46 protein-coding genes and 1 pseudogene (1 of these 47 running past the window's edge) are annotated in these 57,671 nt (G+C 44.4%); 22 read left to right on the plus strand and 25 right to left on the minus strand.

The window, feature by feature from the left end; translation table 11 throughout:
- On the plus strand, positions 1-5,263 hold a 5,263-nt coding region (locus tag VX941_08205; protein MEE2933390.1), incomplete at its 5' end, for a cadherin-like domain-containing protein.
- Between the two features lies 1 nt (position 5,264).
- On the opposite strand, the gene VX941_08210 is transcribed toward VX941_08205, so the two are convergent.
- The 5 genes and pseudogenes from VX941_08210 to VX941_08230 all read right to left on the minus strand — a co-directional run bounded on the left by VX941_08210 (position 5,265) and on the right by VX941_08230 (position 12,514).
- The gene (locus tag VX941_08210) at positions 5,265-6,752 is read right to left on the minus strand and encodes a tetratricopeptide repeat protein (GenBank protein ID MEE2933391.1); all 1,488 of its coding nucleotides are present in this window, start codon (positions 6,750-6,752) and stop codon (positions 5,265-5,267) included.
- A 2-nt stretch (positions 6,753-6,754) separates the two neighbouring features.
- Positions 6,755-8,143, minus strand: coding sequence for an HlyD family type I secretion periplasmic adaptor subunit (locus tag VX941_08215; protein MEE2933392.1), 1,389 nt, complete (start codon positions 8,141-8,143; stop codon positions 6,755-6,757).
- Position 8,144: 1 nt separating this feature from the next.
- Entirely contained in the window at positions 8,145-10,343 is a 2,199-nt protein-coding gene (locus VX941_08220; GenBank protein MEE2933393.1) for a type I secretion system permease/ATPase, read from the minus strand.
- 128 nt (positions 10,344-10,471) lie between these two features.
- Positions 10,472-12,142 carry a glutamine--tRNA ligase/YqeY domain fusion protein gene (locus VX941_08225; protein MEE2933394.1) on the minus strand — a complete coding sequence of 557 codons (1,671 nt, stop codon included), beginning with the start codon at positions 12,140-12,142 and terminating at the stop codon, positions 10,472-10,474.
- 66 nt (positions 12,143-12,208) lie between these two features.
- Positions 12,209-12,514: pseudogene (locus VX941_08230) on the minus strand (hypothetical protein).
- A 309-nt stretch (positions 12,515-12,823) separates the two neighbouring features.
- Here VX941_08230 and sthA point away from each other — a divergent pair.
- Together sthA and VX941_08240 are read left to right on the plus strand one after the other, a co-directional pair.
- Entirely contained in the window at positions 12,824-14,365 is a 1,542-nt protein-coding gene (gene sthA, locus VX941_08235; protein MEE2933395.1) for a Si-specific NAD(P)(+) transhydrogenase, read from the plus strand.
- Between the two features lie 133 nt (positions 14,366-14,498).
- Positions 14,499-16,100: a hypothetical protein gene (locus tag VX941_08240; GenBank protein ID MEE2933396.1), complete on the plus strand. Its 1,602-nt coding sequence runs from the start codon at positions 14,499-14,501 to the stop codon at positions 16,098-16,100.
- A 27-nt stretch (positions 16,101-16,127) separates the two neighbouring features.
- Here VX941_08240 and VX941_08245 read toward each other — a convergent pair whose 3' ends face one another.
- Positions 16,128-17,225, minus strand: a complete 1,098-nt coding sequence (locus VX941_08245; protein MEE2933397.1) for an HlyD family secretion protein — start codon at positions 17,223-17,225, stop codon at positions 16,128-16,130.
- Between the two features lie 248 nt (positions 17,226-17,473).
- Between VX941_08245 and VX941_08250 the strand changes: the two genes are divergently transcribed.
- From VX941_08250 to VX941_08260, 3 genes are all read left to right on the plus strand, one after another.
- Positions 17,474-17,899 carry a rhodanese-like domain-containing protein gene (locus tag VX941_08250; protein MEE2933398.1) on the plus strand — a complete coding sequence of 142 codons (426 nt, stop codon included), beginning with the start codon at positions 17,474-17,476 and terminating at the stop codon, positions 17,897-17,899.
- Between the two features lie 585 nt (positions 17,900-18,484).
- Entirely contained in the window at positions 18,485-19,849 is a 1,365-nt protein-coding gene (locus VX941_08255; GenBank protein ID MEE2933399.1) for a peptidoglycan DD-metalloendopeptidase family protein, read from the plus strand.
- Positions 19,833-20,420, plus strand: a complete 588-nt coding sequence (locus VX941_08260; GenBank protein MEE2933400.1) for a polymer-forming cytoskeletal protein — start codon at positions 19,833-19,835, stop codon at positions 20,418-20,420. Before VX941_08255 ends, VX941_08260 begins: the two co-directional genes overlap by 17 nt.
- 52 nt (positions 20,421-20,472) lie before the next feature.
- Here the strand turns inward: VX941_08260 and VX941_08265 are convergent, their stop codons facing one another.
- Both VX941_08265 and VX941_08270 read right to left on the minus strand, forming a co-directional pair.
- Positions 20,473-21,321 (minus strand): alpha/beta hydrolase, encoded by an 849-nt coding sequence (locus VX941_08265; protein MEE2933401.1) that lies wholly within the window; start codon positions 21,319-21,321, stop codon positions 20,473-20,475.
- Positions 21,321-23,561: a lytic transglycosylase domain-containing protein gene (locus VX941_08270; protein MEE2933402.1), complete on the minus strand. Its 2,241-nt coding sequence runs from the start codon at positions 23,559-23,561 to the stop codon at positions 21,321-21,323. Before VX941_08270 ends, VX941_08265 begins: the two co-directional genes overlap by 1 nt.
- A gap of 198 nt (positions 23,562-23,759) precedes the next feature.
- Here VX941_08270 and dapA point away from each other — a divergent pair, with 198 nt between their 5' ends.
- Positions 23,760-24,635 (plus strand): 4-hydroxy-tetrahydrodipicolinate synthase, encoded by an 876-nt coding sequence (dapA, locus tag VX941_08275; GenBank protein ID MEE2933403.1) that lies wholly within the window; start codon positions 23,760-23,762, stop codon positions 24,633-24,635.
- Between the two features lie 17 nt (positions 24,636-24,652).
- Positions 24,653-25,120, plus strand: a complete 468-nt coding sequence (smpB, locus tag VX941_08280; protein ID MEE2933404.1) for an SsrA-binding protein SmpB — start codon at positions 24,653-24,655, stop codon at positions 25,118-25,120.
- 128 nt (positions 25,121-25,248) lie between these two features.
- Here the strand turns inward: smpB and gloB are convergent, their stop codons facing one another.
- A complete protein-coding gene (gene gloB, locus VX941_08285; protein MEE2933405.1) occupies positions 25,249-26,016 on the minus strand; it encodes a hydroxyacylglutathione hydrolase in 768 nt (255 codons plus the stop codon).
- Between the two features lie 119 nt (positions 26,017-26,135).
- Here gloB and VX941_08290 point away from each other — a divergent pair, with 119 nt between their 5' ends.
- The 3 genes from VX941_08290 (at position 26,136) to VX941_08300 (ending at position 28,778) form a co-directional block, all read left to right on the plus strand.
- Complete coding sequence (locus VX941_08290) at positions 26,136-26,408, plus strand: DUF3144 domain-containing protein (GenBank protein MEE2933406.1); 273 nt, start codon at positions 26,136-26,138, stop codon at positions 26,406-26,408.
- Between the two features lie 173 nt (positions 26,409-26,581).
- Positions 26,582-28,330: a gamma-glutamyltransferase family protein gene (locus VX941_08295; protein MEE2933407.1), complete on the plus strand. Its 1,749-nt coding sequence runs from the start codon at positions 26,582-26,584 to the stop codon at positions 28,328-28,330.
- Positions 28,331-28,367: 37 nt separating this feature from the next.
- Positions 28,368-28,778: a DUF4174 domain-containing protein gene (locus tag VX941_08300; protein MEE2933408.1), complete on the plus strand. Its 411-nt coding sequence runs from the start codon at positions 28,368-28,370 to the stop codon at positions 28,776-28,778.
- 8 nt (positions 28,779-28,786) lie between these two features.
- Here VX941_08300 and VX941_08305 read toward each other — a convergent pair whose 3' ends face one another.
- From VX941_08305 to VX941_08315, 3 genes are all read right to left on the minus strand, one after another.
- Positions 28,787-30,133 (minus strand): arylsulfatase, encoded by a 1,347-nt coding sequence (locus VX941_08305; protein ID MEE2933409.1) that lies wholly within the window; start codon positions 30,131-30,133, stop codon positions 28,787-28,789.
- Between the two features lie 162 nt (positions 30,134-30,295).
- Positions 30,296-31,231, minus strand: coding sequence for a nickel/cobalt transporter (locus VX941_08310; protein ID MEE2933410.1), 936 nt, complete (start codon positions 31,229-31,231; stop codon positions 30,296-30,298).
- A gap of 1 nt (position 31,232) precedes the next feature.
- On the minus strand, positions 31,233-31,931 hold the full coding sequence (locus VX941_08315) for a DUF1007 family protein (GenBank protein ID MEE2933411.1): 699 nt from the start codon (positions 31,929-31,931) through the stop codon (positions 31,233-31,235).
- A gap of 234 nt (positions 31,932-32,165) precedes the next feature.
- On the opposite strand from VX941_08315, the gene VX941_08320 reads away from it, so the two are divergent.
- Positions 32,166-33,665 carry an FAD-binding protein gene (locus VX941_08320; protein ID MEE2933412.1) on the plus strand — a complete coding sequence of 500 codons (1,500 nt, stop codon included), beginning with the start codon at positions 32,166-32,168 and terminating at the stop codon, positions 33,663-33,665.
- A gap of 27 nt (positions 33,666-33,692) precedes the next feature.
- Complete coding sequence (locus VX941_08325; protein ID MEE2933413.1) at positions 33,693-34,322, plus strand: glutathione S-transferase family protein; 630 nt, start codon at positions 33,693-33,695, stop codon at positions 34,320-34,322.
- A 67-nt stretch (positions 34,323-34,389) separates the two neighbouring features.
- On the opposite strand, the gene VX941_08330 is transcribed toward VX941_08325, so the two are convergent.
- On the minus strand, positions 34,390-35,250 hold the full coding sequence (locus VX941_08330) for a MaoC/PaaZ C-terminal domain-containing protein (protein ID MEE2933414.1): 861 nt from the start codon (positions 35,248-35,250) through the stop codon (positions 34,390-34,392).
- Between the two features lie 48 nt (positions 35,251-35,298).
- Entirely contained in the window at positions 35,299-36,204 is a 906-nt protein-coding gene (locus VX941_08335) for an SDR family oxidoreductase (protein MEE2933415.1), read from the minus strand.
- A gap of 270 nt (positions 36,205-36,474) precedes the next feature.
- On the opposite strand from VX941_08335, the gene VX941_08340 reads away from it, so the two are divergent.
- Entirely contained in the window at positions 36,475-37,293 is an 819-nt protein-coding gene (locus VX941_08340; protein ID MEE2933416.1) for an enoyl-CoA hydratase/isomerase family protein, read from the plus strand.
- A gap of 68 nt (positions 37,294-37,361) precedes the next feature.
- On the opposite strand, the gene VX941_08345 is transcribed toward VX941_08340, so the two are convergent.
- Together VX941_08345 and VX941_08350 are read right to left on the minus strand one after the other, a co-directional pair.
- On the minus strand, positions 37,362-38,567 hold the full coding sequence (locus VX941_08345; protein MEE2933417.1) for an MFS transporter: 1,206 nt from the start codon (positions 38,565-38,567) through the stop codon (positions 37,362-37,364).
- A gap of 22 nt (positions 38,568-38,589) precedes the next feature.
- Entirely contained in the window at positions 38,590-39,453 is an 864-nt protein-coding gene (locus VX941_08350) for an isocitrate lyase/PEP mutase family protein (protein ID MEE2933418.1), read from the minus strand.
- Between the two features lie 486 nt (positions 39,454-39,939).
- Between VX941_08350 and VX941_08355 the strand changes: the two genes are divergently transcribed.
- The 6 genes from VX941_08355 to VX941_08380 all read left to right on the plus strand — a co-directional run bounded on the left by VX941_08355 (position 39,940) and on the right by VX941_08380 (position 46,623).
- Positions 39,940-41,268, plus strand: coding sequence for a (Fe-S)-binding protein (locus VX941_08355; protein ID MEE2933419.1), 1,329 nt, complete (start codon positions 39,940-39,942; stop codon positions 41,266-41,268).
- Positions 41,269-41,537: 269 nt separating this feature from the next.
- Positions 41,538-42,503, plus strand: a complete 966-nt coding sequence (locus tag VX941_08360; GenBank protein MEE2933420.1) for a tripartite tricarboxylate transporter substrate binding protein — start codon at positions 41,538-41,540, stop codon at positions 42,501-42,503.
- A 47-nt stretch (positions 42,504-42,550) separates the two neighbouring features.
- Positions 42,551-44,077, plus strand: a complete 1,527-nt coding sequence (locus VX941_08365) for a tripartite tricarboxylate transporter permease (protein MEE2933421.1) — start codon at positions 42,551-42,553, stop codon at positions 44,075-44,077.
- Entirely contained in the window at positions 44,064-44,549 is a 486-nt protein-coding gene (locus tag VX941_08370; protein ID MEE2933422.1) for a tripartite tricarboxylate transporter TctB family protein, read from the plus strand. Before VX941_08365 ends, VX941_08370 begins: the two co-directional genes overlap by 14 nt.
- A 38-nt stretch (positions 44,550-44,587) precedes the next feature.
- Positions 44,588-44,977: a RidA family protein gene (locus VX941_08375; protein ID MEE2933423.1), complete on the plus strand. Its 390-nt coding sequence runs from the start codon at positions 44,588-44,590 to the stop codon at positions 44,975-44,977.
- Positions 44,978-45,036: 59 nt separating this feature from the next.
- Positions 45,037-46,623 carry a gamma-glutamyltransferase family protein gene (locus VX941_08380; GenBank protein ID MEE2933424.1) on the plus strand — a complete coding sequence of 529 codons (1,587 nt, stop codon included), beginning with the start codon at positions 45,037-45,039 and terminating at the stop codon, positions 46,621-46,623.
- Positions 46,624-47,100: 477 nt separating this feature from the next.
- Here the strand turns inward: VX941_08380 and VX941_08385 are convergent, their stop codons facing one another.
- The 4 genes from VX941_08385 to VX941_08400 form a co-directional block, all read right to left on the minus strand.
- Positions 47,101-47,715, minus strand: coding sequence for a TIGR02466 family protein (locus tag VX941_08385; protein ID MEE2933425.1), 615 nt, complete (start codon positions 47,713-47,715; stop codon positions 47,101-47,103).
- A gap of 7 nt (positions 47,716-47,722) precedes the next feature.
- Complete coding sequence (locus tag VX941_08390; GenBank protein ID MEE2933426.1) at positions 47,723-48,367, minus strand: TIGR02466 family protein; 645 nt, start codon at positions 48,365-48,367, stop codon at positions 47,723-47,725.
- A gap of 121 nt (positions 48,368-48,488) precedes the next feature.
- Positions 48,489-49,097: a TIGR02466 family protein gene (locus tag VX941_08395; GenBank protein ID MEE2933427.1), complete on the minus strand. Its 609-nt coding sequence runs from the start codon at positions 49,095-49,097 to the stop codon at positions 48,489-48,491.
- Positions 49,098-49,104: 7 nt separating this feature from the next.
- Complete coding sequence (locus VX941_08400) at positions 49,105-49,716, minus strand: TIGR02466 family protein (protein ID MEE2933428.1); 612 nt, start codon at positions 49,714-49,716, stop codon at positions 49,105-49,107.
- 90 nt (positions 49,717-49,806) lie between these two features.
- Here VX941_08400 and VX941_08405 point away from each other — a divergent pair, with 90 nt between their 5' ends.
- Entirely contained in the window at positions 49,807-50,163 is a 357-nt protein-coding gene (locus VX941_08405) for a Spx/MgsR family RNA polymerase-binding regulatory protein (GenBank protein MEE2933429.1), read from the plus strand.
- Between the two features lie 33 nt (positions 50,164-50,196).
- Positions 50,197-50,985, plus strand: coding sequence for an SDR family oxidoreductase (locus tag VX941_08410; protein MEE2933430.1), 789 nt, complete (start codon positions 50,197-50,199; stop codon positions 50,983-50,985).
- A 100-nt stretch (positions 50,986-51,085) separates the two neighbouring features.
- Here the strand turns inward: VX941_08410 and acnA are convergent, their stop codons facing one another.
- The 5 genes from acnA to VX941_08435 all read right to left on the minus strand — a co-directional run.
- Positions 51,086-53,797, minus strand: coding sequence for an aconitate hydratase AcnA (acnA, locus tag VX941_08415; protein ID MEE2933431.1), 2,712 nt, complete (start codon positions 53,795-53,797; stop codon positions 51,086-51,088).
- Between the two features lie 12 nt (positions 53,798-53,809).
- Positions 53,810-54,673 (minus strand): isocitrate lyase/PEP mutase family protein, encoded by an 864-nt coding sequence (locus tag VX941_08420; protein ID MEE2933432.1) that lies wholly within the window; start codon positions 54,671-54,673, stop codon positions 53,810-53,812.
- Positions 54,674-54,834: 161 nt separating this feature from the next.
- Entirely contained in the window at positions 54,835-55,704 is an 870-nt protein-coding gene (locus VX941_08425) for an isocitrate lyase/PEP mutase family protein (GenBank protein ID MEE2933433.1), read from the minus strand.
- A gap of 4 nt (positions 55,705-55,708) precedes the next feature.
- Entirely contained in the window at positions 55,709-56,266 is a 558-nt protein-coding gene (locus tag VX941_08430) for a hypothetical protein (GenBank protein ID MEE2933434.1), read from the minus strand.
- Between the two features lie 102 nt (positions 56,267-56,368).
- A protein-coding gene (locus tag VX941_08435) for a DHA2 family efflux MFS transporter permease subunit (protein MEE2933435.1) crosses the window boundary here: on the minus strand, positions 56,369-57,671 show its 3' portion. It continues 224 nt past the right edge of the window; only the last 1,303 of its 1,527 coding nucleotides appear in the window; its start codon lies beyond the right edge, outside the window; it ends in the stop codon at positions 56,369-56,371.

Genomic DNA, 57,671 nt, shown 5'->3' on the forward strand with positions numbered 1-57,671 from the left:
CGATAATCTTGAAGTTACTGCTGTGGGAGACGCCGTCAACGGTGTTGTCGTTATGTCCGGCGACACCATAACTTTCACGCCATTTGCTGATTACAGCGGACCCGCCAGTTTCACATATACAGTATCCGATGGTCAGGGTGGTAAGGATGTCGGGTCTGTCTCGCTTAATGTCAACGCAGTTGCGGACACTCCAATTTTGAGAACTCAGGTCGCTGTCGGTGAAGCAGGACAATCAGTCAAATTGGATATCGGTGTTGTTAGTGGTGATTTAGATTCATCGGAAACACTCACTTTGGATATTGCAGGTATTCCCTTGGGTTGCTCCTTAAGTGCAGGTAAGGATCGTGGAGAGGGGATCTGGCGCGTTTCATCAACTGAGATCGAAGATTTAAAACTTATTTTAAGTTCTGAATCATCAGGAAATTTTGATTTATCTCTTACTGCAATGGCTGCTGATGGGGTCAGTACCGCAACCTCAACGGCGTCCTTGAAGGTTTTTGCGATGCCAAAGGGTGTCGCAGTCCCCACAAGGTCACAAATATTTGGCAGTGATGATCCGGGTATCCTATTTGGCACAGCAGGGTCTGACTTGATTGTCTCCCAAGCTGAAAAAGACTTTATCCTGGGTGGAAGAGGAGACGACTTACTTCTCGTTGATGGTAGCGACATCATGAACGCAGGGAAAGGTATGGATACGGTATTTCTTACAGATGACAATGCTGTTGATTGGAACATTCGCAAGCTTGGTGTTGAGCGTTTTTATTCGGGCGCCGGCGATGACAAAATCTTTGGTAGTAAAAAACAAGAAGTTATTTCGGGTGGCAGGGGTAATGACCGGTTAGAAGGCTCGGGCGGTGATGATACGTATATCTTTAATCGGGGTGACGGACATGACACAATTGCAGATTATTTTGGAACAACTGTGCTTAAAGCCTCGTGGCGGTGGGTCACTTATACAATTTCCGATGGTGAGGGTGGGGTCGAGACCGAACGGATACGCGAGAGAATCAATAAGTGGGTTGATGCAAGCGCTGACGCTGGCAATGATAATCTTAGCTTCGGTGAGGGTATTGAATTAGAGGATCTGGTTATCCAGAGGGTTGGCACTGACCTCTTGATTGGCATAAGGAATCCAAATGAACCTGATATCCCACTTGAGAAATTTTCAGATCTTATCCGGATAGAAAACTGGAAAGATAAGTTTGATCGGGTTGAAACTATAAAATTTAAGGATGGATCAACTCAAGATATTTCTGGGCTTGGCCAGGGTTCTGGTGAATGGCAAAGTGGTGGAGACGGCGATGATGTCATAGCCGGTGGAGCTGGAGATGATGTTCTGTCGGGCGGCGCTGGCCAAGATCAATTATTTGGAAAAGGAGGCAATGACCAACTCTATGGCGGCGATGGCAATGACAGGCTGGATGGCGGTGCGGGCAATGACAGGCTTGGGGGGGGAGCCGGCCGGGATCTATTGATAGGAGGCAGTGGCGATGATCTGTTGATCGGTGGTGATGAAGTTGTCGCTGCATTTGATCATCGCAACCGTGCAGACTATCGAGATGCTACCGGTGGAATAGATGCCAAACTGTCAGCAACTGCGACAGTAAATGGTGATAGTTCAGTTGGTACTGACACACTGGTCCGTATTGACCACGTAATTGGCTCGGAGTTTGACGATGTATTTGTTGCTGATAAAAGATTCAGAGATGTTGCCGGCGGCAAGTCGATTAGGATTGAAGGCCGCGGTGGTGATGACACTATTATTGGAAATGGTTCTACAAAAGCGTTTTATAAATCGGCTAAAGCTGCAGTAACCGTCGATCTGGAGGCCGGGATTGCCCGAGGCACCGATGCGGGTGATGTAGCCGATGTTGGCACGGATACATTATCTGGCATCGATCGGATAGTTGGATCTGACTTTGATGATACGCTTCTGGGTAGTGAAAACTATTATCGTGAGGAGTTCCAAGGCAATGCAGGCGATGACTATATTGACGGGCGCAGTGGGGGAGACCGAGCTTCTATACGTAGGGCCTCCTATCTCATGGATGACGACGGCATCATTGCTAATCTTTCATCAAGCGCAGTGACGATTGGGGGTGAAACGGTTGCTGCAGGGACTGTCCGAGATGGTTTTGGCGACATTGACACCTTGATGAACATTGAAAGTCTTCGTTCTTCACTACATGACGATGTGCTGATTGGCAGTGATAAAGACAACAGTTTCCGCATTGAAGGTGGGAGCAATACAGTTGATGGCGGTCTCGGAACTGACCGTATAAATTACAAGACCCGACAGGCTGGCAGTGTAACTGTGGACTTGGATGCTGGCACTGCGGCCAATGCCCTTGGTGGTACTGACACTTTAACCTCCATTGAGGATGTTCGTGGCTCCAGATTCGACGACGTTATAACTGGTGACAGTAACGATAACCGCCTTGATGGGGGTGACGGAGACGACGTTATTAAAGGCGGGGCGGGTAATGACCAACTCTATGGCGGCGACGGCAATGACAGGCTTGATGGTGGTAGCGGCAATGACAGGCTTGAGGGGGGAGCCGGCCGGGATCTGTTGATAGGAGGCAGCGGCGATGATTTGTTAATTGGCGGTGATGAGGTTGTCGCTGCATTTAATAACCGTAGCTTTGTAGATTATCAAAATGCTGCGGGTGGGATTAAAGCTAGTCTTTCAGAAACTTCAACAGTAACGGGTGACAGTTCTGTTGGTACAGATACGCTAGTCCGTATCGATGGCATCAAAGGCTCAGAGTTTGATGATGTGTTTGTCGCTGATAAAAGTTTTAGAGATGTTGCTGGCGGTAAGTCGATCCGGATTGAAGGCCGTGGTGGAGATGACACCATTATTGGAAATGGATCTACGAAAGCGTTCTACCGTTCGGCAAATGCAGCGGTGACCGTAGATCTGGCGACGGGAGTTGCTCAAGGCACCGATGCGGGGGATGTCGCCGGCATCGGTACGGATACCTTGTCTGGCGTCGATCGGATAGTCGGATCTGGTTTCGATGATACGCTTCTGGGCAGTGACATTGATGACAGAGAGGAATTCAGCGGCGGTGCAGGCGATGACTACATTGATGGGCGCGGCGGGTGGGATCGTGCGTCTTATTTGATGGATGATGCTGGTGTTATAGCCAATCTTTCATCAAGTGCAGTGACGATCGCGGGAGATACGGTTGCTGCCGGAGCGACCCGAGATGGGTTTGGTGACATTGACACTTTAGTGAATATTGAAAGTCTTCGCTCGTCACTACACGACGATGTATTGATTGGCAGTGATGGAGATAATGATTTCCGCATTGAGGGTGGCAGCAACATAGTTGATGGCGGCCTCGGAAGTGATCGAATTGATTACAAAACTAGACAGGACGGTGGCGTAACCGTGGACCTGGATGCGGGCTCCGCAACTAATGCGCTGGGGGGCACCGACACATTAACCTCCATTGAGGATGTTCGTGGCTCCAGGTTCGACGACGTTATAACTGGTGACAGTAACGATAACCGCCTTGATGGGGGTGACGGAGACGACGTTATTAAAGGCGGGGCGGGTAATGACAGGCTTGAGGGGGGCAGTGGCAATGATGGTGCTGTGTACGCTGGGAGCTACAAAAATTACAGCATTCAGACAGGAAACGACTCCAGAGGTCTCAAAACCTTAACGGTAACTGATCTTTCAGGTAATGAAGGAGTGGATGTATTAACTGGAGTTGAAAAACTTTATTTTTCAGACCAAGCAATCGATGTTGTTAATTTCATTGAAGGTATTAACGTTAATGGTAACGTTTCCGTATTAGAATCGGACGGTGGTTCAATAATATATAGCGGTGATGGTGCGGATAATGGGGCTGAAGTAATTATAACCGATCTATTGCTCGATGGTGCTAGGGAAGTCGAATTTCGCAATCTACAAATTAAGTTTAGCGGAAATATTACTATCGAAGATAATGCTTCCCTAAAAATGACGGACTCTGTTTTTGATATCGAAATGGACTACCGCAACCAATACGATTTAATTGTAAAGGACCACGGGACACTCCAGGTAGACAATCTCGTCGTGCCGACATCAAGAGAAATGACAAGATGGCAGCACAGGGATAATGCTACGATCAATATAAATGGAATGCGCACGCCGGAGCAGGGTCAATGGATGCCGATTTGGCAAATAATGTCCGATAACGTAACTTATACCGCAGACAATTCTGATATAGGAGTCACGGCAATTGCATCAGCGAACGACGACGGTGTGGTAACCACGAATGGCACAATGGCTATCACTAATTCTGATCTAAATGTAGAGTTGGCATTGCCTGTTGGATCCCGGACCATAACACTGCCTGATGCAAATACTAGGGTATCAAGCTGGTCAATCGATACCGGTATTGATATTGACGTTGTTAACAGCAATTTGGGCAGGGTTGATTTTGACGTTACCCCAGGCGCTCATATTACGTTGCAAGATAGTTCCAATATCCATTTTGGTTGGGCGATGGGCTTTCGACAGTCTATTGAGGGAGAGGCACCATCTGCAACGATAAGTGGCTTGAAAGGGAATGGGGCTTATTATGCTGAATCAACATTTGAGAATGGTAGTTCATCATTGACCCTTATTAATTCATCTGTTGCGGCGTGGTGGCCAACCACATATGGTGACTTCGATCTTACAGTTGATGGCGGAACTTTGATCGATCCGATAGCGCATGATAACTCAAAATTACAAATAGACAATTCTGACCTTCTATATCTAGAAGCCCAAGAAAATGCTTTGGCAGTGTTAACCAATTCACGAATAAGTGAACAGGTATTGGCAACAGGCAGTGGTCAGATAGAAATAATAAGTTCAGAGGTAGCGCTCGGCTCATTTCAAGGATTTCATGCTGTCGATCAGGGCGAGCTGACTATTGACGATACACCTTATACGTCCAGGGATGGCCGCTTTGGCGATGTTTCGCATCGTCGGGGAGAACGCGGTAGTTATGTCAGTGCTAAGGAAGCTGTTGCTACTGGTGTTGCATATCCATCTGTCAATGTTGAAGTTGATTCTCTCTTCGTTGATGCAAATGACACAGTCATACAAAGTTTATCAAATGAGAACGAAACAGTTCCAAGCGTGGCCCCAGACAAGGTGGTACAAAAATTTGTAGAGGCAATGGCCGGGTTCAACCCGGGCGATAGCGTAGTCCAAGACGAGCTTCCAGATACGCCAGACCAATCGCCATCAGCGTTTGGTTTATTATCGGAAGGCTAATTTACCCGTATATCAGACTAAACCTATCGCGGTGTAGCTGCTCATGTTTTTTTGCAATTGAGATTCGAGTTTCGCGGTCAGTCTCTTTGCCAAACGGACAAACAGCCATATTAGCTAATCCGTCAAAGGTCATTTTTTCGGTGCCATCACTATTAAAAATTCGGTTATATGTAGGGCCTCGTTCAATCTCAGAAAGCCAAAGCTTTGCATTGTCATCTAAAATTAAATCGAGTGCGACAAACTTTGGCCCATATCCATGGTGGATGTTCGTCGGCGTGTGCTGATCGAAAAAATTTGTAGCGACCATTGCTTCAATTAATGTTTGAGCTATGACGCAAACCTGGTTCCATATTTCTGTTGGCTGGAGTCCCTCTTTTTCAAGGTGCATAAATAGCTGATCAATTGTCCACCAGCCCTTTTTGCCAATATCGGATGCGAGAGCATCCTTAAGGTCTTTTCGATGGCGATCCGGCCGGGTATGCTCGGTATGAACTGAAGTTAAATGAAAACTTTCAGGGTCGGTAGTATATTTACGGAGCGCAATCTTTGCCGTGCCTCCCCGAAACAAATAAGCGCGAACGGGGTTGTAAGAGCTTACTAAAAGGTAGGTGCGCATCGCAAATTTACGACCCTTTATTAGGTATGGATTGGCAATATACTCTTGCACAATCCAATTTGGCTCAGCCTTAAGCAAGCTGAGATCGCTTATGAGGTGGGTACCAATTGAAGCGCTAAGTGTGGTAGATTTGACAATCCATATGGGATTTTTTTTGAGCTTGCTATCATCTTTCAATAGGTGTGTATCTTGCGGAATTATGTAGCTTTTTGGCAAAAAATTAGGCAAGCGGCGTTTAGCTTTTGAGGCCCAGGATCGAGTTGAGGTGATAAAGTTGTCTTTATCTGCCCAAGCTTTCCATCCAGCATAATCATAATTTTGATGAAACGTAACCAAGTCAATTTTACTCTCCGGATATCTACTAAATCCTTTTTGAATTTGTCTAACATACTGTTCTGCGGCAGCATTACCCCCGCGGTCACGTTCTGCAGCCATTAGCCCGTAGAGTAAACTAGCGTTCGTAGGTGCAAAATCCATCACCCTTTGGTAGCGGTGAATAGCTTCTTCTGGGTCACCTGCTCGATGCAGTGAAAGTGCCCCTAAAAGGGATGGTAGAATTGAATTAGTTCCTGCCGCTTCTGCCGCTCGATCATAAAACTTTAGCGCCTGGTCGGGTTGACCTAATTCACTGAAGCAAATGCCGGCATTGAACAAAGCCGGATGAGCACTGTTCTCCAGTTCATAGGTTTTTTCAAATGTCAGTGCGGCATCATGATGCCGGTTAAGTAACTTATATATACTAGCAAGAAAGAAATGAGACTCTGCATCTGCGGGATTTTCATTTACGAGTCTTTCTGCCTCCTCCATCGCATCAAAGGGGCGAAAAGGAAGAACTTGGTCCTTAAGTTGTTCTATCTTTTCAGTGGTGTTCATCCCTACCTCTCTCGTAAGGCCTCTGATTGGTAGCGAAGAAGTGGTGCCATTAGAAATTCAATTATGCGTCTTTTGCCGGTTTTAATTTCAACAGTTACTGCCATGCCAGGTGTAAGTGGTATATCTTTTCCATCTGCTCGGATCGTAGCTTTGCTGAGCTTAATGCGGCTGGCGTAAACGAGTCCGAGGTCTTTATCTTGAATGGCATCGCCGGATAAAAATTTAAGGTTGCCTTTGATTGTCCCATATTTTGTAAATGGAAAACTTTCTACTTTCACCTCCGTCTCTTGTCCAGCATGTACAAATCCTTTGTCTTTATTCAACACCATTGCCTCTGCTTCTAATTGGGTCCCTTTTGGCACAACTAACATTAGTATTTGTGCTGGCTGGACTACACCACCAACCGTGTAAACATTTAGTTGCTGCACTGTCCCGTCGGTTGGTGCTGAAAGTTGTTGCATATTTTCTCGTTTTTCTGCTGTTCTCATTTGGAGTTCGGCCGCATTCATTTTATTCCTTGCTTCGACCATCTGCGTGAGTGCATCACGTCGAGCATCGGCTGCAAGTTGATCCCGCTGTTTCGCCGCCGAGATCATCGCTGCTTCCGCTTCAACCACGCGATGGCGTTGAATTATCAAATTTTGTTTTTGCTCAATCAGGCTTTGTTTTACCTCGAGCCATTGGCGACGCGGAGCATTTCCGGTGCGGATTAGCCGTGCCAAAGCAGCCTCCCTCTCGCGTACCAAGGGTATTGTACCCTCAAGTTTTGCAATTTCTGCTAATATTGCAGCTCGTTCGGCTACTCTGCGAGAGTATTCTGCATCATAGGCTGCCGTCTTAGCTTCGTAAGCAAGGATATCCGATTTTAATTTCTCTCGATGCATGCTCACTAGGTGCGCTGGTGCGTTTTCTGGAGGAATAAAATCAGGAGGGGTTTTGTCAAGTGCACGCAGGTTAGCCTCCAACCGCCTGAATTCAGCAGTCGAAGCTATGAACTCGCGAAGTACCTGTCCTCTATCCACCTCGCTTTCCGTGGGATCTAACTCTATGAGAAGGTCCCCTTTTTTCACTTCTTGTCCGTCTTTAACATGGATTGCACGCACAACCCCGATTTCTAGCGGTTGTATTGTTTGTATGCCACCGATTGGAATAATCTTACCCGTAGCAACGGCAACGATGTCGACCTTGCCCACGATTGACCATATAATGATAATAATAAAGAAGGCTGATAGCGATAATGCTACTGACCGTGCCGCAGGTGATGCAGGTCGCTCCATGACCTCGATAGCTGATGGCATGAAAGCAAGTTCATCCTCACCGGCTTTATTTTCTCGGCGTGCATTCCACCAGTCGAGCACGTAAACTTTTATCTTTTCAAATGCACCTTTCATTTCAACTCTTTTCAGAATCTATGCTGCTCTCTTGGGGAACAGAAGCACCCATTTGGAGTGCATGTAATTTCGCGTACCTGCCACCACGAGAAATCAATTCCTTATGAGTTCCTTGCTCTGTAATTTCACCCGACTCAATCGTTACAATTCGATCTGCGTCCCGTACTGCCGAGAGCCTGTGTGCTATAATCATTACCGTCCGGCCTTTACAAATATCACGCATATTTTTTTGAATGGCGACCTCTGACTCATAATCCAACGCGCTCGTAGCCTCATCAAAAATAAGTATTCGTGGATTACTTACCAGGGCGCGTGCAATTGCAATTCGCTGGCGTTGGCCGCCTGAAACCGTATTGCCGCGTTCCCCAATTTCAGTATCGTAACCTTCAGGAAGCTCTAAAATGAAATCATGAGCGCCTGCTAACTTAGCTGCTGCTACAACACGTTCCATAGTCATTCCAGGATCCGAAAGTGCGATATTATCGCGAACTGTCCTATTGAAAAGCACATTTTCCTGAAGAACGACCCCTATCTGCCGCCTTAGCCATGAGGTATCAATCATTGCTAAGTCAGTTCCATCAACGAGCACGCGACCACTTTCAGGCAGATATAGTCTTTGCACGAGTTTAGTGAGTGTGCTTTTCCCAGACCCGGAGGGACCAACGATACCGATAATTTCACCGGCCTTTACAGTCAAACTAACTCGTCGCAGCACCTCTGGTCCATCGTTTTTGTATCGAAATATAACATCTTCGAAGCTTATAAAACCCTTTATCTGGGGCATGGTTGCACGATTTATGTTTTGGCGTGGTTCCGTAGGTGTATTGAGAATGTCGCCAAGCCGGTCAACTGAGATCCGAGCCTGCTGGAAGTCCTGCCAAAGATTAGCAAGGCGCAAAATTGGTCCGATTACTCGTTGGGATAACATATTGAAGCCGACAAGCTGCCCGACAGTCAGGTCCCCTTCAACTACCATCAAAGCACCAAAATAGAGTGTTAATGCTAACGTAACTTTGCTAATTAATTGCGCCGTTTGCCCGGAAATATTTCCTAAGTGAGTTGTCTTGAAACTTGCACCAACATATCCTGCAAGTTGATCTTCCCATCGTCTTTGCATTTGGGGTTCGACGGCCATAGCCTTCAGTGTTTCTACGCCACTGACTGATTCTACCAAAAAAGCCTGATTTACAGCACCGCGTTGGAATTTTTCCTCTATTCGACGACGTAAGACCGGAGTGACTAATATTGAAAGAAGGACATAAAATGGTATCGAAGATAAAACGATCCAAGTGAGCGTCGGGGAAAACATATACATCACTGCAAAAAAGACAAAGGTAAAGAAAAGATCAATTACCAATGTCAAAGACGAACCTGTTATAAAGTTTCTTATGTTCTCTAACTCACGAACTCTTGCGATAGATTCACCAGTTCTGCGAGCTTGGAAATAGGAGAGGGGCAATTTCAACAGATGATCAAACAACTTAGCACCCAGCTCTACATCCACTCTATTTGTAGTGTGGGAGAAAATATATGTACGCAAAAGGCCCAAAAGAACTTCAAAAACAGACACCACCAAAAGGCCAAACACTAATACATCAAGTGTGGTTAACCCTCGATGCACTAGGACTTTATCTATAATCACCATAAAAAAAAGTGGCGAAACCAAAGCAAAAACTTGTAAGAAAAATGAGGCGACTATCACCTCTGAGAAAATTCGCTTATATCGCAGCAGAACTGGTATGAACCAGGAAATATCAAATTTTCCGCCTTTTCCCAGTATTGGTGTACGTTGAGTAACAAGAATAACTTCCGCGTTCCAAATATTCTCAAACTCCTTACGGGAGAGGGTTTGTGGCTTGTTTGATGAGGGAGATTGTATAAGTATTTTATCTTCTGCAATCTGACCCAACACAAAAAAGTTACCGTTATGCGTCTGTGCTATAGCGGGCAAGCTGGTTTTTCGCAGACGGTCCCAAGTGGTTTTGATAGATCGAGATTTAAGGCCAAACTTTCGTGCTGCTCGTAAAACATCCTGCACTCCAAGCGGTTTTTCCGCCTCGCCAAACTCGTGACGTATAGCCTCAACGTCGCCCGGTATACCAAAAAACCTTAACAGGAGTACAAGGCATGCCGCTCCGGTGTCGATTTTCTGAGAGTCGGCTGGAGGTTTGATTTCTTTCCTATTGTTCGTCTCGGGCAAAAGTAATCTCCAAGTCTTAGCAACGGGTAAAAAGCGGCGTAAGCGAGGCCAAGCGTTGAAGCTTTAACGTATTATAATTGTAATGATAATAATAGCGGATCGTGATCCATTTTTGTGCTAGAGCGCATTCAATTGGCGTTGGCTTTTGTCCAGCTATCTCGAAGTGCAATTGTACGATTAAAGACAAGCTTTTCAGGCTTAGAATCGTAATCAACACAGAAATATCCATTGCGCTCAAATTGTATCGCATTACCAATAGCTGCATTTGCAAGGCTTGGTTCAATTTTACATCCATTAAGGACCTTTAGTGATCCAGTATCAATTTGATCCTCAACATTACCCTGTTTTCCGGGTTCTTCATCTGAAAAAAGGGGATTATATAAGCGTACTTCTGCCTCTACTGCATCCAACGCTGAAACCCAATGAATAACACCTTTGACCTTCCGCCCATCTGGCGCGCGCGCGCCCTTTGTTTTGGGGTCATAGCTACAACGTAATTCCGTCACATTCCCCATTTGATCTTTGACGATCTCCTTGCACTTAAGGTAGTAAGAAAACCGAAGTCGCACCTCGCGCCCAGGCGCCAACCTAAAAAACTTTTTTGGCGGGTCCTCCATGAAATCATCTCGCTCAATGTAAATTTCGCGGCTAAAGGTTAATGATCGATTTCCAGCACTTTCATCTCTTGGATTGTTTGATGCGGTTACTTGTTCCGATTTTCCAGGCGGGTAATTTTCAATAGTAACCTTCAGGGGTTTCAAAACTGCTAGTCGACGTTCTGCATGTTGATTGAGGTATTCTCGAATTTCAAATTCAAAGGCTGCTAACTCTACAACTCCCTCTCGTTTGGATACCGATAGCTTTGAAATAAAGTTTCTAATTGCTTCGGGTGGCACTCCCCGGCGTCGAAGGCCTGATAGTGTGGGCATACGGGGGTCATCCCATCCAGTTACATGGCCCTTATCAACCAATCGCATTAAATTACGCTTCGAAAGAACTGTGTGTGATATATTGAGGCGCGCAAATTCAAACTGCCTAGGTCGGGACGGTGTACGTAATTTTTCAAGTAGCCATTCATATAGTGGACGATGATCTTCAAACTCTAGCGTGCATATAGAATGAGTAACGTGTTCAATAGCATCCGACTGACCGTGCGCAAAATCGTAGGTGGGATAAATTCTCCATAGAGTACCGGTACGTGGGTGTGGAGTTCGTAAAATACGAAATAAAACTGGATCCCTCATGTTAATGTTACCCGAAGACATGTCAATTTTTGCACGAAGAACCTTTTCACCATCAGCAAATTCGCCGTTCTTCATTTTCTCAAAAAGTAAAACATTTTCTTCTCGCGTCCGGTTACGGCTTGGGCTTTCGCGTCCAGGTTCCGTAAGCGAGCCACGATACTCTCTTATTTCCTCTGGACTTAGGTCATCTACATAGGCATAGCCTGCTTTAATGAGACTAACAGCCATTTGATAGAGTTGGTCAAAATTATCGGAGGCGTAATAAAGGTGATCCCCCCAATCGTAACCCAGCCATTTAACATCTCTTTTTATAGCATCGATATATTTTTTATCTTCTTTTAATGGATTGGTGTCATCTAGTCGGAGATGACATCGGCCGTTGAATTGTGATGCAAGGTCAAAATTTAGACAAATAGCTTTGGCGTGCCCAAGATGAAGATAACCATTGGGTTCCGGTGGAAATCGCGTAACGACAGTTTCAGTTTTTTCTTCTCTGAGGTCATTCCGGATCTGTTCCAGTATAAAGTTATTAGGTAATGGATCTTCCTGGTTCATTTTTGTCTCTTCAATAAATTAATCTTGGTCAAAAATAAAATCTAACTTCAATGCTGATTCTGCTCATTACTCTCGTAAACTAAATAGTATGCCACCCGAGCCTCTGACACAAATGGCGGCGCCAATAATGTCCTACCAGAAAGGTGTCTGTTTTTTTACAATCCACAGCCAGACAAGAGAAGCGGCAATGTAAAACCTTCCGTATGCTGCGAATGCTTCACCCGCAAAGACGATATCGATCCGTGTGAGGGAATAGGCAAAGAGTATCAATAGACCTATTCCCAGCACTGCCCACTAGACAGACTTATCCAGTTTGAACCATGGGCAGATAGCGGAACAACCACCTATTTCTGCGACTGACGCTATTTTAATTTAGTGTAGTGCGACATTAGCAAACCATGCCAAGAAAGCCGAAAGAAAAGTTGTTCACAAAAGGATTACCACGTAAATAAGCAAGTCCTGCCTTGATTTTTAGAAATCTGTAAAAAATTGTATTAGGCTCGGTTGCAAAAATAACGTTTTTCTGCACTGTCAGGAAATATAAATGGTGAAATGACCAGAAGTTAAATAAAATACCAGCCCAGTCTGAATTGGATGGCATCCATTTGGGCATTGGAATGATATATGTTTGGCTGTAACGTGATGTCATTAGACTGAATAACATCGCAGGACGGTGCGGAGATGGCGAAAAGAAAAACCGAAAACAAGGCCACGAAGTTCTCCAACACAAAACAAAAAAGTGGTTTGGGGAAGGAAAACCAAAGTGTACCTCACTCATTTGATTATGATCTGTTGGTCATTGGTTCTGGTCCCGGCGGGCACCGTGCTGCGATACAAGCCGCGAAACTAGGTAAGAGAGTGGCACTGGCTGAGAAGAATGCAATGGTGGGGGGTGTATGCGTTCACACAGGAACAATACCTTCAAAAACCTTGAGAGAGGCTGCATTACACCTCACTGGTTATCAAGAGCGTTCAATCTATGGGGCCTCTTACACGGTTAAAGAAGACATTACTATGTCCGATTTACTGCGGCGGGCGCACTATGTCATTAATCATGAGCAAGATGTCCTTTGTCATCAGCTAAGGCGAAACAATATTGATATTATTGCTGGTGAGGCTCAGTTCCTGGATCCGCATACCCTCAATATAAGTGGTGCTAGTTCTAGTGCCAGCAGAACAATTACTGCAGACAACATACTTATTGCTACTGGTACAAAAACAGCGCGTGATAGAAAAATCGTATTTGATGGGGAATATATTTTTACATCCGATGATCTTCTAGACATACAGCATTTGCCAACCTCGATAACAGTGATTGGTGCGGGTGTAATTGGGCTGGAATATGCAACTATTTTTGCTGCGATTGGTGCTCGAGTGACACTTGTGGACTCGCGTCCGCGATTACTCGACTTCATAGATGCGGAAGTAATCGATACGCTCGTTTACCAAATGCGGCAGGATAGAGTTACTATCAGGCTTGGTGAGACAGTGTCCGCTGTCGAAACTTTTAAAGATGGGGACAAAACCAAAGTGAAAATTGCTCTGGACAGTGGGAAGGAATTTGCAACTGAGAAGGCGCTAGTCTCTGTAGGGCGCATGGGGGCGACAGAGTCATTGAATTTGGGTAAAGCGGGCATAGCTCCCGATGACCGTGGCAGACTTAAGGTCAATGATGAATATCGGACTGAAATGCCGCACATTTTTGCGGTAGGGGACGTCATTGGTTTCCCGAGCTTAGCATCTACTTCGAGAGAACAAGGACGGATAGCTGCTTGTCACGCTTTTGGTTATGAAACCGAATCCCTTTCATCTTTGTTTCCTTATGGCATTTATACGATTCCAGAAATTTCAGTTTGCGGAAAAACGGAGGAAGAGCTGACAGAGGCTGGCATGCCATATGAAATTGGGAAGGCTAGTTATAAAGAAATTTCACGGGGCCATATCATTGGTGACGAGCTTGGGTTTCTAAAGTTATTATTTCATTTGCAGACGCGTGAGCTGCTTGGTGTACATATTATTGGTGAAGGAGCCAGTGAATTAGTTCACATTGGTCAATCAGTGATGGGTGCTGGCGGTAAAATTGATCATTTTATTGACACAGTGTTCAATTATCCAACCTTAGCGGAATGTTATAAGACGGCAGCTTTTAATGGCATAAATCGTCTCGCGCAATTGCCACAAAGCGCAGATGTAGATAAGGATTCTTTGCCGGTCAGTATGTAGAAATGGCGAAGAGAGAATGAAGCATACCAGTTGCACTATGGGGAAAAAATGCTTCCATTCGTTTCGGATTGATGGCAGCGATTGCCATTGGAAAGGTCTGCAAGCCTCTTAGTAAAGAATTATCTGGGATATTATGTCTGTCGTAAAAAAATCTTCTGCTGAAATATTTTCGTATAATGCACTTCAACAAATTCCTCAATTATTGACATTGCAAGATCGTAATCCACACAGCCCGACATACGGATGCTTCGATCGTAATTTTTGGCAGTACCGACTGGTAGATTTTCCTACCGGGATGGCTCAAGAGTTTGTCTATCCATTGGCATTAGCTTACTCAACAAAACTCCCCGATAACCCTTATTTTGGCGACGAGGTACTCTGTGAATGGATCAAAGCCGGGATTTATTTTGCAGAAAAAAGCTCACATTCGGATGGCTCTTGTGATGATTTTTATCCTTACGAGAGGGCGGCTGGTGCAGCAGCCTTTTCACTTTTTGGATGTTTAGAGGCGTATCATTTACTTCAACTTAAAGATGGCCAATTGGAAAACTTTTTCGCTCGTCGAGGCCGTTGGTTGGCTGAGCACCCTGAAAGTGGCAAGTTAAGTAATCACGAGGCTCTTATAGTGTACTGTCTTTATTTGCTCTCTCAGAGGTTCGAAGGTTTAGGTCTTGCTCACGATTATCGAGAGCGTCTAGATCGTCTTCTTTCATGGCAGCACAAAGAGGGATGGTTTGTTGAATATAATGGCTGTGACCTTGGATACCAAACGCTTACAATTGCAATGCTTGCTCAGCTTTACGATGAGAGCAGAGAAGGGGGACTTCGAGAGCCCTTAGAGCGTGCGATAACTATGACAGCTCAATTTATGCATCCAGACGGCAGCTTTGGTGGTGAATATGGAAGCCGAAACACATATAATTACTTTCCGCATGGGTTTGAAATTGCAGGCAAATGGTTGCCAGAGGCACTCGAGCTAAATGATCGTTTTGCAATAGCCCTTCAATCGGGTCGAGCACCATGTTACTCCGATGACCATATGATTGCTCATCATATGTGGAGTTATTTGTTAGCCGCTCGCTATCACATTTCAACCCGCAATCAGACGGGTTTTAGTCAAAAGAGGAGGTCCTATTATAAGGGGGCCGGCCTACTCGTAGATAGACGTGACGAGATGGATTTATACGTAGCGCTTAATAAAGGCGGCAGCTTCAAATTATTTCGGGATGGTGAGTTTATTGCCTCGGACACACAGGTTTCTTTGAAAATGCGCGACGGTTCCACAGCAGTTTGTCATCATATCGATGAATACGCCATCGATGTCGGAGTTGATTACGTCGAGATCTCTGGTAATGCCGGTTGGGCAAAACAGAAGCTAATGCTCCCATTGGATAACATAATACTGCGCACTTTTATGCTTACAGTTGGACGTTTTTTCCCTGGTGTTGTTCGACGACTGTTGCAGCAACTTCTAATAACATACAAGAGTGTTGCACCATTCCAGTTCTCTCGGCGTTTTGATTGGGAGGGTGGTGAATTGATTGTTACTGACTGCATAAGTGCTGCAAAATGGGATGATGTTATTTCTGCTGGATTGGGAGGGCATCAAACATCGATTTCCGTTGTGCAGAGCCGGCCATATCATCCCAGCCAACACCAACCTTGGCTTGATATTACTAAAAGAACTCGAAATTTAAAATCGGGCCAGGCCCTTAGGATTACCCGTAAATATTAGGCCAAAACGATTTGTATAATTGAAATATTACTTGCCAAGCCAGTTAAGTATGCTTCTTGCAAAACTTGGTATTGGGCGCTGATGTTTAGTGTCTATCTCAACGATGACACTCATCCCAGCGCGCAGTTTCGGCTCACCACTCTGATCTGCTATTGCTAAGCGTACAGGGATACGTTGAACGACTTTTACCCAGTTACCTGTAGCATTCTGTGGCGGTAGTATTGAAAATTCTGCTCCCGTTGCGGGGCTTATGCTGGATACCTCTGCTTGCCACGTTTTATCGGGATAAGCGTCAACGGTAATCTTAGCAGTCTGTCTAACTCGCACATGTGTTAACTCGGTTTCTTTGAGATTTGCCTCTATCCAAACTTTGTCTGCTCCGACAATACTGAATACTGGCTTTCCTGCAACAACATACTCACCAGTTTGCAAATCATGCTTTGTTACGTACCCTGAGACTGGGGCTGCAATCTCTGTGTCTTCTAAATTGAGTGTAACGCGTTCTAAACGTGCCTTCGCTTCAAGGACGCGGGGATGAGACTCTACATCCAACTCGGGGTCCCCGCCAAGTTTTGCAAGCATATGTCCGAGTTCTTGGCGAATGCCGTCTGCCCGACCACGAGCTCGTTCCATGTTCGAGCCTGCGGCGTCGAAGCGGTTCTGTGTCACAACTCCGCGTTTAAGAAGTAATACGCGCCGGTCGAATTCTTTTTTAAAAAATGCCGCAGATTTCTCGCCTTCTTTGAGTTCCTCAGTTTTATCGGCATAAAGCTTCTGCATTGTGGTGATGTCATTTCGGATTATCGCAAGTTCGGCTTTAATACCTTGCCGTTCAATAAGTAACGCTGATTTATCAAGGCTAAAAAGTAATTGGCCCATGGCGACATACTGATTTTCATTCACATGTATCTTTGAAACTCGTCCCGAAATGTCGGTGCTGATGGCTATCTTGTCAGCCTTTACGTAGGCATTTTCTGTGGATATTAAACGACCACCCGTCGCATAGTAAAAGGCACCGACCAAGAGTAATACCGCCGGTCCAAAGCATAGTAATGCTGCGCGCAAAAGCAAACGACTGCTGAAGCGGCTGGTAAAAAGGGGGATACGTTTAAGTAGTTCTGGCATTAAAAATCCTCATAGTTTCTAGCTATCGCACAAGCACTTTTTTATTTTCTTAAACGGGGTAACACAAGTATTTCAAAGGTCGCCGCATTTGATGTATTGCCGATACTGTAATTTAATGAGATCGGATCAAACTACCCACGGCAGTTATCCCATATTAGTTCGCATTCAGAAAATTGTGTGACCGTTTTAACTGCTTCTGCCATAATCTGCTATAACTTTGTCACAAATTGTATGCACTGGGTTAAACTATGAATGGTAAGAAATATGCTGGGGATATTACTTTGGCCGACGCTTGGAGCGATTTAGGTGGTGATGCAAGAGCTGTTTTAATTGACGTACGGTCTGACGCAGAGTGGGAGTATGTAGGCATTCCCTGTTTAAAAAAGCTTAATAAAGAACCCATTTTTGTGGCTTGGGCAAACTACCCTAGTAATATGCGAAATAACAACTTTGTTGATGATGTAAAAATTGCCGTTCCAGAAACCGACCAAAAGATATTGTGTCTGTGCCGTTCGGGACAACGTTCAATCGCGGCAGCCATAGCTTTGACAGTCGCAGGATACACCAATGTTTTTAATATTCTCGAGGGCTTTGAGGGAGATAAAAATGAAAGTGGCCAGCGAGGGTTTCTAGGAGGTTGGAGGATGCGCGGCTTGCCGTGGCGCCACAGATGAAATCTGATTTTTTTAAACAACGTTATGCACTTTTTAAAAAGTAAAATCACTGGAAGCAAAATTTAACATTGAGAATACCGATTGGTTTTCGAAGCCTGTTTACAGTACCAAATCGATTCTACATTGTGGGGTTGGCAGAAAGGTTTAAAAAAGCCAAATCAAGGTCATAAAATGACAGAAAAACAATAGTTTAAACCATATAGCGATAAGTTGCTTGTGTTACCCGTGTCGAGCCGATAACGTTAAGTAACGGTGGTAATCTTGGACAACGGGTAGCTATTCGTTGTTTAGTTTGTGTAAAGACAGTGCGTTTGTGCACACCTGAATTAAAGTGTTGATAAAAAAAGTATCAGACAGCATTGATGTTGTTACGGGTGGGGCAAAAAGATTTTTAAAAGGTCTGGTCTGGCGTTAGTGGTATAAAACGGGAATGCATCTGTGAAGCTACGTTTTCTTGCAACAATTTTTAGAGAACGCGAACTTATATTGCGTTCTCATGGCCGCGTTTACTTTCTACGACTGACATCTGGGCTTCAATTCTGCATAATCTCGCTCCTCTGCGGAGTGGTCTTATGGGGGGTAGGCATGACCATAGCTTCAATCGTGCAGAGTGGCGTCATAGGTATTAAGAATGATGAAATACGCGAAGCTCGTGTGGGATATGAGTATATGTTTCGCGAGGCTGAGACATCGCTGGCGCAATTGGAAGAAATAACAAGAGCTATAAGCAAAAATCAGATGTTACTTGCTGACAACTTGAAAAATGCTGAAAATACCAAGAAGCAAAAATTTATAAGAGCAAAGATCGGTGAACTAGAGGAAAAAGGCCGAGAAATAGAAATAACCAGGGCAAAGTTAAAAAAATCCCTTGATAATATAGCGTTTGAGTTCGGCATGGCTGAGGGGCAACGTTCCCAGATTATTGCTACTCGTGCGGCATTGCGAGGGCGAGTTGCTGACTTAAAAACTCAACTTGAAAAAAGTCAGCGTCTTAAAATGTCCCTTGACAAAGAAGTAGCATCACTCTCGACTGATCTTTCTAGGTCTCGTCTTAAGCATAAGCAGGAGCAGGATCGACGCGAAACTCTGGTTGGTGATGTAGCAAGATTAGAGGAAAATCTTGCAACGGCTCAACAGTATAAACGGGCCGCAGAAAAAGATCTAAAGTTGGTATTAGGTCAACTTGCAAAGGCAGCGGGTGATCCAACGAATACTGGCGTTAAAGAAAAACCTCTCCGCGATCAGACAGTTGCTCTACTAAATAGACTTTCGGTCCTGCATTCGGCTCACGAAAACGTTTTAGAGCAGTTATATGGTCGTGCTGCTGGTAATATCGAAGAGGCGGAAAAGTTAATTGAGATGACGGGGATCAAGGTTGACCATATTATAAAATACGTCAAGAATTCCACAAGTAATCAAGGTGGCCCATTGGTACCTGCTCCAGGCCCTGGGCAGCTGGCGGAGGGCTTGAGTGGTACGGTGATGAATGTTGATAGTAAGTTAGGCCGCTGGGTCGCATTACGGAAGGTTCTTGCCGTTATCCCACTAATGTCACCTTTGGATTTTTATCATCTCGCTAGTCCATTCGGCCTTAGGCTCGATCCAATAACGAAAAAACGTGCTATGCATTACGGGGTAGATTTAGCCGGTTGGAGGGGTGCTCCAGTCTACGGTACGGCGCCTGGTAAAGTTGTGTTTGCTGGGCGCAAAGGCCGGTATGGTAAAATGATAGAGATTGATCATGGTTTTGGTGTGAGAACACGTTACGCGCATTTATTGAAGATTTCGGTTAGGGCGGGCCAACAAACCATACACAGGCAGAAAATTGGAACAGTAGGAAGCACGGGTCGAAGTACAGGTCCGCATGTTCATTACGAGATACGGTTTGAGGGTAAACCTCTAAACCCTCGTAAATTTATTATGGCAGGTAGGTATGTTTTTAAAGGGTAGGGACAAGGGATCTACAGGTAAGCTAATGCCGCCAAGTGATAACAAAAATCGAACACTTTCGATCATAAGTGCGAATTTGAGGATTAACGGGAACGTGGTCACTGATGGTGTTATTCAGCTCGATGGTATTGTAGATGGTGATGTTATTTGCGATGATTTGACACTTGGAGAATCAGCAGTAATTAATGGCTCAATACAAGGCAGCAGTATTCGTATTTCCGGTACCGTAAACGGAGAAATAGCCGCCCGTAATGTAGAGATTACAAGTACTGCGAAGGTCACCGGCGACATTAGTCATACAAGTTTAATGATAGAAGCCGGAGCATTCGTCCAAGGGTTATGTCGTTACGTAGAAACAAATAACCCAAAAGAGAGTCCTAAACTTGTAAAAGGTCCCAAATCAAATTTGGTGGCTACTGAAAAAGATCGCTCGGCGTCCAAACCTTCATCCGCGAGAACAGGAAGTAAATCCACCGTTAGTGGTGCCTCTGACAAAGAGCAACAAGATAGCAAATCATCAACATCAAAAAATTCTTCAGGGAAAGCTGGTACAACCGGAAGAAAAGCCTGAAGTTTCAGATTTAGCCCGATTTAGAATAAGCGGGATCGTATTTTCTTCTGGGTCAAATCTCACTGAGAAAGAGATTTATTGCTTTTATAGATTGTGGTTCCCAAAGAGACGGGACATGCCCCGTTTTTGGTATCGTTACTGACAAAAAGTTCGGATGGAGTGTTGCCATACGTTCAAAACAATCAGGTAACAAGATGTCAGAATTTTCACCCCGAATTCCCAGCACCGGAATATCGCGTAGCGCGAGAAATAGAGGCCACAAATCAGGAATCTTTTCTGATTTGAGCAACGGTTTTACCAAGTTTACGTCCCAGTCAGGATAAAAAATGCCATTTTTGTCCACGCGATATGTGCCTTCAGCAGCTAATCGCCAGTCATCGTCACTTTGCAGAGAAAGACTAGGGAATTTAGATTTTAATTCAGTTATAGCTGCATCCCAATTAAGTGGCGAGGTCGCTGTCCCGATGTATTCTATAATGCGTTTACGTCCTGAATTAGCAAGCTCGGGGCCAATGTCATTTAGAATAACACCGCATAGAATACGTGGATAAGCGGCTGCCATTCCCATAGCCAGCAGTCCTCCGAGTGATGTCCCTATTATGATAACTTTATGAATTCCAGCAAGAGCCAGTAGATGCCGAATATCATTCAAGTACGTAGTCGGAATATAATTATGAGGGTCTGGGTCACGTGCGGATTTCCCTCGGCCCCTGTAATCAATGGCTAGAACTCTTCTCTCCTTGGATAACCGAGCTGCAGTCCGGTGAAAATCCTTGGAGTTTCGAGTAAGCCCCGGAAGGCATAGTACTGGTATCTTCTCCTGCTTTGGTGAACCGTAGTCCCGATAATAGATGCATAGGCCATCCTCAGCATGAAAGTAATTTTCGGTGAAGGTTATCATTATTTAAAAATTGAATAGTAGGAGTCGTTAGATTCTTCATCAGAGTTTTCCTCAAAGACTTCAGTCGAAGTTTCTCCCATTTTTTCTATACCTTGTTCCTTGCCCTTACGTGGCTTAGCCTTGTTGAAGCGGCGTATTTTATCCTCAAATAAAGTAGATATACCTTCGGAACTGGTAGGTGCAGCCAACACTGACATGTGTTCGTTTGAACTCGTCATAGATTCTTTAGTGTGAGGGGGGCTACCCCTTAGTTGGGTCATCTCAAATTTTCTCTCGCCGAGCGTTATTAAAATTTTTCTGCTCGACCCTTTATTTTGGTATACAGTTCGATTCTCCAAAACTCTTTGGACATAATTTCGCGTTTCCTTGTATGGGATTTTTTCAATCCAGTCGACTTTATCTAAGATTGAAGGCCCCGGACGACCTGAACGGCGAATCCACCTGTTTACAGCGCCAGGTCCGGCATTATAGGCGGCTAGTGCTAAAATTTCAGAACCGTTATAGCGCGTCAGCAATTGTTTGAGGTAATATTGTCCTAGACGAACATTGTAAGCTGGATCGCGTGTTAAGCGCGCTTTTGAGTAAGGCACACGCATCTTGCGAGCCACACGATACGCAGTACCAGGCATTAGTTGCATAAGCCCACGAGCCCCCGCGCGGCTGACTGCACCTTTGTAGAAAGCACTCTCTTGACGCACTAGGCCGTTTATCAAGGTTGGATCTAAATCGTTGTCTAAACGGGTTTTCAATTCCGGATACCCAACATCAATTAGGGGCACACCCTGACGAAGCGCATAACGCGCCGCGCGTATAGCGTAATCACCTCGTTCAGCAGCGTTAGCCAAGTCGCCAATCGCCACCCACAGGTCGGGATCCTTATTATTTCTGATAATGTAGTTTAAGAACTTCTTGACGAGTTTTTTCTCTCCAATTTGCGCGAGTAGCACCACAATCTGGGTGATTTCTTTGTCCCAAAACTTCGTAATTTTGTATTTATTTATTTTGGGTTGCCGAGGCAAATATAAACGTTCCTTTGGAGGAAGATGGATAGCCGCTAGCTGCCCATAAAATCTTGTACTATGAGTAGCCGCAACTCGATACCATTGAACTGCGATTGCTGCATTGCCCCCTGCATCAGCGGCACGCCCTGCCCAATATGCTGCCCGCGCCCTGCTGATAGGATAGCGCACCAACTTAAAAAGTTTTTTAAAGTGCTGAAATGCATCGACATGTCTTTTGAGAAAACGCAGGGCAATCCATCCAGCAAACCATTCTGCTTCTGCGCGCTCAGCATAACCAGTCTGGCCATGGTCACTGATAAGTTTATATGCCGTTTGAATTTTGCCATTCTGCAAAGCCCAACGAGCAATAAGACGTCTCTCAAGCCCCCATTTAGCTGGTCGCGTAAGATTATCCGTTGGTGCAGTCTTCAGGAGGTCGTATGCTGTTTTCATCAGACCATTTCGCCTGCGCCATCTCACGCGATCGTAGATGAGACCAGGATCATTCCTAAAAATTGGTTGCACTTTCCCGACAGAATAGTCAACGCCAGGGCCCCGTCTTATGAGTTGGATTCGTGCTTGCCCAAGGTATTGCCGCTCACGGTCGACGAACCTCAATTGTCGCCTTGCAGCATAGACATTGTCATCCCACAGCAGGCGGTCAAGGCGTGCCGCATGATTTGAAATAGATAAATATTTGCGGTATTTTCTAAGAAAAGACAGTGCTTCCCTGCGGCCAAAATTTTTATGTATCCAAGCTTCTTGTAACTGCGATTTTCCAGTTTTTCTCTGGCCGTTATCCATTAGAGCTTGTGCTTTTCGAGCAGCTGCTACCCCTGAAATAGGAGGGTGTTTATCAAACCAAGAAAGAATTGCTGTTGGCGATAAATCTTTCGGAAAAACTTCTTCTGCCCGACGGATTAAATATCGACGTTGCGGCCATGAGGAATTTTTTTCCAAGAAAGAAGCAATATCAGCAAAAGTGGCGCCTGTCTTAGGTTCTTTGAGATACATCCAACGTATTGCCTTAGCTGGCAGCGTATTTTCAGCAACTTCAGCAAACCTCATTGCCCTATTAAACTGGCGACGATGAGCAGCTTTGAAGGCTTTTTTGTAAAGCTTGACGTCATTTTCGCTTAAAAATATTGATTTTGCTGCAGGCTCCCCAAAAGGCTGTAGCCCCGCACATAAAAGCAAGAGTAAAAAAAGGTGAAGGAAGCGCTCAAGTATATTGCGCAAAACTTAAGTCTCACTGGTTGAGGGTCTATTGACTTGCCTTATAATATTGACTGCTTTGCATTTAGCAACATGAACAAAAGTGGATAATTACTTTTTTTTAAAAGGTAGTAAAATATCGGAATACTTGCTGTTGGCCCAAATACGGCGTTAATGTAATTTCTTAGTTGGTTTAATAGCTTATAAGGTGGCCGTTTAGCGATGTTTAAAGGATCGATGACTGCGTTAATCACGCCCTTCCGTGATGGTAAGGTTGACGAAAAAGCATTCCAGAGTTTTGTTGAGTGGCAGATAGAGCAGGGCACGCATGCCCTCGTTCCAGTTGGCACCACCGGCGAGTCGCCAACGCTTAGCCACAGTGAGCACAAGCGGGTAGTCGAGTTATGCATAGAGGCCACCGCTGGAAGAGTTCCGGTAATTGCGGGGGCAGGTTCTAATTCCACTGAGGAAGCTATCGCTTTTACCAGGCATGCAGAAACTTCTGGTGCGGATGGAGCATTAAGTGTATGCCCCTATTACAATAAACCATCGCAGGAGGGAATGTACCTGCATTTTAAAGCTGTAGCGGAGTCAGCTAATATACCTATCTTGATTTATAACATTCCCGGCAGATCGGTGGCAGATTTGTCTATTGAAACCATGGCCAAGTTAGCAAATATCCAGAATATCGTCGGCGTGAAGGACGCTACCGCCGACTTGTCCAGACCTTTAGCAAGCAGACTAGCAATTGGGGATGAGTTCCTCCAGATATCTGGCGAGGATGCTACTATTGCTGCATTTCTGGCTCAGGGTGGGCACGGGTGTATTTCAGTAACATCAAATGTTGCACCAAAAGCATGCGCGGATTTGCATAATGCTTGGCAAGAAGGTGATATGGAAAGGTTTAAGACCTTACGAGATCTATTGATGCCTCTTCATGAGGCAATTTTTTGTGAGCCGAGCCCGGCACCAGCTAAATATGGGGTTCACCTTTTGAGGGATCTGTCGTATGATGTTCGGCTTCCCTTGATATCCTTGACAGAAACTGGTCAGGCAAGAATGCGTGATGCAATGGTCAAAGTAGGCGTAATAAATTAGTAGTTGTATCATTTAAAATGACAAAAAAACCGAGGGTACGGCAGGCTGAGATTAAAAATCGAAAAGCACGCTTTGATTATTTTATAAATGAGACGCTTGAGGCGGGCTTGGTGTTGGTTGGCAGTGAGGTAAAATCATTGCGCGCTGGTAAAGCAAGTCTTGCCCGGGCCTTTGCAGGACCAAAAGGTGGGGAACTTTATCTACAGAATTGTAATATTGATGATTACACAGAAGCAAACCGTTTTGGGCATGAACCGCGCAGGGCGCGTAAATTATTGGTTCATAAGCGTGAGCGTAATCGTTTGATGGGGGCCGTTCAACGCGAGGGTTATTCTTTGATCCCCATGAAGCTTTATTTCAACGAACGGGGAATAGCTAAAGTTCAACTTGGGCTGGGAAAAGGAAAAAAGAAATACGATAAACGGCAGGTGCAGAAAGAGCGAGACTGGAACCGTCAGAAATCGCGCTTATTGCGAAACGGTTGAGCACAAATTTCTCGCGCGTGGGCTCAGATGCAGTTGCTAAAGTTGAGAAGCAGTTCACAGACAGTATTTATCATTACTCAGGTTCATATTTCTTTTGATAGGTAGACTTTTTGTATATCGCCTGCTGTCTAAAAATTATCCTTAAGCCTGCGGATTTCTGAAAAAACCGTTAATGCATCGGCTCCCTGCAATCCTATGGTGGTTTGGATGTTTTCACTTGCAGGCCGCACAAATGGGTTAGTGGCACGTTCTAACCCAATTGTGGTCGGTACGGTTGGTAGGTTATTTGCTCGTAACGTATTGATCTCATCACTTCGAGCCTTGAGTCGTTCATTGGCAGGCTCAATGGTCAAAGCAAATTTTGCATTAGCTTGCGTGTATTCATGTCCGCAGTAAACAGAAGTTTCATTGGGAAGTGTCATAAGCTTCTGTAAGCTTGCCCACATCATGGATGGAGTCCCTTCAAATAAACGCCCGCATCCCAGAGCGAAAAGAGTGTCTCCTACAAACGCGATCCCCTCGGTTGCAAAGTAAAACGCGATGTGTCCCGAGGTGTGGCCAGGTACTTCAAGTACTTTCGCCTTTATAGCTCCAAATAAAAATTCTTCATCATTGGCTACTTGGATATCTATTCCTGGTATACGTTCGGCATCATTAGTGGCCCCGATAATCGTGCACGCCCATTGCTCTTTTAGTTGTAAATTAGCTTCGGTGTGATCTACATGATGGTGGGTGTTCAAGATATGGGAAAGTTGCCACCCTTTCTCAGCTAGGCCGGCGTTGATCGCATTTCCATCAGGTGTATCAATCGATGCAGTCAAACCTGTAGCCGGGTCATGAGCGAGGAAGCCATAATTGTCTGATCGACAGGGGAATTGATGGATTTGGAGTGGCATTTTTTGGCCCTTTAATTAGCGGTTGTTAGATATCAGAGTAATTTTTTAATTCCGGAAATGCTATAGTAATTATTCAACCGCATTTGTACATCCACACATGTTCGCAGAGGGAGGAAAACGTGAAAGATAGCGCAGATATTGTAAATGCAGATATTGAGATTGCAGATGGATTTATTCATTTAGCGAACGAAAAGTTAGAAGCTGGTTTTGATCCTTTTAAAGTAAGCGCGGCAATGGTGCATGCAGCAGCTAATTTTAGTGCTTTTGCATATGCAAATGGAAATAAGGGACCATTAGATGATAAGCGATTAATACAAGAATTTCACCAATTGCTTTTAGGATATGATGACCACCATCGAAAACGACTTAAAAAGGAAAATGACAAAGTATAAAGTAAAGGTAGGGTGTCGGTTGTTATCTAAAAATTTTAGCAATTTCTATAGGGAATTTTATGAAGAAAATTGACATTGAGCGTATTTTTAGGGCGAGCGGTACTGCTCCAACAGCAGCACTCGATGGCGAAGCTCCTTTTTCGACACGACCAGAACTGATCGGGACTTTTGGTATGGTGGCCTCTAGTCATTGGCTGGCCACAGCATCGGGTATGTCAATCCTAGAGAAAGGAGGCAATGCATTTGATGCTGCTGTGGCTACAACATTTGCGTTGCAGGTTGTGGAGCCGTCAATGTGTGGGGTGGGTGGCGAGGCGCCAATGATATTTTGTGATGCAAAGACTAATAATATTCATGTGATAAGTGGGCAGGGGACAGCCCCTGCGTCGGCAAATATTAAAGCTTATCGAGACATTGGTCTCGAGATTGTGCCGGGCTCAGGTCTGCTCCCAGCAGTAGTGCCCGGTGCTTTTGATGGCCTAATGAAGCTGCTCCGCGATTGGGGTACGATGACTTTACCCGAAATCTTAGCGCCTGCCATAGGGTATGCCCGAAAAGGTTATCCTATGTCTGGACGAGTTTGTTCCACAATTGCAGGCTTAACAGAACTTTTCAATGAGCACTGGCCGACTTCCGCTTCTATCTATCTGTCCAATGGGGAAGCTCCTAAACCATGGGTGCTCTTCAAAAATCTTCCGCTTGCTGAATTTTTTATTCGCATTGTTGCTGAGTATGAGGGGGCTCGCGGTGATAGGGAGAGCAAAATTGAAAGTGCGCGTAACGCGTTCTACAAAGGGTTTGTTGCAGATGCAATTGGTCGTTTCGTAGCTGAGAATAAATTCCTCGACACAACAGGTGAGTGCCATGGTGGGTTTTTGACTGCACAGGATTTAGCAAGTTTTGAAACCTCTCTTGAAGTCCCACTAAGCATCGACTACGGCGAGTATTCTGTTTTTAAAATGGGTTCATGGAGCCAAGGACCAACATTTTTGCAACAGCTTGAGATGTTGAAAAACTTTGATGTTAAATCGATGGATCCTGATGGACCTGATTTTGTGCACACCATTGCAGAAACAACTAAATTGGCCTTCGCTGACCGAGAAAAGTTTTATGGTGATCCAAAATTTGTGGATGTGCCAATTGAAATACTCCTTTCGGAAGAATATGGACGACAACGCTCAAGCCTTATTACTGAACAATCATCGGGCGAAATTAGGCCGGGGAGAATAGATGGATATGGTGGTCCTGTTATATATGGGTTAGGTGATGGGAGTCGCGTAAGCGTGGGAGATGACGGGGTAATAACGAAGGTAGCAACGGCGAGTGGCTCAACTATTGCTTCTGGTGACACAGTCCATCTAGATATTGCTGACAAAGAAGGAAATATGATTTCGATAACTCCTTCAGGGGGGTGGCTTCGTAGTTCTCCTGTGATCCCAGAACTTGGGTTTCAACTTTCTAATCGCGGACAGATTTTTACCTTGGATGAAGGTTCTCCTGGTGCTATTGAGCCAGGGAAACGCCCACGCACTACCCTAAGTCCGGGGTTTGTAAATCGTGCGGGTAAACCTTATATGGCTTTCGGTACGCCAGGTGCCGATCGGCAAGACCAGTGGGCCTTGCAATTTTTTTTACGTCACGTAGACCACGGTCAAAATATACAGCAGGCCATAGATGGACCCACATTTAATACAGATCATTTCCCTGGGTCTTTCTTTCCAAAACAGGCAAAACTTAGGTCATTGTCCCTTGAAGGTAGATTCTCACGTGAGACTATCTCGGAGTTGGAACGCCGTGGTCACATTGTTGAAGTTGGAGAAGATTGGTGCCAGGGTAGGATGACAGCGGTGGCTAAGGAGGGTTGTTATTTGAAAGCGGGTGCAAGCGCCCGTTATATGCAGACCTATGCTGCTGGGCGTTAAAAAAAACCTTTTAAGATTAGGACTATTAGCGGGCATCATGAATTCGATGTTATTACCTACTAGTGCTTTTGGATCAGCCCTTCAGAAATTTTGGTGGGAAAGCAGATTAATAATATTATTTTCGCCATCTACCCTTAACAGTAATTTTAACACCCAAAAACGAGACGTTGAGTCATCTATTGGCGGTATGCTTGAACGGCAGATGCTCATCGTAAAAGTGGTCGGTCAGCGTCCTGTAAAGGTCAATGGCGTCATCGACACAACCCTTAACGGATCAAAGTTGCGTTCAGAATATAGGGTTCTGAAAAAACAGTTTTCAGTTGTTCTTATTGGCAAAGACGGAGATGAAAAAGGTAGGTGGTTGAAGCCGGTGAAGTTAGAAAAAATATTCGATCTTGTTGATCAAATGCCGATGCGTATAAATGAAATTTACGAGCAAGGTGGTTAAATAAACTATTAGCCAGGCGGCGTGTAGGGGTCAGCAGCTCCAGGTGGAATTGGAGGATGCTCTTTTAAACTCAGACGAAATTCGTGGCGCATTTTCATTACAACGTTACGAACCCAATTCGCCTTCATCATCACGTTGGTTTGCTCTTTTGGGTCCCAGATTAGATTGAAGAGGTATGGGGCTTCAAGGTGGTAGGGTCCCTCATATACTTCTGGTTCCCAAATAAAATGCATTTTCCAATGTTTCCACTTGATGGCTCGCATTTCATCCTTGATGTAAAATAGAAATCCTTCCCGATTTGATTTTTCTTGCTTTCCAAAGAAAAAATCTAGCTGACAAACGCCATCTATAGGGCGATCATCGGGCACCGAACAGCCGGCTAGATTCAACAGTGAGGTGTAAAGATCGACGATGTGAATAATCTCATCTGTAACGACACTCTCTTTGATGTGACCAGGCCACCTCATCATGAAAGGGACCCTTAGGCTACCTTCCATAGCTGTGTGGTAGGTTCCGCGCCAATATCCAGCAGTGCCACGCCATGGTTCGCGAAACTCAGGCCCATTGTCCGAGCCAAAGATCAGTAAAGTATTATCTCGAATACCCAAGTCTTCTATTGCGTCAACAATCAAACCAACATTGTGGTCCATCTCGGCTAAGCTGTCTGAGAATTCGCCGTGCCCAGTTTTTCCGATATGGTCTGGGTGTGCCAAGCTTGGAAAATGCATTTGTGTAATTGGTAAATAACAAAAAAATGGCACACTTGCATCATGTTTCGCTTTCATAAATTCTATGCTCTTATTAACGCATTCACGGTCAATAGTGCGCCGTGTGTCTTCATCTAAAATTTTAACCTTTTGTGCTTCTCCTCCAGCAACCGCTTCCCATATATAAGGGGTATCCACAGGCGCATCTTCCCAATATGGAGAGGTTGTAAACATCGCTTCATTCATGGTTCTAGGAATGCCATAATATTTTTCAAAGCCGCGGTCATGGGGAAGCCGCCCTGGTTGATCTCCTAGGTGCCACTTCCCAAAGTGACAACAAGAATAACCAGCTTCAGAAAGCAGTTCTGGTAGCAATCGCTCGTAACGCGTGAGACCTTGAGGTAGATTTGCAGGTACTGATTGAAAAGCACCGGTTCGGATCGGGTGTCGACCTGTCATAAGCGCTGACCGTGTGGGAACGCAATCACTCTCTACGTTGAAGTTATTAAACTTGATTCCCTCGGTTGCAAGGCAGTCTATTCGTGGTGTTTTAGCTCCTCGGAGCTCCCCGCCCCCGTAGCATCCAAGTTCACCCCACCCTAAATTATCTGCCAGAATTAAAACTATATTTGGCTTTTTAGTTGCCATTATCACGCTCCCCAACTTGTACAACTTAAGCTAACAGCTTCAGTGCTAAACGAGTTTGCTGGGAAGAACAACCTGTGATTTCATGGAGATATTTTTTTAACCTTGGAGAGGTGACTGAAGCGATTTAATAAGAAATCTCTTTTTGAATACTTTCCTTTTCTTTTACAGAATCGGGTGGTCACTTATTCCTCTTGTAGTTAGAAACAACGCCACTCCAAACAAGAAAATTAAAAGGCCACCTAGTATCGCTGCTCCATTAAAAAAGTGGATTATACCAATATTGCCTGCTGGCATACTTTTCAGCAATTCTTCCGCAGTAGCGCGTGCATAAACCGCCAAAGCTGCAAGGGTTGAGACGGTGATGGCCGTTCCAAAAGAAATTGCGAATACCGAAACGATTCCAGCGACTTTTAATTTAAAAATGGTCGCAAAAATCAGGACCAGCACTGAGCCAGTACAGGGTCGAATGCCGATTGATAACACCATGCTTAGAAAATTAACGATCGGAATCCTATCATTTGATATATCATGTTCGGGTAGATGGGAATGATCACAATGCTCATGATTGTGGTGTTTGTGCAAAAGCCTTTTGAATGCTGCCAACATAAATATCAAGCCAATTATGGCAATCAGAACGTAACTAACCCGTTCAAGAGTTTGGGCGGTGCTATTAGCTTCTGCCAATGTCAGTTTGAGTAATCGCACGGTTATTTCGACCGTGATAATCGCAGTTAAACCCTGCAATGCAGCGCTTATAAAAGACAAGGCTATTCCTTTTTTTAGTTTGGTTTTATGTGTCGCAAGGTAGGTAGCGATGATCAGTTTGCCATGCCCAGGGCCCGCTGCATGAAATACGCCGTATACGAAGCTCAGGCCTACAAGTGACCAAAATGCACCAGCACTTTGCTCCTGCGTTATGCGAACGGCGCTAGCAAGGCTTTGATGCAATTCACGTTGCCATAAACGAATTTCACTGATGATCGATCTAAGACTGGTAAAATATTGAGGCATCTCTATCATAAACAGGAAAAAGAAACCCGTCATGAGAGTTAAAAGAAATACTGTTAAATAGAAAGTGCGCGCTTTTATCAGTTTCATTTTACTTACATTGAAGCACTATTTTTTCCGCAAATAGCTTGCCAAGTTTATTCCCGCCACTTTGCGTTTTATCTAAAGAGGCTGCAAAGGTTCGGATTTCCTCATCTGGATTAGCTCTTATGAGGTTGCCGACGCAACTGTCGCCTTTAATCCCCACTAATTCGAACGCCGGCTGTTTTTCGGCATGAAGTATTTCTATGTAATAAGTCGGGTCGTAAACCGAATAAACGAACTTTTGATTTTTTGGATCAATTGGCTGAGAGAAATTGAGTGTCATTTTGCTCCAAAAACGGTCCTTATTTTTACCGGTTTTTAGAGTTCCTGAAGTACCAGGCCTGTTATGTGAAGGTTTTATGCGTTTGCCATCTACAGTGACTTCGGTGAAATAATTATGTTTTTTGAGCCTATTCAACATTCCTTCAGTGAACTTTGAGTGTGCATTTTTTGCACCTTTTTTCTGTATATTTTCTACAGTAAGAGTTAAGAATGCTGAATAAATAGGATCAAAAAGCCAATAAATCTCAAGTGCTTGGATATAACCATCTTTATTAAAAAGTACTTTAGTCTTCATATCAATCCAAACGTGTGGATGAGCTTGTCCGTTTGAAGGAATTGCAAAGAAGACAAAAAAAGCGAATAGCGCCGAAAGACAACGAATTTTCATAGGTTTTAAATAACCTGTAATACATTGCGCTTCCATGTGAATTTTCAAAATCTATAAACTTTTTTAGAATGTGTAATGGAGCAATATCAAAATGTTTTACACAAAAAATATCTGCATTCTGATACTGATAGCTTTTATCGATTTAAGAACACAACATCGGACTTCTATGTACCCTTAAGTCGTTATGTATTAATTTTTAGTGAGATGGACTGGCATCAGTCTAGAGAACCCGAACGACCATGGTAACACCACCAGAAGAGGTTGAATTCAATGGCAAACCCGTTAGACATTCCTAAAGTATGGGACTTTGTTACTGACGTAGTTGTAATCGGTTTTGGCGGTGCGGGATTTGCGGTTTCCGTGACGGCGCATGACCTTGGATCAGACGTTATTTTACTTGAGAAGGCCCCAGAGGGTGCGGCGGGTGGCAATACTCGTGTAGCTGCACAGGGTTATCTGAGCCTCGAAGGAGAGGAAGACGCAATCGATTATCTGACGGCCCTTTGCGGCCATTACAAGGTTCCAAATGAGATGATACGCGTTTGGGCTCAAGAAATGTGTAAGAATAAGGAATGGCTAACCAGCCTTGGCGGCAATCCGCAAGAGCATCAGCATCCTCCCGCCGGTATTGAGTTTCCTCATTTGCGTGGTTCTCGATGTGTCCATAAATTTCATGAGGGTGACACTTACGGTTATGGAAAGACTTGGGAGCTCTTCGAGCGCCTGACTAAAGACAGGGCAAAAAAAAGCGAACGGCCGCTGCGTATTTTTTATGAAACTCCGGGCAGAGGTCTTGTTCAATCAAAAGAAACAGGAGAGATAATTGGTGTGCGCGCTGAACGGAACGGGCTCCCAATTACAATCAAAGCTCGTAAAGGGGTTGTTTTGACATGCGGGGGATTTGAGAATAATCAGGAGATGATACGCGATTATTTGCCTGGCATGCCGTATTGCTATACGACGGGGTCTCCCTATAACGAAGGCGACGGTATTACAATGGGTCTTGAGGTTGGGGCGGACCTTTGGCACATGAATAATTTCGCTGGACCGGCTTTGCAACTAAAAGCGGATGGTCATCCGACAACTTTCTCGATGCGGGCCCTACATTTCTCCAAAGAAATGCAGGGAGGTATGATTGTGGTTGGCGCTGATGGAAAACGTTTCATTGATGAGAAATACAAAACTTGTCACGGAAAAATTCCCCGGAACGGAACTTATCAGCCGCTCCCAACTCCGTGCCCAGTTCATATGATATTTGATCATGAATTATTTTGCGCGGGGCCACTCTATGACATGCACCCAAGGAGCGGATGGACAACGGTGATGGGGCGTTACGACTGGTCAGATAATAACGTAAAAGAACTCAAAAATGGGTGGATAAAAAGAGCGGACTGTTTTGAAGATTTAGCAAATGATATCTCACTTAATCCCCAGGTTTTGAAATCAACAGTCCAACATTGGAATGCAATGATGCGAGATGGATGCGACAGGGACTTTGGCCGAAAGTTAATGCTAAAGCCTCTTGGTGCAGCCCCATTCTACTCCGTAGAACTCTCTCCTACTATGCTAAATACACAAGGAGGACCGCGACGCAATGAAAACGCTGAAATAGTTAGGCCCGATGGCAGCCCAATAGGACGTCTCTATAGCTCCGGGGAATTAGGCTCAATCTATAGTAATTTATATCAGGGAGCCGGCAATATTGGCGAATGCCTTGCCTTTGGGCGCATAGCAGGACGTAACGTTGCCATGCTGTCTCCCTGGGAATGAATTTTTTAATCGGTAAAAGGAAGAAAAATGAAACTTATTGGTCTTTATCGGTCGCCATATGTACGCCGAGTTGCAGTCAGTCTTAACGTTTTAGAGATAGAATATGTCAATGAGTCTGTAACTCCATTTGAGTCTCCGGAGGCGGTAAGTAGATATAATCCCTTAAATCGAATTCCGACGCTGATACTCGATGACGGCGGTGTGCTTGTCGAGAGTTATGCAATACTTGATACGCTCGATGATATGAGCCCTCCCGAGAAGCGCTTAGTGCCATCAACCGGAGATACTCGTATGCATGTAATGCAATTGTCTGCAATCGCCACAGGTACAATGGACAAAGCAGTTTGGGCTGTCTATGAGGGACGTTTTCATCCGAAGGATAAATATCATAAGCCATGGGTAGAACATAATGATGCGCAAGCGGACAGTGGTTTGGCTTATCTAAATGAGGCTGTGTTGAAAGCAGATTGTATTGAAAATGGGTGGTTGGGCAGCACTGACCGCATCAGTCAAGCAGATATAAGCGCATCTATTGCTTATAGTTTTACTGCGATGGCCCGACCTAAGCTCGGTGTCGCAGATAAATACCCGGCTCTTGATGCATTTGCAGGCCGTATGGAGGCCCAAAAAGCATTTTCGTCAGTATCGCCACAGTAACAATATCGTTGAAAGATGTATCAAGTAACTTTTGAGGGCATACCTACACAGCTAAAGCACGCGCAGATCATTTTATGGTCGCTTTTCCGTTATTCAAAACGATCACATCATCTCGGTCTGGAACGGTAGCGCAAAATAATATCGTTTTACCTTGGATCCAAATTTTTGTGCGGATTGTTTCACCTGGGAAAACCGGCGCGGAGAATCGTCCTTCCATGCTTAGGAAGTTTTGTGGATCATATGCGCAAGTGGTCTTTACAAGAGCATGACATACAACCCCAAATGTCAATAAACCATGAGATATAGGTCGACTAAAGCCAGCACTCCTTGCAGTATCCGGATCGGCATGCAATGGGTTGTAGTCGCCACTTAAGCGATAAATCAATGCTGATTGAGCCAAAGTAGGTAAATCACAAATATAATCAGGTTTATCTGACGGAATTGCCTGCGGGACTTCAATTGGTCCTGTGGGGCCCCCAAACCCACCGTCAGCTCGGCAATAGGTTGAGGCGCGGATGGTACAGATTAATTCATCATCCTCAGCGTGGATTACATCTCGGATGCTCGAAATAAGTGCGCCGCGCCCTTTGCCTTTATCAATAATCGCATCAACCCTAGCCTGCCCGATAAATGTTCCTTCCGTCGGGATTGGCTTATGGATAGTGAATGAATTGCCTGCATTAACTAATTTTAGGTAGTCAACGCCAGTATCGGGGTTTCTTAACCAATTGCCAGGATATCCTAGTACTGACGCCATGCTAGGTAAGGCAACAAGGTCTTTTTCATAAACAAAGCGTAACTCATTTTCGTCTGTTGGATTTGCACCAATGCCGACACCAAGTGCATAAAGAATAAGGTCCTTTGATGTAATTTTTTGACGAGTTTCGTCAAATTGCCAGTTTATCAATTTTTCGTAGTTTATAGCCATATTAGTAATCCATTTTTCGCTAGTCAGGCATTTCGCATTAAAACAAAATCACACAGGGTCCCACGGAAAGATGTCGGCAGTTCTGTCAAGGGGTAGGAAGTTATGTCTCAAAGCTGGAACAACTCTCTCAGCTATCGCGGCTGGCGTCCAGCCTTCCGCTGTCTGCATTGTTCGTAAGGGGCGCGGCTGACTAAATAAGTGGATCTCGTTATGCCTGGTTGCGAATACCTGTCCCGTTATATCTCTGCTCATATCAGAAGCTAAGAAAACTGCCATCGGTGCATTTTTTTCAGGTGTCACTTGTTTCCGTTGCTCTGCTCTCTTTTTCTGTTCCGGTGTATTGGTAGGCACCGAACCAGTCATACGGCTCCATGCAGAGGGCGCAATACAGTTGGATCTGACGTTATAACGAGCCATATCGAGTGCAATACACTTGGAGAATCCAACAATGCCGAGCTTGCAGGCGCCATAGTTCGACTGCCCAAAATTTCCGAGTAATCCTGACGTTGAGGTCATGTGAATGAACGAACCGCTTGATTGATTGCGAAAGTGTGTAGCAGCAACACGACTTACGTTGAAAGTACCTTTCAGCATGACATTCACCACACTGTCCCAATCTTCTTCTGTCATTTTGTGGAATATTACATCGCGCAAGATGCCGGCGTTATTTACTACCACATCAATTTGCCCAAAGTTATCCAGGGCAGTTTCGATTATGTTTTCTGCCCCTTTATAGTTTGCGACGGAGTCGGTGTTGGATACTGCTTCACCACCACTACCGTTTATGTCATCGACTACTGATTGTGCTAGACTTGCATCACCACCGGTGCCATCAAGCTCAACACCAATATCATTTACCACTACCATCGCCCCGTGGGACGCTAGTAATTTTGCTATCGCTTTACCGATTCCCCGTCCGGCGCCTGTCACAACACACACCTTCCCATCACACATCTTTTGTGGGTCAATGGTGTCAGCTAACACTTGATCGGTCATGTTTATCTCCTTTGGCATGGTGCATTTTGTTTTTGAAATCCGCTTATTAAGAAAACCATCAACCTACGCATGAGAAGCCTCATGTCCATTGTCATTATAATTTTTAGCAATATTACAATCTTTGACGCTGATTGAAATGATGCATGTATAGATGTTTCTGGATTGAGCTGCTAGTTTTGCCCCGTTTAATTTTTCTTTTTAAAGCATTTGTAGCATGGAGAGATGAGCATGCCCAACCCAGTAAACACCAGTTCAGATTTTAATCCAGAGGCTTTCGAAGCGGTCAAATGGGAGCTTCGCAAAAATACGGCGTACATTACGATGTCGCGTCCAGAGGCGCGAAATGCATTAAATATCGCAATGCGAAACGAATTGATGGCATGCTTTAATGAAGTTCAGGAAAATGGGCAAATCTGGCTTGCAGTACTATGCGGGGAAGACCCCATTTTTTGTGCTGGCGCTGATTTGAAAGAGAAACTCAATCTTGCCCGTTCTGATGGAGACAAAGAACGGTCTCGTCTGTCAAATGAGCTCTATATGACTATGCGTCGCTGCTACAAACCAATTATTGCGGCCATTAATGGAGGCTGTATCGCGCAAGGGGCCGGACTCGCTTTGCTCTCAGATATTCGTGTAATGTCAGATCAAAGTTTCTTTTGGTGGCCGCAGGTTATGCGCGGCATTTCATCCATGTCCGGGCCTTTACTACTAACTGAAGCGGTTCCGCCTGGTTTTGCACTCAAATATTTACTTACGGCAGATAAGATATTACCTAATGATGCACTTCGCGTTGACCTCTGTACCGAGGTTGTTAAGCATCATAATTTGATGTCGGCCGTCGATCGATGGGCGAATAAAATGCTGCGAAATGCACCGCTTTCTTTGCAGGCAATTAAAGAGGTTGCGGTGCGTAGACGAGGCATGTCAATTGATGATGCCTTTCCTGTAGGAAGAAAAATTTCTGAACGAACTATGGACTCAGTAGATTCATTAGAAGGGCTCAGGGCTTTCAAAGAGAAGCGCATACCTATTTGGACCGGTAAATAGACAGTAGTGTTGGCCGCATCATATATTTAAGAGTTCCGCAAATTTAATAACATTTGTCGCTTACAAATCTATTTATAGTTGTCGATAACTGGGGTCTGTTCTGTCTGCTCCCTAAAATATAATGTTAGAATAAGTGTGGCACTTACGAATAGTATCGCTAGAGCAAGCCATGCGATGCTGTACCCAAAATGATCTACAATCCATCCAAAAAATGGTAACCCGATTCCAGCTCCTGCGCTGGTAAATATTCGATTAGTGCCGACGGCAGTTGCAGTAAGTTTTTTGTCGGATGTCTCAACGCATACAGTTTGTGTAACCCCGACATAGCCGGCAGTAGCAAGTCCAACTGGGAAGGCGAGGGCCAGAATAATATAAAAATGCCAATTGGGTGATGCCAATGCCATCCCCAATAATGATAAAGTGCCTAACGTACCAATTATCAATAAAACTGGCTTTCGTTTTGCTGCGAATAGAAGGTCGCTGATTGCACCCCAGCTCAATCTGCCAACAGCACTTGCGGTTTGAGCAATGCTCAGACAAGTCGCTGATATAGTTGGATCGGCACCGATGGCCTCTCGGCAAAAAGCTGCAATATTTGCAAGCATGGCATACATAGACGCTTGGAAAATCCCAATTGATGCGTTGAAGATCTGGAGATTTTTATCACGTATTACCGTTAGCATTCCCTTTAGTGGAGGTGTTTTTGGGCCGCTAGTATTACAGGGCAGCAGAAGGGCTAGTCCAGCAGCTAATGCTATGAGGGTTGCGAATCCAAAAAGAATTTCGGCGCGGTTAGAAATATCGATTAGCACTCCTGCAACCATAGCTCCTAAAATTCCGCCCAACGGAACACCAGTTTGTTTTATACCCATTGCTGAGGCGCGACGTTCTCGAGGGAATATGTCAAATACAGTTTTGCTGGTACATGGGTTGACCAGTCCATAACCTGTGCCAAGCATAAGCATTCCAACGCATGCTGTTCCAAAGGAACTGGCTACTCCTATAATAGCAGTCCCAGTCGCTGCTAACAGCATTGAGGAAGCAAATACGATGCGTGTCCCGATATAATCTATGAGCAGTCCACCCGGGATTGCGATAAACCCCTGCACGATCATATAAATACCGATTAACCAACCATACTCCTCCGCATTAATGCCTAACTCGTTTTTGAGGTTTGTTGCGATTGCTGCAAGGGCCATTATCGTGCAGTTTCCAAAAAGATGGCCCCCGGTGAGGGCAGCAAGTCGAATCTTAAGATTTAAACTGGTTCGCATTAAAACTATCTAGCTAGGCTTATTATGGTCGATCGCGATAGCGAGCCTCAACGTCTTCTATTTCAGAAAGACCAAGTGTTGAATTATATTCTTGGAAGGTCGCTAAATTATCTTTTGTCGCTTCAAGTCCGTTCGTAGCTAATATACTTTTCAGTGACTTCCGAACATTAAATATTACGGACATTGCAATCGCGGTCGGCAAAATCCCAAGTTTTACATCATAGATATCCAGCCCATTTGCTGACAGGGGTGTGTTTCCCGTGGTGTCAATAATGCAGGCCATTGGCATGTTGAGATTAGAAGCTTTTTCCAGCTGTTTATGCTTGCATGGCGGTCCAAACATTAGCATGTCTGCCCCAGCATCACGGTATTTTTCTAAACGCTCGCAAGCGGCCTCAAACCCATCTACAGCAATCGCATCCGTCCGCGCAATAATGAGTAAAGATTGATTCTGTCGGGCATCGAGGGCCGATTTTATTTTACTTACCATTTCATTTGTAGAAACAAGCTCTTTGCCCGCGAAATGGCCACATTTCTTTGGGTATGTTTGGTCTTCAATATGTAAAGCAGCTGCTCCAGCATTTTCAAATGCTCGAACGGCTCTGCGTACGTTCAATGCATTCCCATAACCTGTATCTGCATCGACAATTAGTGGTAGCCCTGCAGCATCGCTTATTCTCGCGGCATGATCTGCCATCTCTGTCAGCGTTATAAGTCCGACATCCGGAACGCCGAGATGTGAAGCGGTCGTCGCATTTCCACCCATGTAGGCAATATCGAAACCTGACTCTGCAATTAATCGGGCGGTAAGAGCATCCGTTGCGCTGGGTGCTAAATGAGTTCCAGGGCGTGATAGCAGGGCTTGTAAGTTTTCTGGCTCGGGCATAATGCAGCACTCCATTTTTGGGGATACGACGTTTGGGATAGACTTTAGCGTATGATGAGGATTGGATATATCACTTTGGTTTGTCGTGATGTAATCAAAATAAAACCGATCAAAGTGGGGGTATGGGGAGTGTATTTAAGCGCGAAAAAATCATAGATGTTTGCTAAGGCAACATTCAAGTGGCAAGCACTTCAATTGATTTGCAAATAAGTGATTTTTTATTGATTGTGTACGTCAGTTCAATCCTAACTAAAAAATCAGTTTTGCAGATGCAGATAAGTGCTTGAGAGCCGCATTTTTAGCTCTGTGCAAGGAATCATCACTTTTGACCAAGAGTGATTAACTTTTGAGCATTTCTCATGAAACATCCATTTAAATTATCTCTGGATTAAAATATAAAATGTTGTTTCTATTGCAGTTTTTTGCAATTTGCTGGTTGGCATAATGTGTGCGGTGCTCTGCGATCGAACAGGCAAGGGTAGTTCAATGGCTAAGGCAACCGTAGACAATTTTGTAGATGCCTTTCGAAGGGAGATTGATGCCACTGCTGAGGCATGTGTAGGTTGCGGTAAGTGTTATGAAATTTGTCCAATAATCGAAAGCGCAGGTGTTGGTGGATTAGATTCGGAACTTATGACGAACGGGATCCGGGATATCCTGTCTGGTGGAAATATAAATGAAAAATCGCGCCAATGGGCAGATGCTTGCATCCTCAGTGGAGATTGTATCGATAGCTGCGATTACGGCATTAATCCGAGGTTGATGTTGACGATGGCGCGGGCAGTATCAAAGGAGCGAACTCATAACGAAAAGGAGAGAAAATTAGAGGGTCAAAAGGCATTCAAGGCTTTGGGTGCCGGTGTAAAGGTTCTATCGCGTATGCAGTTAACGGCAGCTGATCGGAACCGGCTTGGTCAGGATGGCACAATAGCAGTTCCTGACGAGAAAAGTGTGGACTATATATTTTATACCGGATGTAATGTTTTGAAGACGCCACACATAGCTTTGCTGTGCTTAGACATCATGGATGCTTTAAAAGCAAAATACTTGGTTTTGGGTGGTCCATCCCATTGTTGCGGTATTTTGCAACTTCGTGCCGGGGACGTTAAAACCTCAACCAAGGTAGCCTCAAATACCATAGAAAAATTTATCCAAACGGGCGCAACTGAAGTCTTATCGTGGTGTCCGACATGCCAAGTTCAATATTCGGAGTTCGGCTTGCCTACTTACGAAAATGCCACAGGGATAAAGCCGTTTGAAATGACGCCGTTTGTTTTGTTTTTAGAATCACAGCTAGACGCTTTGCGTCCCTTGCTTAAGCAGCCTGTTAAGAAAAAAATTGCTCTTCATCTTCATCCCGGCATTGCAGGACTTCCGAATGCTGCAAGGAGATTATGTGATGCAGTTCCTGGTATTGAGGTCATAGATCTAAATCTTCCTGAAATGGGCTTAATGAGCAATTCTCTCTCGACAGTGCCATCTCTTAAAAAGGATTTGCAAGCTCAAGAATTAGCCGCCGCTGAAGCTGCTGGCGTGGATGCTCTTGCTGCTGTTTATCACGCGGATCATCGAGAGTTATGCGCTCATGAGCGCGATTACCCGTTTAGCGTAATCAACTTCTTGGAAATAATTGCAGAATCAATGGGCATTTTTCGCGACGATACCTTCAAAACCATGAAGATAAAACAGGACGCAGACAAAATTCTAAAGGATTGTGCAGATATGTTAGAGGCAAATGCGATATCAAAAGACCATGCGCGTCCAATCATTGAGACGGCACTTTTGGGCGAGCAGCCGGTACCGTTACGTGGTTAATATAATTTCCTTTAGTTACAAAGAACTTTCCTACCCAAGTTATTTAGGTTAAAAAATAAACAGAATAAAATATGCCTAAATTTTCATCATTTAATCCTTATCGAGCACAAAATGTGAGCGCTCAATCCTCCATTAAGTGAAATTATACAATAAAAACAATAGGTTAATACCCGGCATAGATAGTGCAGTGGAAACTACAACGTTCACGGGAATTATTCGGGCAGTGAACTTAAGACTTTTAATTGTATAAAAACATATAGAGGAAGAAGATGAGACTGATAGTAAAAGTTTACCTTGTATCGCTTATTATTTTTTCTGCCGCATTTACCAGCGGCTCTGTTAATGCGTTTCCTGAAAAACCGGTTAGGTTGACTGTTGGGTTTGGTCCGGGTGGGCCATCTGGAATTGCAGCGCGGTTTATGCAGAAAAGGTTCACTGCGGTCACTGGTCAGGAGTTAATCATTATTAACAAGCCTGGTGCTGGAGGTGCGAAAGCGTGGTCGCAGATCAAAAAAGATAAGAAAGATGGATATGAGCTAACATTGCTGAACTTCCCGCACACCGTTCTACAGCCTATTGCGCGCGGTAAAAATGCTGGTTACTCATATGAAGATATTCAGCCTGTTCTTTACTACACTTCCGTCCCGCAAGTATTAGCGGTACGAAAAGATAGCCCAATTAAAACATTCAAGGATTTGGTGACTGCTATAAAGGCCAAGCCTGGTTCAGTGACAATCGGTGGAACAGGAATTGGTGGCTCCAATCACTCTGCATTCTATAAATTCAACAAGGTTGGAGGGTTTAAGGCAGCCTATGTGCCGTTCAAAGATACTTCGTCTACGATCGCTGGATTAAAGAGTGGCTCTACCGATGCTGCGTGGACATTTACTACTCAGGGTGTGAAAGACGGTGACTCTATAAGGATGTTGGCTATTGCCTCAGAAAAAAGAATGTCGTTATTCCCCGAACTGCCAACGTTGACAGAGCTTGGGTACCCCGTAGTTGATGTGGCTTATTGGTCTATTGGAGTTCCTCCTGGAACTCCGTCTAACATTCGGCAGAAGGTTTCCGATGCCTTCCAAAAAGTAGTGAATGACGCCTCGGTTAAGGCCGATATGAGTAAAGGTGGTTATCAACCCATATTAATTCCATACCCCAAAAGCAACGAATTCAAAGCTCGGTTGGGTAAAGATTATGGCGCTGTAGGTAAAGCGCTCTCAAAGAAGAAAAAGTAAGGGCATTGTGGGGTAGTTTTGCGCCATGAGCGTGAGCCTACCCCAACATGTGTACAATGGAATTTCTACAGCATATCTCGGCCTCTTTTTCTCCTTACATTTTAGCAGTAGGCACTTGCGGCCTTTTTTTAGGCATATTGTTGGGAGCACTGCCAGGGTTAAGTTCAACATTTTCTTGTGCCGTGATGCTTCCTATTTCATTCTCGATGGATCCTGTGCCGGGGCTAATTTTTCTTGGCACCGTCTACATGGGGTCTACCTACGGGGGCTCATTCTCGGCAATTCTAATTAAAACTCCGGGCACGCCACAATCTATCACCACTACATTTGATGGGTTTCCAATGGCGAAACGAGGTGAGGGAGGGTTGGCCCTATCGATAGCGTGCATGGCATCGGTGATTGGAGGGTTGACGGGAATATTTGTTTTTTTATGGCTAGCTCCTCCACTTGCTAAGTTTGCGTTAATGTTCGGCCCAGCAGAGTATTTCTGGCTTGCACTGTTTGGCCTTACCATTATCGCCTCTCTAAGTGAAGGTAACCTAATCAAAGGCCTCATCAGTGGTTTTTTTGGCTTGGCATTGTCCCAAATTGGTGTCTCGGTGGTTAGCGGTGACATGCGGTTCACATACGAAAATCCCGCTTTAATTGGTGGGATCCCTATCATTCCTGCTACGATCGGGCTGCTATGTCTCCCGGTAGCGATAGATTTAATAGCTGATCCAGATCACCACCTTAGTACACCGCTAACTGAGCGGAGAAATAATTTTTTAAGAGCCGCTAGGGCAATCTGGGACCGAAAGCGAAATGCTATTCAGAGTTCACTCATAGGTACATTAATCGGAATCATTCCAGCAGCTGGGGGAGCAATAGCCAGTTTAGTTGCGTATGCTGAGGCAAGCCGGACCGCCAAAAAAAGCGACAGGTTTGGAGATGGTGATCCCGGGGGAATAATAGCTTCGGAATCGGCTAATAATGCTACGGTTGGAAGCGGTCTAATACCAACTTTTGTACTCGGAATTCCCGGCACTCCTCCCGACGCCGTTATTTTGGGAGCGATGATGGTTCATGGGGTGCAGATTGGACCAAAACTCTTCACTGAGCATAATGACATTGTATTGACGTTTCTGTCGGGTATGACCATAGCAACCGTGCTTATGCTGCCAGTCGGTTTATTCTTGGGGCGTTTTATCTACTCAGCGGTTACCAAGATGCCAAAATCATACTTGGTGCCGATGGTAGCCCTTATGCTGGTTATTGGATCCTTCGCCATCCAAAATAACTATCACGATATAGTGATTATGCTTGTTTTAGGAATTGTTGCTTGGATCATCAGTCGTTTTGGATTTCCAGCGCCACCCATCGTGTTAGGGCTCCTGTTGGGTCCTATAGCGGAACAGGGTTTTGCCCAAGCTCTAATGATTGGTCGTGCCAAAGACTCAGTGTTGGAGACCTTTTTTGCAAGGCCAATATCAGTTGCTTTAATTGGCTGCATTTTAGCTGCCATCATATTACCGCCGCTTTTGCGGCGCTCCTCTTTCAACAGGTTAAGGATGAAAGAAAATGTTTCAACTTAAAATGAATATTAATGGCAATAACAATAGGGCCAGGAATATACTGGGAAGTCTAACATTCGGCATGCTCGGTATTTTTATGTTTTATGCATCGCAGGATTTTGAAAGTGCTGGACGGGTTACTCCTGCATTTATTGGTTGTGGATTAATAGTCTTGTCAGTTCTTTTGGTCCTTGTAGAATTTTGTAAAAGTGAGTTATTACCCCCTCCAACTGCTATCACAGGCTCTTTAGTTCGTCGTAGTTTGTTCATAGCGTTAATGGTTATCTGGGTTGTGGCTCTGCCATATCTTGGTTTTGTAGTGGCAGGGTGTCTCGCGTTCGCTATAATTTCAGCGGCAGTTCCCAAAAATTCCCACAAAACATCGGCTTCTGTTGCTATAAACACTGTTGCCGGCATCGTAACCACTATCGGGTTCTGGGTCGTGCTTACGGTTTTTTTAAAAGTCCCGCTGCCTGAGGCAACTTTTTTTTGAGTAATTTTGGAACTTTCAATAAGCTAGGCTAGACAACGATGCTAGAACTTCAACACATAGTCTCCTCCCAAGGCCCAAAGCGTGTTGGTCCCTTCAGTCATGCTGTCCGAGCAGGCGATTTTTTATTTGTAACCGGACAAATGCCTACACTGCCAGAGGACCCAAATACGTTGGTTTCTGGTGGTATAGAAGAGCAAACAAAAAGAGTTATGGATAACCTCAAACTTGTTCTTAGCAGCCAAAGCCTAGGTTTCGACAGGATAGCTTTTGCGCGAGTTTATCTAGTAAACTTCCAAGACTTTGACCGCATGAACAAAGTCTACCAGAGCTTTTTTCCTAAAGACCGACTGCCCTCCCGCACTTGCATTGGCGTTACAGGACTGGCAGTTGGGGCTTTGGTTGAGATTGATTTTGTTGTGGCTTGTTGAACACAATAACAATCCTGTTGTGATTAGTTGATATTGTAAGCACTCTTGATAGGAACGGCATGATTGAAACAATGAGGTCTTCTCGTGGCGCAGTAAGTGCACCACATCATTTGGCTGCTGAGGCGGGGCTGAGGGTGCTCCGTGAGGGTGGAAATGCAATAGAGGCCATGGTGGCGACCGCAGCTACCATAGCTGTTGTGTATCCTCACATGAACGCCTTAGGCGGAGACAATTTTTGGTTGATTCATAAATCGGGCAGAATTTTTGGAATAGATGCTTGTGGGCGGGCCGCCAAAAAAATCACTAGAGAATTTTATTTGAGCCGCGGTTTCAGTTCTATTCCATCTCGAGGGGCACTCTCTGCTTTGACAGTGGCGGGTGCTCCAAGTGGCTGGGAATTAGCTTTACAGATAAGCGCGAAGTTTGGTGGCTCGCTGCCATTGGACCGTCTTTTGGAAGACGCTATATACTACGCTGGTGTGGGTGTTCCTGTCACACGATCACTTCAAAAAAATGTCGTGAATAAGTCAAATGAATTAGCTGATATCCCTGGGTTCTCTGAAACGTTTTTACCCGACGGAAAACCACCAATTGTTGGTGAGCGGTTTGTTTTGCCAGCATTGGCAGAAACGTTGATGCAAATCGGTGAACGAGGAATATCAGATTTTTACGAGGGAGAACTAAGCAGAAAGATCATCTCCGACCTGGCTAAGGTTGGCAGCCCATTAAGTTTGGAGGATATGGAAAAGCATAAGGCGCGGATGACTGAACCGCTGCAGGCAGCAACCAGCTCTGGCACACTCTACAATATGCCGCCGCCAACTCAAGGTATTGCCTCACTGATAATTCTCTCATTATTTGATATACTTAAAAGGCCTGAGGCGGAAACCGCAGACTACATTCATGCTATAATAGAGGCTACAAAAGCTGCGTTTAATATCCGGGATAAGTATGTGGCCGATCCAGACTCCATGAATGTCTTGGTCAGTAAGTTCCTTAGTCACGACTCATTAACCCAGTTGGCATCCGGTATTGATTTCAGTCATGCAAAACCTTGGAACACCCCAGTCGATAGTGGTGATACGGTTTGGATGGGTGCTGCAGACTCAGATGGTTGTGTTGTAAGCTGTATACAAAGTGTTTATTGGGAGTTTGGAAGCGGTCTTGTTCTCCCTGAGACAGGAATTGTGTGGCAGAACCGTGGCATAGGATTCTCACTTAATCAAAATCACCATAACAGGCTTGAACCAATGCGCCAACCGTTCCACACAATTCAACCCGCGCTTGCTAATCTGCACGACGGCAGGGTCATGGCTTATGGCACTATGGGGGGTGAGGGACAACCACAGACGCAAGCTGCTATATTCAGTCGTTACGTTACCTATAAGCAGGATTTGCAAACAGCGATAAATTCACCGCGATGGTTGCTAGGTAGAACATGGGGTGATGATACCAGTAAATTACGGCTTGAGAGTCGTTTTACAGCTGACGTGACCAACGACTTAGCCCAACGTGGTCATGAACTAGAAATGGTTGGTGATTTTGACGACATTATGGGACACGCAGGTGCCGTGGTGTTACGACCTGACGGGATTTTCGAGGCGGCAAGTGATCCTCGAAGCGATGGGGCCGCTTTAGGGTTTTGATGCTCCGATCTCCTCTCGAATGGCTATTAAAGGTAATTTGAAATAATGTGTTTAGACAGTTGTGCAAGAAAGTTCCCTGGCGGATGACAATCCATTTTAGATTACAATGCAAAAACGACTGAAGAAAAAGGGGTGTAAGCCATAAAAGCTGTTGAATATTGTTTACCCCATTCTTGCCGCTGGACCATCAGTGTCGCAATACAAGTGCTAAGGTGGCGTTACGAATAGGCCTCGTTATTTAGGAAAGTCTTTTTGCGAGTAAAGAGGCAGCTGAAGAGGAACATTTAGAGCGCACACTTTGTTATGGTTGTGAGCGGGCTGAAATCGTTGGTTACAGAAGCATACTGATGGTCAAATGACTACGCTATACTACTTGAAGAAGGTGGGCTCGTAATGCCGGATTAGTTCATAATAGCTGTGGCATACAATGTAAAAATGCTAAAAAAGCAAGTAAACTTGTAATTTTATAGTAAATACTCAAATTACCGCAGTAAAGTTTAAAGTAATTTTTCTTTCATCTAATGTATGCAATAAGTCTCTGTGTCTAAAGTTACTATTAAAAATGATTAGTTGACCCTCATTAGTATCATAAGCAATGTTTTCCATGTTGTATTCATTATCCTCTATTACTGGAACAGAAATCATTTTTTCGGCAGCAGGTGAGTCAAAAACAATTTTCGCGGAACCTTTTGGAGCTTTTAGAATATAGATCCCAGAAAAAAGACTATTAGGATTTATATGAACGTCAGTAGAGCAGTTTTTTTCGAATATATTTATCCACATGTTCTTAATAAATACATTATTATTTGGTAAGTGTACTCCAATATACTTCGCGAATTCTATCAATTCACATGCAATTATTTGGCTCAAATCCAGAAATTCTGGTTGCATGTGCAACTCGTTATTATTCTCTATTGTGGTATATAATGAGCATGCCCAATCACTCGGGCGACTGTTTGGCGTACTGCTGCGAATAAAATCAACGGCCGGCAGTAAACTTTTTTTTATGTCATCATGATCGGGAATATTCGAGATCTGCACAGGACAGGGAAATAGCTCTAAGTATCTAGTGTGGGGTGTTACGTCTGTCATTGTGGCCTCACATAGTTGCGTTAAAAGACACACTTATGCGTTCACCCTCTGAGGCATTTACTTGAACCGAGTGCCGTAAACTGCTGTCAAAAATTACCAAATCACCGGGTTGAGGTGAATATGATGCAACTACATTGTTATAGGGAGTATCTCTCTCAATAGGCGGCCTGATCATGGTATCAGCCTGGTAAGAGTGGAAAAGGATCTTAGAACAGTTTGGCGGTGCCTTTACATAATAAACGCCAGTCATGATGTGATTGGCATGATTGTGAATCTCCTGACTCATACCGTGCTGATATATGTTTACCCAACATTGAGTAATTCGCAGATTATTTTCAGCTAATGGATAAGCCATTGTTTCTCCAAATTTTTTAAGGCCTTCCATTAGAAAATCAGCAAATTCCCGAAATGCGGGACGTTCATGAAGATTACAATTATTTGATATTGTTGTGTAGACATCACAAGCCCAAGAGGTGGGTTTGCCATTTGGTGTCTCTGCCCGGATCTGATCCAGCTCTTGTATCATAGCGTCACAAAGTCTGTTTGAATTAGGTGCGCGGGTCAATTGGATAGGAACCTTAAACAAATCTTCCACAATGCGCTCGATTTTAATAGGAGACGCTGGTTTACTGTTATTAGGAGTAAGCGGCATGCCTGGCCTTTCATAAGTTACCCATCATTAAGTGTAATATTTCTACGCAATAGAGGCCAGTTAGTAAAATGTCGCTATTACTGGGAGGAAATTTTCAATGTCTAAGGGATCAATATTAAAATTACAGAGCGCATGTGAAGCCTATTGAAATTCTCTCTTCATCGACATTGTGAAGCAGAACACGATGTTTCAGGTGGCTATTAAAAATTATTAAATCACCTTCACTCATTTTAAAACCAGCCTGGCGCATATTGTATTGATTACTTACCTTTATCGGGGGGGTTATCATTTGTTCAGATGAAGGAGAGTCAAATGCAAGTAAACCGGAATTATATGGTACTTTTATGAAGTAAACGCCAGTAAATAATGAGTTTGGATGGCAGTGTTGATCCATAGAGTCTTTATTTTTTAATATATTTATCCACATATTATTTATAGATAATCTACCGTTATTTTTATCTATACAAAGTTTACTTGCAAAAACCTCAATTTCCTCAGTGATAAAGTCAGCTAGTTCGCGAAAGCTCGGTTCGTCCATTAGTTGGTTTTTATTGCGCGCAGTTGTGTAAAGGTTGCCCGCCCAATGGCGAGGTTTGCTGTTTGGTGTTGTCCGACAAATCTCATTGATAGCTGCCAACAATGTAGAGTTTAATTTTTTAAAATTGGACGGCTTAGAGATTTGGATGGTTTGCGGAAAATATTCCAATATTGTCGATGGTAATTCGTACATTTTTCTGTCAGAACCGCGCATTAAACGAAAGGCTAATGCGCTCTCCTTCTATGTCGTTCGTCGGAACTGAGTGACGCAGCGAACTATCAAAGAAAATGAGGTCACCAGGCTTTGGGTGCAGGGATGCTATCGGGTTGTTGAGTGCGTTTTCCTCGTAAACAGCAGGACGTATCATTACATCAGCAAAGTGCGAATGAAATAAAATCTCTGAACAATTGGCCGGCGCCTTGAGGTAATAAACACCGGTCATGATATTGTTGGGGTGATGGTGTATTTCTTGGCTCATACCAAAGTTGTAGATATTCACCCAGCATTGCGTGATTTCAAGACTTTCGATGGTAAAATCATATCCCATCGCGTGACCAAATTGCATAAATCCCTGGCGCATCAATAGATCGAAATCATGAAATCCAGGGCGCTCATGAAGCCTGTTGTTGTTAGTCAGCGTTGTGTAAACATCACATGCCCAACTATCCGGCTTGCCATTCGGTGTGGTCATGCTTACTTGCTTAATCTCGGCGACAAGTTTCTCATTAAGTGTTGCCGCATTCGGAACTTTGATTAGCATAACTGGAACAGGAAATAGCTTTTGGTAATCACGGGCTGGAACTTTGGACACAGCGAACTTTCTTCCTTCTATCTAACTACAAATTATAGTCGCATTAGATTGTGGTGGTATTATATGAAATTACGGTTGAGGAGGCGATTGATGATTCATATATATGGTCTGAAAAATTGTGACTCTTGTCGGAAAGCCATAAACTGGTTGTCCACTGAGAGTATACCTCTGAAGTTTCACGATTTTCGTACTCAGGGACTTGACCCTAAAAAACTAGATAGATGGTTGATTCAAACAGATTGGAATGTATTGCTTAATCGGCGCAGCATGACTTGGCGTAAGATTCAAGACATAAAAAAACAGGACCTCAATAAAGCGCGTGCAAGAGATTTGATGCTTGCGCACTTTAAATTAATTAAAAGGCCGGTCTTTGAGATACAAAAGAAAGTTCTGATTGGAGCCACAGTGGATATATTTAATATGATAAAGAAACTAAACAGAGGATAGTTTCCGTAACTCAGGGTCATAGGAGTAAAATAAATGGAATGCAGAATGGACGGACGCAACGCCCTCATTACCGGGTCTAGTCGTGGTCTTGGTCGTGCGATGGCACTAAATTTTGCGGCATCAGGTGCCAATGTTGTAATTTGTGGTCGGCGTGAAAATTTGCTTAGCGAAACTCTAAAAGAAGTCGAGGCTGTTTCCGACACAAAAGCGTTTGCATTTGTAGGAGATGTAAGTACAGCTGCTGGTGTAGCTGAGCTGCTAGACAATGCCGAAAATGCTCTTGGTCATATTGATATTTTGATCAACAATGCGGGTGCCTCTTTGCGCAAACCTTTCTGTGAGATTAGTGATGAGGAATGGGTAAAAGACTTTGAGGTAAAGGTTTATGCCGCCATTCGAACTTGTAGGCATGTTCTTCCAGGTATGATGGAACGTAAGTGGGGTCGAATAATAAATGTTCTCAATATTGGGGCGAAAGCGCCGCCGGGCGGAGGAGCTCCAACAGCTGTGTCTCGCGCCACTGGAATGGCTCTCACTAAGGTACTGTCCAAGGAGGGAGCTCCTCACAATGTTTTGGTAAATGCTATGCTTGTCGGACGGATAGAGAGTGATCAGTGGCTTAATCGTTGGAAAGCAACCGACCAAAAGCAGAGCTATGATGACTATCTCAAAGATATGGCAAAAGATCTTAAGTTACCAATTGGGCGCCTCGGGCGTGCCGAAGAATTCGCGAACATGGCTTGTTTTCTTTGCTCAGATGCGGGGTCGTACATAAATGGGGTGGCAATTAATGTTGATGGCGGCACAAGTCCTGCCGTCTGAGAAATAAGGTCATAATTTTATAAATAACGCCAATTAGAAACTGCAAGTTGTGGCTTACATGCTTAGCTTGCGGTGCCAATATTTTAAACAAAGGTCTCTATCACGCCGCCTTTAAAAGTGCTTGTCGTAAACAGTAATGCAACATGCCACCATTTTTAAAATATTCTAACTCCACTTCTGTATCTAGGCGGCAGCGAAGTTGGATGGTTAGCTGCTCGCCGTTTTCCCGTGTGATTTTACATTCGATGTCTTGACGGGGAGTTAACCCTTCGGACAAACCGGCAATATCAAATTTCTCTGAACCATTCAACTCAAGCGTTTTACGGGTTTCACCATCCTTAAATTGAAGAGGAAGAACACCCATCCCAATTAAATTTGAACGGTGAATGCGTTCCAGATTCTCTGCGATGACGGCTCTTATGCCCAATAGTTTTGTTCCTTTAGCCGCCCAATCACGAGAAGATCCGGTGCCGTAGGCTTGAGCTCCGACAACTACAAGCGGAACGCCATCAGATTTATATTGCATTGCAGCATCGAAGACACTCATCTCTTCCCCACTTGGCCAATGGCGGGTAAATCCGCCTTCTTTTCCATCAACCATCTCGTTTTTAAATCGTATGTTCCCAAATGTTCCACGCATCATAACTTCGTGATTTGTGCGGCGCGCACCATATGTATTGAAATCCTTTCGCTCCACGCCCTTTGATAAGAGATATTGTCCCGCTGAGTGCTCTTCTGGTATGACGCTAATTGGTGAAATATGATCTGTGGTGGTCATGTCACCCGCCATTATGAGGCAGCGAGCTCCTTCAATATTCTCTACCTTTGGCAGTTCCATCTCCATCCCTTCGAATAAAGGGGGTCGTTTGATGTATTCACTATTTTCTGGCCACTTGAATTCTATACCCTCATCAGTTTCCATCGCCTGCCATTCTGGCGTGCCCTCGTAAACAGACGCATAACGCTTACGGAACATCTCTGGCGTAATTACATCCTCCATAATACTCTCAACTTCTTTTGAAGAAGGCCAAATATCATGAAGAAAAACATCTTTACCTTCTGCGTCTTGGCCTAGAGGATCAGTGGTTAGATTTATTTGAAGAGAACCTGCAAGAGCATATGCAACAACCAAAGGAGGAGATGCTAAATAGTTCGCGCGGCATTGAGGATGGACACGTCCTTCAAAATTTCGATTTCCAGATAGGACAGCTCCCACGACAAGGTCATGTTCATCAATAGTATCTGCAATTGATGTCTCAAGCGGGCCAGAATTACCCATGCAAGTCACACAACCGAAACCCACGATATTAAAACCAAGAGCATCGAGGTCCTTCTGGACACCCGCTGCTTCAAAATAATCTGCTACAACACGTGAACCTGGCGATATTGACGCTTTTACCCATGGTTTGGGTCTGATCCCTATTAGTCTTGCATTGCGTGCCAATAAGCCCGCAGCCAGCATAACCGCAGGATTTGACGTGTTTGTACAGCTCGTAATTGCGGCAATCATAACCTTGCCATGGCTGAGTTCGAAGTCCTTTCCGGGTACATTCACAGCTTTAATTTCTGCCGTTCCGCACATATCCTCTAATGCGGTTTCAAAGTTTTTTGGAATTTGACTGAGAAGAGTTTTTTGGTTTGGTCTGGAGGGACCTGCCATGCAGGGTTCAATATCGCTTAAGTCTATTTCGACAATATCCGTGTAAGTTGGTTCTTTTTTTGTTGGATCTCTCCACAGACCTTGTAGCTTCGCATAAGTCTCTACCAGATTGATTTGTTCCTCTGACCTTCCGGATACCCGCAAATAATCCAATGTTTTAGTGTCAATTGGAGAAAACCCCATAGTCGCACCATACTCGGGAGACATATTTCCCAAGGTTGCACGGTTTGTGGCGCTCATTTCATCAAGGCCCGGCCCACAATACTCAACAAAATTTTGCACCACACCGTGATCGCGAAGCATTTGCGTTGCCGTTAATGCGACATCAGTAGGGGTTGATGCGGGGCCTAGTTCGCCAATTAATTTACAACCAACCACATCCGGTATTAACATTGATATCGGCTGGCCAAGCATGGCTGTTCCACCTTCAAGACCACCTACGCCCCAGCCAAACACTGATATTCCGTTGACCATAGTGGTATGGCTGTCCATGCCCAAAAGGCTGTCAGGTATAGCACAGAGCTCGCCATTTATTTCGCGCCCAGTAACAACGTTCGCAATGTATTCTATGTTAACTTGGTGAAGGATGCCTGCACCTGGCGGAACAATTCTTACATTTTCGAACGCTTGTGCAGCCCATTTCAAAAAGGAATAGCGTTCACCATTTCGCTCATATTCCAGGGCTACATTTCGTTGTAGAGCATCTTCGGTACCATGAAAGTCTGCTATCACTGAGTGATCGATGACAACATCGACCGGTATGAGTGGATTTATTGACTTAGGGTCACCGCCTAATTCAGATACTGCATCGCGCATTGCTGTTAATTCGACCAGAAGTCCCATATTGACGTCAGGCATGAGTATTCGAGCAGGATAGAAATTGATCTCCCGACTGTTTTTTGTGTTGCTTGGGGTGCTAATATTTTTTTTGGTCTCGGAAACCCATTTGCCAAGTGATGTGATATCATCCGCAGTTACAGAAATTCCATCTTCATTTCGAAGCAGATTTTCTGCTAGGACTTTGAGTGAGTAGGGAAGATCAGATAGATTCCCCGCTCCATTCTCTTCTGCAGCTTTTATACTGAAGTAATTGTATTCCTTACCATCTACATTGAATGCTCTTTTACAATCAAAACTATTGATGCTTGCCATGATTAGATTTTCCTAGTCTGAATATTTATCGTCCAATTGCATATAATGTGGTGTGTTAACCGCCTCCTCACGATCTTGAAATGACGCCATCATATCCATGTATTTTTCCGTATGACCAACTCTGAGGATTTCTTCGGCCATAAGCTTCATTGTATGCATCGCCGCTCGTTGCAAATCTCCGGGTGCTATCATGAGATTAAAACCAAGTTCTTCGAGAGCTTTTTTTTCTAGAACTGGCGATTTCCCAGACCAAAACATGTTGTAGAGCAAAGGAACGTCTTTGAATTCCCCTGAAATCTTTTTTAATTCATCCAATGATGTTGGTGCTTCCACGAATGCAACGTCTGCGCCTGCCTCCATGTACTTGTGCATTCTCTCAATTGCGCTATTTACCCCTTCGATAGCAAGGGAGTCTGTTCGTGCAATGACAACAAAGTCAGGATCCAGTTGATTATCTTTTATTGCCCTGATTTTCGTTACTAATTCTTCAACCGGTACTACGGTTTTGTTATCTAGGTGCCCGCAGCGTTTTGGAAATGTCTGGTCCTCTATATGAAAGCCGGCGATTCCCGTTCGCTCAAAGCGCTTGAGTTCGTGCAAGGCGTTTAATACGTTTCCATATCCGGTGTCAAAATCACCGATTATTGGTATCTCCACTGCATCGACCATTTGAGTAAGCCTATCCTCAATTTGGAAAGGGTTTAACATCCCCATGTCCGGTATGCCCGTTGATCGTGCAATGCCACCACCGGTTGCATACACAATCTCTGCACCGGCAGCCTGTACTATTCTCGCTGACATTCCGTCATATGCACCTGGAACTAAATGAGTTTCACCTGTTGCAAGTAATTTGCGAAGCTTGGTTGTGGCACGCATGAACTAATCCTCCTCGGCAATGACGTTCTAATACGGAAAAACCGAGTGCGCATAAACGCCGCCCGATACCGTTACGTTATCGCATGAGCAATTAATTGGAGCAATGGCATATGGGTTCTGGTTGGAGGATTAATTTTGTATTGGCATAGTTTTAAAGAATATTACTCTACTGAATATTTTTTTTCTAACTTACGCATCATTGTCAAACCTCCAATTTCCCAAGCATCATCTAAAGGCATAAGCGAGGATTTTACTGATTTGCTGTCGCCAGTCTCAAAAATTTTTTGAAGGGTCTCTTTGGTTGCTTTAGCTGCTGCAAGCAGTGGTTGTGCATAGAAACAGTCAAGTTTGAAGCCCATCTCATGTACTTCTTTTGCGGTAAGTATTGGTACCATAGGACTAGGGCTATGGTTGTAAAGTAAAGGTATCCGCTTTTTAAAATGGTTTGCAATTGCGCGTGTGTGGTCAAGATTATCAGCTACTTCACAGAACAACATGTCAGCACCAGCATCTATATAGGCATCCCCACGTTTTAACACTGCCTCAAGTCCTTCAACCAGATAAGCGTCGCAGCGAGCGATGAGGACGAAATTTTTATCCTTAACAGCATCTTTTGCTGCTCGGATTTTTTGAACCATTTCAGTTTTTGGTATAACTGATTTGCCTGTCATATGCCCGCACCTTTTGGGCCATGTTTGATCTTCAATATGAATACCAGCTACTCCGGCTGATTCGAATGCTCTTACAGTTCGTTGTGTATTTAGAATATTTCCATAACCGTTGTCAGCATCGACAATCACAGGAATGTTCACCGCTTCCGCTATGTACCTTGCGTTGGTGACCATTTCATCCATTGATAGCAGGCCGATATCTGGATAGCCCCTGCATACGGCGGTTCCTGCTCCAGTAACAACACAGAGTTCGAAGCCTACCTGCTCAACCAATTGGGCGGTCATTGCGTCATGAGCGCCGCCAGCGAGGATGAGACTATCCTGTTTGAGTAAATTGCGCAGTTTTTTTGTTACTGTCATCTGATTAAGCAGGCAATGGGGCTTTGTCGTTTCCGTCTGGGATTTCCACATCAAAATTATTTAAGACGGAACCTATCAATCCATAAAAACCACAAAGGCAATTAAGTTCTATCACCCCATCTGGTCCAAACTCCCTCAGGGCTTCTGAAAATATATTGTCGGGTGTTCTGAGGTCATTAGCAAGCATGCCAGTGACGAATTCATAAACAAGCTTTTCTTGCTCGTTATCAAAATCTGGCTCTTTGCGCTCTGCAATAGCATCACAAATGTGTGGAGAAATTCCTTCTTTCTCTCCTATGCGACGATGGGCATGCCACTCATATTGAGCTGTCCAGTGTCTTGCCGTGATTATTATAGCAAGTTCCCGCAAATTGCCGGGCAAAACACCTTCAAAACGCAGTTGTGCTCCTACTTTTTGAATTAAGTTACCTACTGCGGGATGATGTAGAAGGGGTACAAAAGGGCCCCGTAATTCGCCACGAGGGCTGGCAACTATCTGATCACGAAAGGCTTCCTGATCTGGATCAAGGTTTTCAATGTCGACCTCAGGGAGACGGCTCATGTTATGTTCCTTAAATATTAAATTTTATAAGTCATACGCTTTTAGAGCTTAAGCGACAATGATGTGCAGTTTAACCTATTTCAATTCATTAATTTTATTCCTCTACTTACGTAATTTTGTATTTTTGGGCGAGCGCAGCAGCAAAAGAAGTGGCATAAGCGCAATTACGGCAAACATCATTATCGTGAAGTCATGAATATAAGCGATAAATTGAGCCTCCGCATCAATCACTTCCCCAAAATTACTGAGACCCGCTACATCTTCTAAATCCCAATTTTCGGGCAATAAAGAATGTCTTAATCGTTCGTTGTACAAACTAGCATTTTCTGAAAGACTTTGGCGGGCTGTATGGGTTGACTGAACCAAGAGTAAGAACAGGACGGAAACACCGATGGAAGAGGCTATTCGTCGAATAAGACTTAGAATGACGGAAGCGTCAGGCCGTAATGATGCGGGTATGTTTTGGAAAGCTGCAGTTACTGCGGCAGTAGACATGAAACCTAACCCAAAGCCTTGCACTAGTATTGCCAACATAATAGGAAAGGGTCCTGTTTCCCTCGAGAGCTCAGAAAGCATCCAAGAGGAAAGGGCAAGACTTAGCATTCCGAGGAACAGTATGGGGCGTGGATTGAAACGTTGTAGTAATAATCCGCAACAAAATGCAGCTATCATAGTTCCAATGCCACGCGGTGTCATTAGCACGCCAGCGTCCATAGGAGGGTAGCCGAGATGGTTCTGGAGAATCGGCGGTATTAGCCCTACATAGCCCCACATAGTGAAATTCAGAATAAAACCAAAAATGGCACCGACTATAAAATCACGATTTTTCAAAACCGCTGGATTCAAATATGCGTTTCGTGTTGAGAAACAATGGATTGTAAAAACCCAAAAAGCCGATGCGGCTATGATAGAGTAAATTATAATTTCAGGAGAGTCGAACCAATCACGACGTTGACCATTATCAAGCATTAATTGAAAGGCGCCTACACAGATTGCTAAGAGAAAAAAACCAAATAAATCAAATCTTTTTGATCCTTCAGGTTTGTCAGTGGGCACAAGTGTATGCATCATGACTAAAGCGGTAAGACCCAGAGGGATATTCATCAAATAAACTACTTGCCAGCCGAAGAATTCAGTTAAAACTCCGCCAACCAATGGGCCAATAACCACGGCACTCATTCGCCCTGTTTGAAGCCAACCAAATGCCTTTCCATGTTGATCGGCCGGAAAAGTAGCAAGCACAACCTGTATCGTAAGGGGATTTAGTCCTGCAGCAAAACAACCCTGAAGAAACCTAAAGGCAACAATTTCTGGTATGCTTGATGATTGGGATACTAATGTTGAGAATAAAAGGAATCCGCAAATTACGAAGATATAAAGCCTTTTACGGCCAAGCTTTCTCGCT

The sequence above is a fragment of the Pseudomonadota bacterium genome (assembly GCA_036339585.1).
GTDB lineage: Bacteria > Pseudomonadota > Alphaproteobacteria > UBA8366 > UBA8366 > UBA8366.

Bases quoted from the DNA above. Each gene is read 5' to 3' on its own strand.
- VX941_08345 (MEE2933417.1), bottom strand. From the start codon at position 38,567: ATGCGAACCAGTTTAAATCTTAAGATTCGACTTGCTGCCCTCACCGGG.
- VX941_08380 (MEE2933424.1), top strand. From the start codon at position 45,037: ATGATTGAAACAATGAGGTCTTCTCGTGGCGCAGTAAGTGCACCACAT.
- sthA (MEE2933395.1), top strand. From the start codon at position 12,824: ATGGCGAAAAGAAAAACCGAAAACAAGGCCACGAAGTTCTCCAACACA.
- VX941_08295 (MEE2933407.1), top strand. From the start codon at position 26,582: ATGGTGGCCTCTAGTCATTGGCTGGCCACAGCATCGGGTATGTCAATC.
- VX941_08355 (MEE2933419.1), top strand. From the start codon at position 39,940: ATGGCTAAGGCAACCGTAGACAATTTTGTAGATGCCTTTCGAAGGGAG.
- VX941_08410 (MEE2933430.1), top strand. From the start codon at position 50,197: ATGGAATGCAGAATGGACGGACGCAACGCCCTCATTACCGGGTCTAGT.
- VX941_08420 (MEE2933432.1), bottom strand. From the start codon at position 54,673: ATGCGTGCCACAACCAAGCTTCGCAAATTACTTGCAACAGGTGAAACT.
- VX941_08315 (MEE2933411.1), bottom strand. From the start codon at position 31,931: ATGGAAGCGCAATGTATTACAGGTTATTTAAAACCTATGAAAATTCGT.
- VX941_08255 (MEE2933399.1), top strand. From the start codon at position 18,485: ATGACCATAGCTTCAATCGTGCAGAGTGGCGTCATAGGTATTAAGAAT.
- VX941_08320 (MEE2933412.1), top strand. From the start codon at position 32,166: ATGGCAAACCCGTTAGACATTCCTAAAGTATGGGACTTTGTTACTGAC.
- VX941_08260 (MEE2933400.1), top strand. From the start codon at position 19,833: ATGTTTTTAAAGGGTAGGGACAAGGGATCTACAGGTAAGCTAATGCCG.
- VX941_08310 (MEE2933410.1), bottom strand. From the start codon at position 31,231: ATGAAACTGATAAAAGCGCGCACTTTCTATTTAACAGTATTTCTTTTA.
- VX941_08390 (MEE2933426.1), bottom strand. From the start codon at position 48,367: ATGCCGCTTACTCCTAATAACAGTAAACCAGCGTCTCCTATTAAAATC.
- dapA (MEE2933403.1), top strand. From the start codon at position 23,760: ATGTTTAAAGGATCGATGACTGCGTTAATCACGCCCTTCCGTGATGGT.
- VX941_08265 (MEE2933401.1), bottom strand. From the start codon at position 21,321: ATGATAACCTTCACCGAAAATTACTTTCATGCTGAGGATGGCCTATGC.
- VX941_08370 (MEE2933422.1), top strand. From the start codon at position 44,064: ATGTTTCAACTTAAAATGAATATTAATGGCAATAACAATAGGGCCAGG.
- VX941_08250 (MEE2933398.1), top strand. From the start codon at position 17,474: ATGAATGGTAAGAAATATGCTGGGGATATTACTTTGGCCGACGCTTGG.
- VX941_08210 (MEE2933391.1), bottom strand. From the start codon at position 6,752: ATGAACACCACTGAAAAGATAGAACAACTTAAGGACCAAGTTCTTCCT.
- smpB (MEE2933404.1), top strand. From the start codon at position 24,653: ATGACAAAAAAACCGAGGGTACGGCAGGCTGAGATTAAAAATCGAAAA.
- VX941_08300 (MEE2933408.1), top strand. From the start codon at position 28,368: ATGAATTCGATGTTATTACCTACTAGTGCTTTTGGATCAGCCCTTCAG.
- VX941_08340 (MEE2933416.1), top strand. From the start codon at position 36,475: ATGCCCAACCCAGTAAACACCAGTTCAGATTTTAATCCAGAGGCTTTC.
- VX941_08240 (MEE2933396.1), top strand. From the start codon at position 14,499: ATGTCTGTCGTAAAAAAATCTTCTGCTGAAATATTTTCGTATAATGCA.
- VX941_08385 (MEE2933425.1), bottom strand. From the start codon at position 47,715: ATGACAGACGTAACACCCCACACTAGATACTTAGAGCTATTTCCCTGT.
- VX941_08425 (MEE2933433.1), bottom strand. From the start codon at position 55,704: ATGACAGTAACAAAAAAACTGCGCAATTTACTCAAACAGGATAGTCTC.
- VX941_08245 (MEE2933397.1), bottom strand. From the start codon at position 17,225: ATGCCAGAACTACTTAAACGTATCCCCCTTTTTACCAGCCGCTTCAGC.
- VX941_08330 (MEE2933414.1), bottom strand. From the start codon at position 35,250: ATGGCTATAAACTACGAAAAATTGATAAACTGGCAATTTGACGAAACT.
- VX941_08375 (MEE2933423.1), top strand. From the start codon at position 44,588: ATGCTAGAACTTCAACACATAGTCTCCTCCCAAGGCCCAAAGCGTGTT.
- VX941_08365 (MEE2933421.1), top strand. From the start codon at position 42,551: ATGTGTACAATGGAATTTCTACAGCATATCTCGGCCTCTTTTTCTCCT.
- VX941_08325 (MEE2933413.1), top strand. From the start codon at position 33,693: ATGAAACTTATTGGTCTTTATCGGTCGCCATATGTACGCCGAGTTGCA.
- acnA (MEE2933431.1), bottom strand. From the start codon at position 53,797: ATGGCAAGCATCAATAGTTTTGATTGTAAAAGAGCATTCAATGTAGAT.
- gloB (MEE2933405.1), bottom strand. From the start codon at position 26,016: ATGCCACTCCAAATCCATCAATTCCCCTGTCGATCAGACAATTATGGC.
- VX941_08430 (MEE2933434.1), bottom strand. From the start codon at position 56,266: ATGAGCCGTCTCCCTGAGGTCGACATTGAAAACCTTGATCCAGATCAG.
- VX941_08335 (MEE2933415.1), bottom strand. From the start codon at position 36,204: ATGTGTGATGGGAAGGTGTGTGTTGTGACAGGCGCCGGACGGGGAATC.
- VX941_08305 (MEE2933409.1), bottom strand. From the start codon at position 30,133: ATGGCAACTAAAAAGCCAAATATAGTTTTAATTCTGGCAGATAATTTA.
- VX941_08350 (MEE2933418.1), bottom strand. From the start codon at position 39,453: ATGCCCGAGCCAGAAAACTTACAAGCCCTGCTATCACGCCCTGGAACT.
- VX941_08360 (MEE2933420.1), top strand. From the start codon at position 41,538: ATGAGACTGATAGTAAAAGTTTACCTTGTATCGCTTATTATTTTTTCT.
- VX941_08405 (MEE2933429.1), top strand. From the start codon at position 49,807: ATGATTCATATATATGGTCTGAAAAATTGTGACTCTTGTCGGAAAGCC.
- VX941_08395 (MEE2933427.1), bottom strand. From the start codon at position 49,097: ATGTACGAATTACCATCGACAATATTGGAATATTTTCCGCAAACCATC.
- VX941_08215 (MEE2933392.1), bottom strand. From the start codon at position 8,143: ATGAAAGGTGCATTTGAAAAGATAAAAGTTTACGTGCTCGACTGGTGG.
- VX941_08225 (MEE2933394.1), bottom strand. From the start codon at position 12,142: ATGAACCAGGAAGATCCATTACCTAATAACTTTATACTGGAACAGATC.